Here is a 57,671-nt window from a genome sequence, read left to right as displayed (position 1 = left end):
ACGGATTCCCGGGTGGAAGCGGCTCCCGATTTTGCCGATCGGGCTCCTGGCCTTATCGAAGCGCTCAGATCCTTTCTCGATCGCGAATCCTGCTTCTTGTCTTTGCAACTCAAGGGCATAACCATCAATCCAGACTGCACGCTTAAATTGTGCTGGATCTGGAAGGACCCTCGTGTCACCCACGCCGAAATCGTCGTTGGTGACCAGTATGCCGAAAAAGCCGCGCGTGCCGAGACGATAACCCACCATTGCGTCACTAAGGCCCAGTTCGACGCCTCCAACGGCTTTTTGGTGTCGTCTCCGGGGCGGCAGGTGGTGGCACTCGTCTATCCGGCGTTTGTGCTTGGTGGCAGGCTGGTGCGGTCGCGGCGGCAGATCAAGGTTCAAGAGAACACGCTACGGACACTGCGTTATCGGATCTATGCCAACACGCTGCGCAGTGACGAGCAGCAGATCGAACTGCAAATCGATCGTCCCGTTTCACTGCCACCGCTGTATCTCCTGACCGAGGCCAAAGAGGTCGTGGCGCGATTGGAAGCGCAACCATTCGACGACACGGCGCGCCTGTTGATCACCCTGCCGATCCGTAGCAGCTTGTTGAAGCGCAAGAAACTCGTACATCTCGATCACGTATTGCCCGACGATGCCAAATGGCTAGAAATCGTCCATCCCGCGTCAGCGAATCGCAAGATGGTGGTGCGGTGATGGATACACCATCGATCCTGAGACCACGCTGTCCTTCTTGCGGTCGGCGCATATTCCTGCCGCATGCGTCCTTCGCATGCGTTTCTTCTAGCGAGATGTGCACGCCGGTTTCGGATCCTGTCTATGCGTGGGCGCGAGGACTAGCCACTGCGCCGCGGCGGCCCCATGTCACTTCGCCCGTGGTACGAATGCAAACCTGGCGCCAGAAGTACTCGGCCATCCCCTGGCTGTCGCGATTGTTGGTCCTGCTAGGTGGCGCTATGGATGTAGTGGCGCCGATAAACGAGATCAACTGCGCGGGCTGTGGCCGACCGACTCGTCAGCGAGTCTGTCCGAATTGTCATGGTGAGTTGCCGGATAATATTGGCAATCATGAAATATTTCGCATTGCAATCGTAGGTCCACCGGGTGCGGGAAAGACGCATCTGCTCGTCGCCCAGGCCGAGTGTTTGGAGCGGTTGCTCGGACCAAGCCTCGGGTTGACGGTTCGCCCTGTCGGCCGGACACGTCAGTCGCAGACAAATCAGGCGCGGCGTTGGGTATTCGAACAAAGGCGGACGCTGCCCTCGACCCATCGTCTTTCGGTGGCACAGGACGTGGGCGAACCTTTGGTATATGAACTGACTGCGGAACGGTACGGGTTGGCGGTTAACCTGGTTCTGTTCGACCCATCGGGTGAAGACTGTCTCGATGAGAAGGCGCTGGTCAATCACGGTCGGCAAATCATCGATGTGGACGCGTTCCTGATCGTTGCCCCGGCCAACCAGCCCGACGCTGCAGACACAATCGACGGCCGCACGCGTGATGTGATCGAAACACTTATTGCGGCAGCCTCTCGTTGCGGCCGCCCACTGAGACGGTTGTCGCATGTCCCCGTGGCTTTGGTCATCGGCAAGATCGACCGTCTTGCTGTTCGTGGTCTGTTGGATCCACGTCTGTCCGATGGCGTACGGCACCAGGATCGTGTGCGCTTCGACCTTCTTGATGCAACGATGGAGCACAGCCGCGAGACGCTGATGAAGAGCGAGGTCGGTCTGGAATTGGTTCAGACTCTCGAACGACGTTTCCGAAAGGTTGGTTGTTTCGCCGTTTCTGGTCTTGGAGTCGAACCCGATGCTGATGGGCATGTAGTTATAGTCAGCCCCCATCGTGTCGAAGAGCCGTTTCTTTGGCTACTGAAGGCGAGCGGGTTGGTGAGGGCGGTTCGATGAACACATCCGTACACCAAGCGATTCTATATTTAGACGGGCACCAGCAGCTCCGCTTGTTGCCTCAGCCTGGTATAGATGAGTTGACATGGATTCTTGATTCCAATCTCCGAATAATCCTTGAATTATGTCAAATAGAGCCATCGAATTTCAATTCTTCAGATTTCTATCTGTATTTTGGAAATGATAGATATGGTGCCTTGATCTGCATATTTCGCAAGCGTAATATTTCAGATACTGGTCTTAATATCATAGGTAAGGTGGTTGGGTTCTCCTTATCTAAGGATTTTAGTGATATACTTTTTTCTTTTTTGACGGGAGGCAGTGATTTCTGGCACTCGCAAACAGAAAGGAACGACGGTCATAGTCGGCGCTCTCCTTTTTTTGTATTGAGTGAATTTCAGAAGTCGTTAACATGGTATATAAAAAGAAGATCCTTGAACTTTGAGCTATTCGAGGCTTGTATCTCAGCGGTGGATGTTCTTTCGTACAGGAGAAGCATCTGCAAAGTCATTGTTGTTGGGGGAGATATAGAAGAAAGATTTCGTGTTGCGGTCGAGTTGATGAATTTGATGCGGAGTTCTTTCCCAAGAATGACTTTTGGGCTTTTGACTAGTTACGACATGGACGTTGATCTAGGTACCGATCTAACGGTGATGTGTTGTGAGATCCCGCCAATTAACACCAGCCAAGCAATCCTGATCCCTTTGGACCCACCAAAGGGCAAGCGGCTGCGGGTTCCGTCTGTCTCGCCGAGTCCCAAAGGCACTGTCGTTCGCCCCGGGCGTTCGCCTAGTGCCGGATTGCCTGAGCGTGCGCCCCCCATGGATCAAGCGACGCCAATCCAATCGACAAGTACACCGTCCTTTCAAGGGGGGGGGAGCATTGAAGGTCAAGGTCGCCAGCCGGCGGAAACCTCGTCACCGACACCCGTTCCCGTTGCCTCCGCGCCAGTCGCCCCAGAGGAGTGTGCCGCGGCGTTGCTGCATCTCGCGTTTCGGATCTGTTCAAGGAGAACGTCTCCCGCGCCGCTCATCCAGGCGATTCAAGACCGTCTTGGACCTCTAGGTGCCGAGCAAGTTCGACGTGTGTTTGAAGTTGCACTTAGGGTGTCCTACGATAACGCGGAAGCTGCCGCTCTGACAATGGGGGGTATCCAGTCGACCTTCGAAGGTATTCTGAGTTCCGACGCCAAACTGGAAGAAGCCACTTTCAAGGCTTTCGAATCGTGGCCCCCGTCCGCCCGCGTTCTTTATACTAGCCGGCTGCTGCGGGGCCGATCCAACAGCGAAGCGCTTGGAGAGCGACTGCTCGGTCTGGTAGGTGGTCTCATCGACTTTTGCGCGGGCTTCAACGATCTCGACGGCACGCCTATCGACATGCGCTTCGGCTTTCTCCAGTCCGCTGCTGCCTCGGGTCGGTTGCCGGACGAGATTCGTGACCGGGCGGCGGTTAGTGCCGACCGATTGTCGCTCCGTGGCGATCGCATTGCGCCGTCGACGTTGTTGCGGGTTCTAGCTCGCAGTGGCGCTGCAGCAGAAGGCACTTCCCCGCTCGCCCGTGCTTACGCCATCGTTGAGTTGACCGGCGTGGCCCCGGCGCTTGCCGATCCCATGCTGGTACATTTGGCGGCGTTGATGCTGTCTCACGAAACTGGCGTTGATGTCGCGACGGCCTTTGGCATTATCCAAGACGCCGCGTCCAGGAGTTCGGGCTGGACCGTGGGGCGGGAACTCGAAAGAGCTTTTGCGTCAGCTCTCGAACTTCATGACGACGGTTTTGTCTGTCGTAGGCTGCTACCGCGATCGGCAGTTGGCGAGGTCGAGCTTCGCCCGTCTGAAGACGTCGATGACGCCCCCCTTGATCTCTCCGAAGTTGGGATGGTTGTTTCTGGCTTCGACGTCGAAACTGTGCAATCCACCGATGTCTCGTACTCCGGGCCAGCAGCCGATTCCGAGGCCGATCAGACAGGACTGCAAGAGTCTTTGGCGTCAGTGCAGGCGCCTGTGGTACAATCGAGTGGCGACGTGGCTACCGACGCCAACCTGGGAATCGTCGATACAGAACCGTCCGTTAAGGCAAGCAACGCCCAAGCGTCTGAACCGGCGAAGAATCGATGGTTGAAATCCGTGGGCAGGATTTTGGGCAAGAAGGACTGACTCCCTCTTGGAATACCTAGTGAAGCGGATCTGAAATGCTCTGCTGCGGTCGTCCTTGCGGTTCAGCGTCAATGGCGGCCCGTCGGCTGGCGCGGCGGTCGGCCCTTTGGTGGCGCGTTCGCCGGTCGCGAAGCGGGGGCCGCGGGCTGCACGCGACTAGACGCCGAAGCCGCTTTTCGCGGCGGGCGACCGGCCATCAGGGGAACGGCTGGTGTAGGGTTGGCACCACGAGAGGGGGTAGCTTGCGCCGTACGCGATGGCGTAGTCGTTCCGCCAGCGGGACGACTGGTCGTGGCTAGCTGTGGCAGGCTCGAAGCACCGAGCAACGGTCGTGGATCATCGTAAAGCGACCTGAACTCGGGGCGATCGAAGTAGTACCATTTCCGACAGCGCACCGGTCGGTTCTCGTCGAGAAAGGCGATTTGTTCGCTCCGATCGAGCCGCATCACTTCGTCAGGGGTCATCAGCGGCCGAGCCGCAACCGAGTGGTTCATGCCGACGGTGCTGGCGGTGAATAATCCGCCACTACTGCGAGTCGGTGTTTCGACAATTACGGTCGTGTTGCCGATCATTTCCGAGATTTTCTTCGCCGTCTCGACGTCTTGAACGTTGAAGACGATGCGGGCTCCGCAGTTGGCGAAAATGGTGTCAGCCTTTTCGTGGTAGACATTCTTCAGCTGGCTGAAATCCTGCACGATCATCCAAAGCTGAACTCCGGTGCTTGCGAGGTAGGTTACTCCATCCTCGACATCCTCCATCCTTCCGAGGTTGGCGAATTCATCGAGAATGAACAGGATGCGTCGGTCATTGGATTTTGGAATGGTTCGGGCAAGCGAGCGGATTGCCATGCCGGTCAACACGCGCAATGCGCTGCGGTTCTCGCGGATTCGATCGAGGGGGATGATCAGAAAGAAGCTCGCCGGTTGTATCCTGAGTTGATCGAAGGTGAAGTCGCTGGTGGAGGTCAATGCTTCCAACGGACCGCCTGCCGCCCAGCAAGCGATTTGTGGGTAAACGCTGGCGAGGACGTTCTGAAACATCTCCTCGGCCATACCGGAAAAATTGGCGCCGGCCGCGGCGACGGTGCCGTTTCGATGCCGGCTCATCGACTGCAAATGGATGTTGAGTTTGTCGCGTGGCAGCGACAGCAGTCCGACAACGCTGGTCAGATTGCGTTGCGACTCAGGAGCGTCGTGGAGCATATAGAGAATAAAGCCGGTCAAAAGCGTGCGTGCATACTCTTCCCAGAATTTGTCTTTGTCCGATCCGGAAGCTTCGATCAGAAGGTTGGCCAGCGCTCGCGCATCATCGGCTTCATTGATGGTGCCTATGCGCACGAAATCGAGCGGGTTGACACGTACAGAAGGAATGCGCGGATCGTAGGGAGCGAACGCCATCACGGGTCCATAACCACACCGCTGGCGTTGGCTGGCCAGGAAGTTTTCTCCTTTGACGTCGATGACGAAAGTCGCGCCTCGGTGCAGGAGCAGGTTGGGGATGACATGACAGGTACCTTTGCCGGAGCGGGTCGGCGCGAAGGTGATCAGGTGCCGATCACCAGGGTAGCAGACGACGACCTCACCTCCGCGCGCCGTCTCTACTCCGCCGATCAAAATGCCGTTCACGTCGCCGCTGTCGCAGACCGTCAGGCCACGATCGACGATTTCGCCGGGCTCCATGAACTTCGCCCCGCCGTGCGCGTCGCTTCTGTTCAGGTTTCTCAGGGAATTCGAGTAGCGCTTCTGGTTGATAATGAGATTGAAAATGGTATTTAGTACCGCGGACAATGGGTTGAACAACATCTAGGTCACCTGTTTAGGGTGTGAACTAGCTGGTAGTATAGCCACAATTTGCATCGCTTTGTCACGCCTCAGTACCGATCGTTCGGCAGTACCGGAAGGAGAAGAACTTGGCAGCCATTCCACCACCCGGTCGCCCTCCGCGGCGTATGCCAGCGAAGCCGGAGCGGGACGCGGAACGCGTGGAGCGCAAGGTCGGCGCATTCGGACTCGGGCTTCTGGGGACGAGCGTTGCTCTATCGGCGACGGCCTTCGCGCCGCAGCCCGATCGTTCGTGCTTAGACCCGGCCGGTGAAAGGCATTGTTTCGTCGAACCAAATCCGTCACGAACGACGCAGGAGGCGGCTGATCGGCTTACCGAGGCCGCGACTGAGTTGGGAGAGGAGAGCCGACGTCGCGAGGAGCAGCGACGGGCGAACAGACTCCAAGATGGTGCGGAGCGATTGCAGAAGTCCCGTGGCGAGCAGTCACCCTGTTCGATCAATCCGAGTCAATCGGAGGTATCGTCATCCAAAAGAGAGCCCGGCGGGCAGGGAGAAGTGCGGCGCCCGCGTGGGCGTTCCCGGTAAAGAACGCGACTACAATCGACCCACGCACGGAACCGAATTTCGGTCACTGGCGGCACCGGTGTCATTCTCCGATGCAGGCAGCCTGTTCGCGCGTTACCCGGCACCCGGTGTTGCGGGCGCCGCGACAAGCTTCCACCGCAGCTAAGCCGGCTTCGCTGCGCGACTGTCCGCGCCCCATCCCCCAACCTCCGCTCGCACCGACGGCAATGGCGATGCAGCCTTCAGTAAAAATACCAACATAGCAGTTCTGGGCAGAAGCGAGCTTCGCGCAGTTTCCTGTCACAACGGCGCGGGCAACATCGACGGTAGGAGCATTCCATGCGAGCCAGACGTGCCCCTGCTTGTCGATGGCATACGCGCCGAAGTTGTTTTCCAAACCCGGAAAACCGGACGGGAACCCTGGCTGTCCACCGGCGTTCGTACTTGCCAGAGATTTCTGGCGCTGATCGAGATCCTGGCGGTCCTTGGCCAGTTGCGCTTGTGCTACCGCCAGGTTTTGCTGCTGGACTTGAAGTTGATCCCTCAGGGCCTTAAGTTGCGCGGCAAAGTCGGTCAAGCTTTTCTGGGTCGTCGCTAGCTGAGTCTTCTGAGTGTCAATGTCGGTTTGTTGACGGATCAGATCGGCAACGAGCTTTTTGACCGCGGTCGCACGATCGGCAAGGTCCCGCTCCCGCGCAGTCAGATCGTTGTTTTTGCTGTCAAGGTCTGACTCTCTCTGATTTTGAGATGCTTCTTGTCTATTGAGTGCCGCAGACTTGTCACTGAGGTCGGTCGTCTGCTTGTCGAGTTTGCTCTGGGTGTCGCGAAGATCTTCTCTTAACTGCTTCAACGCTACTTCCCGTTGATCGAGAGCTGCGATCTGGCCCATAACGTTCTGCGCGGCTTTTGCCTGTTCCTCCTTTTGCTCGTTCAGCGTAGCCTCGCGCGCTGTGAGATCTGCCTCGCGTGTTGTTTCCGCGGTGGATACTTGCGGCGGTGATATTGTCCACCATTGGTGCAAGTACCAACCAATAACGCAAGAAAAGACAATCAGAATCGGCACTGCCATCAGCAAGGCAAACGGAGAGGCCAGTCTCGCGTTGACAGTGCCGGAACCGAGTCGAGTTACCAATGTCGGATCGACGATACCACGCGGGGGCGGTGGTTCCATGCTCACCAGGTTGGTGGCTGCAGGAGATGGCGAGACGAGACTTGCCGACTGGCTGTTCTGCTGCATCACCTGGAGCAGATCGCTGACCGGGTCGCTTTCTGGAGCTTGCGGCTGCGACATTTCTTCATCAAGCGGCTGATATACAAAGGGGATCTTGACTGGCGGTTCCACCTTGAACTCGAGGGTGATCGATTCCATCGGTAAGACCTTCCAGAGAAGGTTTCGCGGGATCGACACCTGATGCTCAACGGATAAGTCAAGCACGGTCGCGGGAAAACTGAATGGCTCGGTCTGCCAAGCTTCCCAGTTCCGAAACTCGCCGGTGCTCGATCGAATCAGCGAAAAGGATTCACCGGCGACGAAGTCGGCGGGATGCTGAATGACGACGACAGGGAGGGCTTGGGCTTGCTTCTCCGTGACCCGATCGGATTCCCGCATTCTTAATCTCAAGTAAACTACTGTAACGCAACTTTGCGGCAACTCGGCTGCCTGTCAAGCGGCAAAGGTGTACCAACTTCAGAATGGCTTTCGCCACACGGTGTCTCTGTGCCCCGCGGAAATCAACAATCTCTACAGTGAAGGCGTTGCAAGCCTCTCCGTGGAGCCTGACCGACCATGACCATGAAAAACAATACGCCCACCAATGCCATATTGGTAGCGAATTGACTTCGCCAAACACCGCTACGAGGTGCCGGCATCGACCTTCAGAACGCGGCCGCCCTTGCAGCGGATCTCCACATGCGCCAACCGGCACGGAGAAGCTTGTCCTTGGCCGAAGTCTTCAGCTCCCGAGCCTGCGGCGCATCGACAGTTGGGACCACGGTCACCGGCAGGAACACCGGTACAGCCGAAGGGGGGGCGGTTCGGCCGATCGGTGGAACTGGCGCCGCCAAGCATAGATTTGCTGCGGTAACACATCATGGAGCCGAGCCACTTCGATGACAGTCCCCGACCTTGACGCCACCTCGGAAAGGATTGCCAGCTTCTCCTCATCGGGCCAGGTACGACGCCGTTACCGACCCGTCAAAATCTCCACACGTGCCATCGGACACCCAAGCTACGGAACTAATGATGTATTTAGTTCCGTAACTACGCCCACAAGCCCAACTCACAAAGGGGCAGCCACCGGACGGTTACCTGAATGCAGGGCTCGCTGCAGGACCTCCAGAGGACGTCGTGCAAGCTCAAAGCTATCAATTGGTACGACCGTGTGATCGAGGCCGAATTTTGAACTGAAATTGGTCTGATCCCATAGTGGATGAACAACCACCCCCCAACGTGATTGTTTGCTATCGAGCGTGAATATCGGGATATCTTCCCTGCCGTTCAGATGTGATATCTTATTTCCGGGGATGAAGGTCGTTGTTTGCCCGGCGAGCTGATACGCAATGCTCGGCCAATCGGACATTTCGAAGCTCTCGTAATTACCGTCGAGCCCGCACTCGAAATGAGGATCAACGAGTGCACGGAGGTAGGACAAGCCAAGCCTCCAATCCAGCAAACCATGAAGGTTCCTATTATTGTAACGCTGGAGACAGCGGTAGCAGGCGGTAGTGCACTTTTCCCGGTGTTCTTTATCCCCTACAGCGCTCCGAGGCCACTCGTCATCTTTATCGAGCATGCTTCTGATGAGAGCAGAGACAGGCAATCTACTGTTGGACAGCAGGTGACGACAAAAGCCCGAACCGTTGGGCAACGCGTCAGCTATCTGGAGATACGGCACCCGGCTTCCGTCAGCTCCCCTTACGATATTGGGAGCAAGATTTTCAAACTCCTCCGGGGCAATGTCCAGCTCAAGCGCTGCCCTTTGGACGATTAGCTCTGTAGCCGATATCGCAGCCGCCCTAATGCTGGTGCGACTGGGATGTCGATTGTTCATGGAAACGTCCATGTCCAAGAGCCGTAGATTCGGATTGAGTGTTACCGGCCCGATTTGCAGAGAGTTCGTCACTTTTGGCGAGGCCAGCCAAGCTCTCGTAACTTCGTTTGCGCCACGCCAACGCAAGGTGTCCTCTTCCACCACTCGCGGGTCAATGGCTTGCCCTTCCAACCTAAGCATAGGAGAGCGCCGGAACCAGCGGACCGACTTTGCCGCATCGTCCTTCACGTCCTGAACGGCAAACCCTTCGAATCCTAGTGGTCCTTCCTCGGAACGCGCTCCGGGATTGACTAGATACAGTTCCGAGCTCTCGGCGAAATTTACTCGTAAGTTCGCATCCTGAACGGTGTCGTCGGGTTTTCCGAGGCTCGCCAGAGTAATGAGCTGACCAACCTTCGAAGCAATCGGATCCGCCGAGGGGCGGAAATCGGTCCGATAGGCGGTAGGCGTGACACAGTGGATGGGATCGTCATTAAGCTTTGTACCGCAGTCGTCGCACTCCAGCGTAAACTCGGTACCCTTCGACCAAGTGCTGCAGGCGTGACAAAAGCGTAGATGAAAATCCTCCTTTCTCCAGTCGGAGTAAGGTCTCATCGGCGCGTCTAAATCACCTTTGCGGTCGTCGGGCACCTTGAGTACGCCGGTAAAGCCGACGCACCGATGACGGAGTTTCTCTCGCGTACGCACGTTCCCTGGCGAAAAATCGAAGATCGCCATGTCCTGATCCCGATCGATGGTATCCCAGTCCGCTTCCCCATTGCCCGTCTTCAACAGATCTACGTAGAGGTTCCGTGATCGCGTCGGCATGCCATAAAGCGGTACGAGGCCGCCCTCTGCCAGAGCGGAGGCTATTCCAATTGCCTGGAGACCGTAGCTCCCTTCAAGTTCATCGATCTGTTGAAGCAAGCTGTTTTTTGTGACGCGTGCCTCGATTACGGCAACATCGCAATTGGAAGCTTGAGCCAGAATCTTAGCTATCTCGCTTCGCCTGTGCTCCGTACGGTTCAAGGCACGGTTCAACTTATCTTTCCAACCTGCTTCTTTTCGGAAATACTCACTACAATAAAGAAACTCGCCGTGAATATCGCCAGGCACGACGTCGTCGCCAGTCCAGTTGTCTCCGCTTTCGTTCCTTAGGAGATTGAACGCTTCCACGAGCCAGAATTTGCGCAAGAGACGGGACGGGATGTCAACTAGACCCGTCGTTATGAAAGGTGGAGGTGGTGCCGATCCCGTGATCTCGATTGGATTGCGGAAGTAGTGGATGTCGTGGCTCTTGCTTCGGCACACTGTGAGTACGGTTGAAAACGCCTGGCCACGACGCCCAGCTCGCCCGACGCGTTGCTGGTAATTGAAGCGCTGGGGCGGCATGTTGCCCTGATAAACTGCCTGTAGCGAGCCGATATCGACCCCAACCTCCATTGTCGTCGTTACGGAAAGGAGATCGGCTGTGTCAAACAGCTTGCGCCCCTCATACTCCGCTTCGTTTTCGCCTTCCTCGCGCACGAATACGCCCTTAAATTGCTGTAGACGCTGAGCCGGATCGTGCGTCTGACCTGTAAGCTCCTCGCATTTCAGTCGGAAGAGAGGCTCGGAGTTCCCGATGGCTCTACGCACACGTCGGCCCAGAAAGTTGTCTTCCGCCACCTTCTCGGCGTTCAGCTGCCCATCCCATTCCAGCTTTTCTCCGCATCGCGTGCATCTACCAAATCCGTGGTGGAGATGGACGCGCGCGCATTTTGTGCAGCGGATGGCATTGTCGTGCGGCCGCGCCATTCGAAAATAAAGCCTAGTGATATCGATCGATCCATCGCCACGATCTTGGCCGAGCTCCCCATGAAGGATCTTTAGGAAATTGTCCGCTTCGACCTCGGGGTTGGTAAAGAGAGTAGCCAACAGCGTGTTTAGGCGGCTTTTTTTCTGACCGAGCAGATCTGCCGCCGTCCGCCACGAGGTCGGGGTCGCTTCATTGTATTGGTTTGGAGTGATCCGATAGGCATCGGAAAATATACGAAGCCACGCGTCATTTCGGGAACACTGATCGGTATATTCAACCGGGCCGTAAAAGCTCGGCCAGCCGAGCCCCGTCTCTTCCAAAGCGAAGTAGGTCTTGCTGAAGAGTAGATCGGTAGCTTCCGGCGGTTGCTCTTTTTGAAGAGTCTGCCTCGCAAGCCCCAGAATTTGAAGTTTCTCGTCGCTTTCCGTGTCCTCGGATTTCCACAAGATCGTGTTGCCCTTGGTCTTGTTGAAAAAACTATACCAGGGTCTACCCTTGACTCGCGTGACCCAGGTATCAGCTCCGTCGATCGGTGTAGAACCGAGGTTAAGCAACTCCCTGACGATAGGACGAACTTCGTTATTGCTCTTCTCTCCCCTCTTGAACTCAAATAGTTCGATCAGTGGAATGCTAGCAGGATAGCCGCTAGCGGCTTCACGGCTCTTCAGCTGATTAAGCGCTTTCAGTGCGCCTTCAGCCTCTTCGGTTTTGTTCGACTCCCAAAGATCACTAATTGTCTTTTTGAGTTGGGCCATCGTGGCCCTATCCTCATCGCTAAACGCGTTCTTCAACCCAAGTTTGGTGGCCTCCGTCATTAGGATCTCGCGCCTAAGGTCCTTTAAGTGTTGAACCTCTACGTCGAGGGCCAGATTGGCCGCGTCCTCGCGGCTGTCCGAGAAGGCGACCAGTTTACCGTCCCCACCTTGCGCTTTGAGGGATGCAACTAGCTCGGTCGCAAGCAATTGGGAGGTCTTGGCAAAACCCGTGCGGAAACTTCGAACAGGAGATTTTCGACCTTCACGCTTGAGCGAATTCGGCGCCCTGAACCTCCCGGAATAGTCGGTACCGCACTTCGCGCAGCAATAGGGAACGGCGGTTCCTTCCTCATCTGCCGAACGTCGATGAAAATCCGTTGCCTGCGATTTGGGCCAATCGAGCAGATAGCCAGGAATGGCTTCAGGCCCGCCAGTTTCCGCAACTACACCGGTATATGGGTTAAGGAAACTTTGTCTCCATTTGAACGGAGACTCGTCTTTTATCTCTCGCTTTGGTTCCGCCCGTCCTGGCCAGAATAGGGCGAATTCGCGATGGCTTGAATCCTCGAATCTGGTGGACGACGCGCTTTCCGGCAGTTTTTCAAGTTCTTGCGGCGAAGGAAGCAGCGAGACCATTCTTGCCGAGCCAACACCCCCTGCCGTTCCCCGCTTGCCCCCCAAATACAAGTCGCCGCACGCTTCACAATATAGGAGTTCAAAGAGACGCCGTTGTAGCCCGTCACTGGACACATCGTCGTAACTCAACCCGCGTTCAATGCTCGGCTTGCCCCACCTCAACAATCCGTCGCCATGCAGGCTTACGGAAGCGAACAGACCCTCAATATTCCGTACGAAGCAATGCATCCTGAAACCAGGAAGCAGACGTAATGCGTCACGATCCGGCTTGAGAGAGGCCGGAAGAATTTCTTCGGGAAGGTCGGGAATTGCGCGCAGCGCTAGTAACCCGCGCACAACTTGCGGCGCTTCGCCAGGATAGAGTCTCTTGGCGAGTTCCTCCACCTTTTGGGGGCGACGACCATTCGGCGCTTTTGTATCCTGCATTGCATAGTCCAGCATCGAGGCAGCAACCCTCGTTGCGTTCTCAAGTGCTGTAGTATCATCAAGGTGCTCGGTGCCGGGCACACTCCGTGCGGCAGACACAAAGGCTGAGCAGAGATGGCTGGGAACGAGTCTGTATGCGGAAGAAGCAAGTGCTGCGGCCAGCGCGATTAAGCTTGCTGCGTTAGGCTTGGCGCCAGGTTCGGGAGTTGTGACAGCTTTGCCTGTAATGACACTGCGTCGCCAGACTAAATCGATATCTTTGACCCCGGATGTGCCCGCAACGCCGAAAAGATTCTTAAGATATTCTAGGCTGGAAGCAGCATTTTTGTCATCCATCGGCAACGAAGCGGAGGAGGCAAGGATGCGGAGTTTGTGCGCATATTCCGGGTGTAGAAGGCCGAGGCGCTCCAAAAGAATCCTAATGAGGCCGGCCATCTCTGCACCGGCTGAGCCGCGTATAAGATGCAATTCATCTAGCACCAGATAAAAGCGTGCATCAGGATAGTTCATCAACCAATCTCGGGTCTGATCGAGGATTGGTGCGTCTACCTCACGGACAAGCATCGCGTTCAAAATGGACTGGTTTGTCACGAGGATGTCTGGCGGCGTAGCTTGCATGTCCCAGCGAGATATCAACTCGCCGCCGTCCGTCGACGGGAACGCGTATCTCAGTTCCTCAGATCGACCCTCGTCCAAAAGGCGACGTTGGATCGCACGGTAACGTTTCATTTCGATTTTCAGTTTGTCGCGTGCCCGCGCAGCCCGGTGTTTCCACATCTCGTTCTTGGCGCGCCGGGGATGACGCATAAATCCGGTAACCGGCGATTTGCCCGTATAGCGTCCAAAGAAAATCCGGTTTCCGCTAAAGTTAAGGTCCATCGCGGCATGTGCCTCCGGAGAGTCCAGAGCCTTACGGAGCCGGACCATTTGATCCTCAACCAGCGCGTTCAGGGGATAGAGGATCAGCGCACGGACGGCCTTAGGACGTCCCGGATGCTCATTGCGTCTATAAAGCTCAAACGACTTTTTTGGATCGAGCCAAGCATCATCATAAGGGGCGTTAGGCTTTGGCCATGACGAAGCCTCTTTTGAGATTTGCGCTAGCACGGGCAACATGAAAGCTTCAGTCTTACCCGAGCCGGTGCCCGAGGTTATAATGCTCGGGGTGCCGTCACTCACACCGCGTTCGAGCATTTCGATCTGATGAAGATAGGGTTCATAGATGCCCTTGAGCGTCGAACTTTTGAAATCTCTTTCGAAAAGCCCAGAGAGAGCGAGCTGCACAAACGCGGTTCGTTCGCGTTTGTTGAGCCCCTTAAGCCTATGCTCAGGGTCATCAATGAGCGTTTCCAAACCGTGCCCGCACGTCTCATACCTAGGAACTACTTCAAATATCGGGTCGAGGGCTAGTTCTCCTGGTTGCGAGAGTAGTTCTCGTCGCATATCGGCCATGTCTTTATCGCCAATGCGATAGGCCGTATCGAGATAGGCAAGGAACTGATCTATCATCCTTCAAAGCCGCCGATCGGGTCAAACATCGTGCCTATCCCCCCAAGTTTATGAAATGCTGCAATAATTCGTGCTCTGCTCCATCACGCCAGGCAGCAATCCATTCTCGCTCTGTCAAAAGCGCGTCTGCGAGCGCACATAGATCCAGTCCCGTGCCAACTGGGGCTTTAGCGAGCATGTGGGCAAAATGCGTTAGCTCCGCTGTGCCTTCGACCTTACCTGCGAGAGGCTCGATCATTTCGCGTGATCGAGCAGCATTGGCGCTCAATGTCGGCCAAGCACCGGCGTATATAATCGTTGGCGAGGCCGTCAGTCTGGAAGCTTTCAGGGGAAACACATAGCGAAGAGTTGACCTTGGTACGGATACCCTGAGCCCATCGATGCCTGCGCTTGCAATAAGCGCTAGATTTGACGGCAGCCTACCGATTCTTCTCATCTCTACGATGTGGGGCAGCCAGTATTCGCATGGGCCATTCGTTATGTTGCAGAGAGCGACGGGAACGAGAACGTTCGGGTTCGCTTTGGCTATGTCGATAGCCTTTCCCAACCCCGCAGTTTCATTCTGAAGTAAATCTGAAAACGAAACTTGAGTAGGATCGCAAAAGACCACTGCGCCGGCTTCTCCTCCTATGGCGAGTGCGATGTCAGCAGCAATCCCTGCTGCGCCATTGCCCACTAGGACCGGGACGTCATCAACGGAGTGACAAATCACGGCAAGGAGGTCGGTGAGGCGAAGTCCGGTCGAAGAAGCGAGCTCCGATATGACACGCAACCGGTCTGTCTCGCTGGCGATTGAAAGCTCGGCGAGATCCGATGTTGGTTCCGCTGCCAAAGCCGTGTTGGAAGTGTGGCCAGAAGCTTCCACAGAGGACGTTCTATCGATCTGCTCAAGCTCCGCCCGAACCTGCGTTAGCTCGTCTCGGAGCTGTTGTGTTGTCTCCAATGCCGTAATGGCTACAGCACGCGCGGCGTCAGCTATCTTCTCTTTAAGGCGAGCCTCATGTCGGTCCGTTTCGTTGCGCAACAGGACCTCTCGATGCGCGAGTGTCGCTATCCGCTCTTCAGCATCCTGCACCTCTTTGCGCAGTTTTTCGAAAAGCGAGGTCTCTTGAGATAGGCGATCCCTCACCTCAGCCTGGACGCGGTCGTATTCCGATTGTGCAAACTCCTGCAAACGGGTGCGCCAGCCAGCGTCCCGTTCAAAAATCTGAGGCAAGAGTTCGATCAATGACTTACGGTCGGAGAGGACACGGAGGACTGCATCAATATCCTCTCTCTCCTTCTCCGAGATTGACGATGCTACATAAGTCCGTAAAGTTTCGACTAAGTCGGGACACGGCGCCCTTCTGTTTGCGGCGGATAGCGCCGACTCAATACGAGCGAGCCATTTTTCCGCAGAATAGAGAATTTCTTCGTCTGAGCGAAGATCGGTCGACGCCGGAAGGCTCCATTTAGGCGGCGACACGAAGACCATAATACCGTGTGAAACGGCGATCATGTCGAGCTTGCCGGTGACCGATCTTGTCGGCACCGTGCCCACACGGGTATCCGGTGCTAGAGCATAGTGCCCGATTGGAAGCCTGCAGAAGCCGGAGGTCATGAAGCAGTTAGGGCTAATCTCCAGTGCGTCCACCATGCTTCCGATGGGAACCGAGAGTTTTCCCTGGCGCAGGTCGCGGACCAACCTTTCGTAGTCCTTATCCTCAGGACAGTACGCAACAGTAAGCCGGATTGCCGAACTGACGGACACGCTTTCAAGCTTCGCATTGCCAAAATAACCGCCAGGCCTAATTGAATGCTCGACTTCGATTCCGCTCTTGAGGCGGCCCATTAAGGTTGCCGCGGTTGAGCCGGAGGTGAAGGACGGCGAGGGCGTTTCCTCTTTCGAAGAGATAAGCTTCGGCTCCCTCTTTAGCCCACTCAAGAGCCAAAATGAGTCCACGCCGCCGAGCCGGATTTTGCCATTCCTCACCACCTTCGGACGAACAAATCCAGCTGCCCTCTCGTTGTCCTCGGGTACCTGCGCAATGATTGCTCCATCAGTGCCGTATAGTTCCAGGACGCGAAAGATAGATTTTGACATCAAGGCCCCCTTGGGGTCGAACGAGACGACCCTCGAATTTTGCCGGATCGGCAGTCGTATACGGTCCGATGTCTGTTGGAGGCAGAGGATGTGAACCTCTCGATCCATGCAGAACCGAGCGGGCTACGTTGCCATTCGATAGCGACCAACCGGGAAAGCGCTTCAACCTCTTCTTGTCCCAACGGGTACCCATATGTCCATTTTCCCGATGCGTAGATGGGGCCGGGATTGCAGATCACACGGTCCGATGCCCAATGAGCCCAACTGGACGGCAGCGAAGCTCTTGCCGCGGTGGCGGTGAGGACCTTTCCATCGAACGTGAAAATGGATCGACGCGTTCTTGCGTAGTGGCGCAAAATAGCGATCGAAGGCGACTCAAAACTCTCGGAAGGTTGTCCTGCAACAATCGAACGATAGAGGAACGGTCGCTTTCCTTCATTTCTCTCTAGCCGAAAGAGCCCTTCGGCCACTTCGTCACTAGGGTTGAAAAAACCATTTGAATCATCGAAACGCGCGATGGAGCGATAGCCATGTATTCCGTTCGGGTTACCTTGTTTGGGTTCGGCTTGGATCGTAGGCAAAGCTTCCGGGAAGCGGATCCGACCAATAAACACTTGCTGCTGCGCCTTATCGGCAACGCGCACTAGGTATCGCGGAAGAGACCACTCAGAGATCGCATGATGAACTTCTATGAATGCTCCGATAGTTTCAGCAGCAGCCTTTATGCGTTCGACGGTCGCGTACGGTGTCGGCCCGCTAATGAGCACAGTGCGGTCTCCAGCGGCGCGCGCAGTCACGGCGCGTTGAAGTAGCCTCCGTGCGGGAAAGGTGCGTAGTAGAGTTAAGTCAAACCAGCCCGCATCGGCAAATGCTCTGAGTACATCCCACTCATGGGGACGACGTTCGATATGAGACAGGCCTCGTCTGATCAGAACCAATCCCTCGACAAGCGCTAAGCCCCGCGCAGAGCGAGCATACAGCGCCTCCGCAATACTCATCATTGCATCGTTGGTTTCAGCGCGATTTCCTGACCAAAAACGAGTGACGAAGTCCGTGGTGGGACTCGTACCGTAGTAGAATTGGTCTTCTGGGATGTCGCGGAAGCGATCGAGTTTGAGCCTGTGTGTTTCGCCGATCTCCGAAGCGCAAGGAACAAGGAATACACTATGTCGCTCGGCGTTAAATTGCGCCACGGCCGTGCCTGAGTAGGTTCCAGGCGGAAAGGCGATGCCAGGTGGCACCTGAGCCATGGGTTGTTCTCGCCCGTTGATGGAAACGATTACCCGCGCGTGCTGGGGTGTAGTGTACACCGGTGTAAACGGGGACCGTCCAAGAAAGCCTCCCCCTACCTTTACCCCGTCTCGCCAGCCAATGCCCTGCAACGCTGATCTTGCCGGTTGCGAGAGTAGCCCATTTCGAAATGTGGCCAATACCCAGTGCGTGCCGACAGAAGCACATGTTGCAATCGCTCCATCAGAACACTCTGCCAACTTGGATCGACGTAGCAATATGAGATGCGACTTCTGTGAAGTAGTTGCTCGCGCCCTACCGAATCCGACGTCTTCCATAAGTACCAAGCCGTTGCGTATGGCCTTGGCAAGCGCCGGAGGCACATACTTGCAAGCCTCTTCAGGAGTGCGGATTGGGATGCGTTCACCGGAGGGCGATACTCGACAAATCTCAAAGTCGCCAAAGTCGCCGGTCAATACCTCCATTTCCTCTGCGGCGGCTTGTTCGGCGACGACGGAATACCATGCTTTCCAAAATGAAGTGAGGAGATAATCCTCTCCGCCTCGCTTCCTACTGGTCTCAAACAAACCGAGGTTATAGGCGAAGGAAGGTAGGGCATCGGTCAAGTACACGCGTGAAGTTTGAAGGGCGTTCGAAACCACCAAAGGATCCAACAGCTGGGCCTGTTTGAGGGATTGCCGAAGCTTTCTAAAGACGGCTACATCTCTCCAGGTAGGAAATGCAATCCGAAGCGTTCGACCAATCCGCCGATGCGGTTCAATCGCCGGAAGATCTAGTTCGATGCCATGTTTGGATGACAGGTAGTCGCGCAAGTGCTCCCACATGGGGTTTAGGCCACTCATGTTCGCACCGATAAAATTCTCACCCGTGCGACGTCCCAGCATCTGCCGGAAATCGCGGTCCTCGCGTTGCCGGGTCTTCGACGTCTGCATCCAACAAACGAAGAGCAGGATGGGCAGGTAGTTGGGGGGGCGGCCTGCGAGCGGAGTAAGCTCTCCGGCTAGATAAGCCTTGAGGGTGGCTTTGTGCGGAAGCGTACGTAGGAATTTTTCTTGGAGATCGATGAGATCGTCGGCTCCAAGGATATCGGCTAAGTCGCCATCATCGACGTGGACGCTGCCAATCTTTCCGGCAACGCCCGGCTCGACAAAATACTTGGTGAGGAAAATATCCTCATATTGAGACAATCGGTCCTCCCTCCCCAGAAAACCGTAGATGCCACTATTAATAGTGGTGCTGTTTTGTATCTATCGCAATCATTGTTAGCCAGCCAGTGCTTAAACACTAACATTGGTGGAAACTTGCTTGGCGACGCCTACTGTGGTTCGCAGGATGAGGTGTGGACCGCGAGCGTCGGCAGGTGCAAGTGGACCTGGTTCCTCGAAGCGCAGCAATGACTGACGAGCCGCAATTCCAGGCTCGCCAAACCGGATTCGGCCTCCCTCTATATGTTCGATAGCGGGCAGGTGCGCGGACGCGCTCTCAGTTAGATTTTGGTGCAGCAGATCTATGCGCGCTCTTAAGTAGCGCACTGGAATCTCGATTTCAAAGCTCCCGCCGTGTCTGGCTAGAGTTGCCAAAATTAGAACGACCGCTCGGTCAATTGCGTCAACGTTTCCTTCCTTTACTAAAGGAACCGCGATGACAGTGTCAAAGCCTCCGACCCTAAACTGCTCATTGTAGGCTTTTGCTATGTCCTGATCCGAAAACGTGTCCCTGCGCACGCGCCATTCGTCGCGCCGGCGATACCTAAATGGAATGTTTTTCAAGCGATGGCCGTTCGCTACGACTGCGTCTGCAGCGATAGGTTCGCCCCACCCCGCTGGCCAATACGTTCCGCCACCATATCCGTCACGGGAACGGACGGAGTCGTTCTTCTTGTTCATGAACCGCTTGGCCATCTTCGGCAGCTTTTTTCCGCTCTCAAGCACCGAAGACGTTATTCTGGCTGGAACCCCGATTTCTGCGTCCTCAAGCAGATGACGCACCAAGCGCATCATAAAGTATGGAGGTACCGCATTGCCTACTTGGCGGTACTGAGCCGCGAGCGGGCCGATGAACTCGTAGGAATCTTGGAATCCCTGAAGCCGCGCGCCCTCGCGTACCGTTAGCGAACGATCGTGAACGGGGTGGGTAAAGCAGCCCGATGTGACGTTGCTGAAGCCTGCGGAGATCGTGTAGGATGGAGAATCTTCATGCAAGCGACCGTAAAGTGTGGCGTAATCGGTCAGGCGGACTCGCCGGAACCTATCAGGCAACAGCTCGGGAGGAATGTCCTTCCAACAGCCACCCTGCGGGACACTGGCAACACGTCTTCGATTGAGCTCCGACAACGTATATGCGCGATGGTTGGGAGCGAAGCCTCGGTTGTTTCTGACATAGGTTTGAAATGGCGTGAGATGGTCTAGCTCTGCTAGTTTGGCAATGTCGTCCTTACCGGCTTCCGCCAATAAGTCTGCGATCGCCTCGCGCACTGATACATATTTGGGAAGATCATATGTACCAAATGGAGTGTGGGTGTGTGCAGGAAACGTCCCCGCGCCTTCATCGGCCGCGGCAACAAGGATGAAGCGATTGCGGAGCTGCGGAAGTCCATAGTTCGCCATATTTACCACGTCGGCGAATACGAAATATCCTCGCTCCTCTAATAGCTTAAATAGTTCCCTTACAATAATCAGATTCCGTCCGTAGACGACTCCGGGGACGTTCTCCATCACGACTCGGCGTGGCTTTCGTCCTGCAGCAGTAAAGCCGTCCAGCAGTCTTATGAAGTGGACAAACAGCGCGTTGCGAGGGTCTTCGAGATGAAAGACACCCATTGTACTGACCGCCTGACAAGTTGGCCCTGCAAAGAACCAGTCGATCTGTTCGAGGCGTGCCCTCTCGACAACTTCCGTGGCAGAGACGGTAGATACGTCGCAACAGTCCACCAAGGCGCTTGGATGCGCATTCCTAAAGGTTTGAGAAGCATATGGGTCAATGTCTAGAGCCCATTTGATCTCTAGGTCTGGGATAGCAGCAAATGCTCCTGCCGACATCCCCCCGCACCCGGAGTAAAGATCGATTGCAACCTCACCCATGATTCCCCCATGCATTGAGGTGAGAATAGCAGTTGCACGCGATCCTGGCGACGATTTCCAAGGCACTCGCGCCCTAAGAGGCTAAGGGGTACCACTATTTCGCTGTTTGATGCCGTGAGTACCGCAAAAAAGCGGTGGCGACTCTCGCCCGCCGATTACGACGTCGATTTGAGATCATCAGCTCGGTATCGGCTTATACAGGCACATAACTTCTGGGTCTTGGTGCTGCCGAGAAGCCTCATCCATCTCGTTGGGCTGCATGTTGTGTCCGCCGCGAGCTGCATCGAGAAACCTTCGAACGCTCAAGAGACCGTCCTGCGTTCCCCTGACGACTAGGTCTATTGGTGCTCGGCCGTTAGATACCGCTGCGTGATGGGGAGGCCTGAGCCAGCTGACCTGATCCTGTTGGTTTCCATAGAGAGCGACGAGGGATTGGTGAATACCGAGAATCATTGAGGTTGTGGGATTTTCCCCGTGTATGGCGAATCCGGGTCTACAGGCCCGGCCTTTGGCCGGGTCCAGCGCATTCTTGTACTAGCCGCGCTGGGCTTAACGACGGGGGCGGCTACGGCGCTACTGAGGGGCGCGCCGCGCCCCCGTCTACCCAGCTCCTAGCGTTGTCGGGTAGGCCTCGATCGACAGAAGCGAGATCGCGACCTTCGCATGTAGGAGGCTGGGCTCCGCGTACCGGTAAGTTTCGGGAAATCCGAGTCCACTCTTAAATGAGGCGGAGCATGTCGGCCGGATGATAACTAGGTCTGCCGGTGGCCGCGCTAATCGCGCGCTCGAAGCCGAGCCCGACAAGATCAAGGCCGCCAACAAATTCATCGACGACACGAACGAGAGCATCCGGGGCAATGTAATCATCGATGCAGGGTGGCAATAAGGCGGTCTGCCCTCTATCCATGCCTTCAATAAAGCTCATAGCGTTGAGTCCTGGCTCGCAACGTCCGGATTTCCTCTATCGATGCCTTCGCGCTGCGCAGCCCAGGTGAGCAGCGCATCAAGAGCCGGGCACAGGGCCTGACCCCAGTCCGTGAGGCAGTATTCGACCTTCGGAGGCACCTGATGATGGACGATGCGGCGCACGATCCCGTCCTTTTCCATCTGCCGGAGTTGCTGGATCAGCATTTTCTGGGAGATCCCCGGGATCGCGCGTTCGAGATCGGAGAAGCGCAGAACATGCCCGCCGAAGAGGTGAAACAGGATCACCAGCTTCCAGCGCCCCTCAAGAAGCTTGAGCGCGTTCTCGACGCCCTCGGCAGCTGTTTCTCTCGTATGTTGGTTTGACATACTTTTCAGTTAGTACCTTACTTTTTCGTGTGTTCTTGCGATTTTGGAAAGTTAGGGCATTTTCAGTATCCAGACAAGGTCAACCCGGAGATCGATCATGACCCTCGCATTACCCAAACCCATAGCCGACTACTTTGCTGCGGATGCGGCGGATGGCGCGGCGGTTGCCGCATGTTTCACGGCCGACGCCGTGGTCGTCGACGAGAAGAAGACGTATACGGGGCGCGACGCGATCGCGGCCTGGAAGTCCGAGGCATCCGCAAAGTATGAATATGTCGCCGACCCCGTAGCCGTCGAAGATCAGGGTGACAGGGTCATCGTCACCGCACATCTGATCGGAAACTTTCCGGGAAGTCCGGTGGACCTTCGCTACGCTTTCACGCTCTCTGGTGACGTGATCGCCCGGCTGGAGATCGTCCCATGAGCTTCGATCTTGGCCTCTATGGAAAGCGCGCCCTTGTGACGGGCGGCACCAAGGGCGCGGGCGCTGCAGTGGTTCAGGCATTGGCGGACGCAGGTGCGCGCGTCGCGGCAACGGCCCGAACCGTGCCCGAGAATGGAACCGACAAAATCCATTACATCGCGGCCGATCTGCTGACAGCGCAGGGCTGCGCCAAGGTTGCCGAGGAGGCGGTTCACGTGTTCGGCGGCATCGACATCCTCGTCAATGTGCTTGGAGGATCGAGCGCGCCGGCGGGCGGCTTTGCGGCCTTGACCGATGAGGAATGGCAGAAGGAGATCAATCACAATCTCATGCCTGCGGTCCGGCTCGATCGGGCGTTGCTTCCGTCGATGATCGCGCAGAAATCGGGCGTCATCATCCATGTGACGTCGATCCAGCACGAACTGCCTTTGCCAGAATCGACGACCGCCTATGCAGCAGCAAAGGCGGCGCTGTCGACCTATAGCAAGAGCCTGTCGAAGGAAGTGACCCCCAAGGGCATCAGGGTGGTTCGCGTGTCGCCGGGCTGGATCGAGACCGACGCCGCCGTGGCGCTCGCGGAACGGCTCGCGAGGGAGGCCGGGACCGATTATGAGGGCGGCAAGAGGATCATCATGAATTCTCTAGGCGGAATCCCGCTCGGCCGACCGGCGAAACCGGCCGAGATTGCCGATCTGATAACATTCCTGGCATCCCCGCGCGCTGCAGCCATAACCGGTACCGAATATGTCATCGACGGCGGGACCGTTCCCACCGCTTGAGGTGGGGGCTCCCTCCGCAAGTTTTAGCACAGCCTGCCCCGCAACGCCCCCGAGAGTGAGAGTGCGGACGGGTTTTCCGTGACGGGTTGAGGGCCGGAGAAGAGGTTTCCGGCGCCCGCCGCGGAGAACAACGATGTTCAGGAATGACAGCAGCGGGCGTGCCGGCTCCGACCGGACGAGCCTTTACGACGACATCACCGGCAAGATCATTGAGGTGGTCCCCGAGAATCGGACAGTGACGTAAGCTTGCTCCGTGGCAATGAGGACGACTTCGGTGACGGGTACGAGGAAGCGGTATTCGGCGGCCTTCAAGGCTCAGGTGGCCCTGGAGGCGATCCGGGGTGAGCTGACGCTGGCGCAGCTTGCTGCCAAGCACGGCGTTCACCAGACGCTGATCAACTCATGGAAGAAGCAGGCGATCGAGGGGATGTCTGGGACGTTCTCTGGCAAGGCCGAGGCTGTCGAAGCGGACCGGCGGGACGAGATCGACAAGCTGCATGCGATGATCGGCCAACTGGTGGTGAAACGCGATTTTTTGAAACGGGCCTCCGGTCGTTGGGCGTTGATCGGAGGTGTCAGATGATCGAGCCGAAAAACCAAGATCTTTCAATCACAAGGCAATGCAAGCTGGTCGGCATCAGCCGCTCCGGCTTCTATGTCCCATCGGCGAGGGAGAGCGAGGCGAACCTGGAACTGATGCGTCTCATCGACGCCCAGTTCATGGAGACGTCGTTCTACGGCAGTCGCCAGATGGCGCGCCATCTGCGTCGTCTGGGCCACGCGGTGAACCGCAAGCGGGTCCGACGGCTGATGAAGCTGATGGGGCTCGAAGCGATCTACCCGCGGCCGCGAACCAGCGATCCGCATCCGGAGAACAAGGTCTATCCGTATCTTCTGAGGGACATGACGATCGACCGGCCCGACCAGGTCTGGTGCGCAGACATCACCTATATCCCTATGAGAAAAGGCTTTTTGTATCTGGTCGCTATCATGGACTGGGCGAGCCGACGGGTTCTGGCCTGGAAGCTGTCGAACACCATGGACACCGACTTCTGCATCGAAGCCCTCGACGAGGCGATGGCAAGGTTCGGCAGACCCGAGATCTTCAACACCGATCAGGGAAGCCAGTTCACCAGCCCGCGCTTCACCGGACGGCTCATCGACGCGGGCGTCAAGGTCTCAATGGTCGGCAGGGGACGCTGGATGGACAACGTCTTCATCGAAAGGCTATGGAGAAGCGTCAAATACGAATGCGTCTACCTCCACGCCTACGAGACAGGATCCGAGGCACGGGCCGGCATCGGCAGGTGGGTGGAGTACTACAATCTTCGGCGCCCACATTCATCGTTGGGCGGACGAACCCCGGCGGAGGTCCATGACGGCTTCCGAGGGATGAAACTGGCGGCGTGAAGAACATTCACGGGCAAGCTTAAGCTGGCCGCCAAGCTGTCCTGGAAATGGGGACCAGCTCAACATCGGCCCGGATATCAAACCTCGCGCCGTCCTCAGCGACAAGGGCTATGCCGGCAAAGCCTACCGGGATGACCTTGCCCCCATCGAACAGGGGTTTGGACGGCTCAAGCGCTTCAAGCGCGTCGCACTGCGCTGCGAGAAAACCACCCAAACTTCCGCTCAATCGTCAGCTTCGCCGCACGACTTTGCTTGATCAAGTTCGTCCACATGGCCTAACTAAACACGAACACGGAAATGACACATTGCAAATTCCGCCCAAATTCGACGCCGACGAACTCATTTCATCGAGTTCGCATTTCCGGCCACGCTAATTTCGATAATTCCGAGCAAAGGATGGGCAGAACAAGTTATCCACAGGGATTCAGAAAAAGAAAATCAGTTGAATCCTGGAATACTATTCACGAGTCCATCAATTATATATTTATATTATATCTTCTTATGACTCCATTCTATGACCTCTTGACGCAAGCCTACTTGGGTATTAGCGTTATTACATGCAATTCAGATTTCTGTGCGGAAGAGATCCGAAAATCTTGGCCGCACAGTGATTGAGAACAGAGCTAGATGAGACGGGCTAGCGAGTAACAGGCTTGGACGGTCAGGTGGCCGAGCGGGATTGTTGGCAGCCACCCCGAAAGGTAGAGCGCCAACAAGTTTGCGAGCGAGAGGAGCTTACAGATCGTGCGTCATCCCGAATATCAGTATCTCGACCTCCTGGAGCTCGTTCTCGAAAAAGGGGATCAGCGAATTGATCGGACTGGGGTCGGAACCAAATCGCTGTTCGGCGCCATGGTTCGGTTTGATCTATCCGACGGAACCGTCCCGATCCTGACGACCAAGAAGGTATTCTGGAAGACAGCGGTCAAGGAAATGCTCTGGTTTCTCACCGGAGAAACCAATCTGCAGCCATTGCTTCGGGAAAACGTCCGAATCTGGACCGATTGGCCACTAGCGAAATATCGCAAGTCGACTGGAGATGAGATTTCTCAGGAAAACTTCGAGAGGCGCATCATTGAGGACGACGAGTTCGCCCAAACGTGGGGCGATCTCGGTCCAGTATACGGTAAACAGTGGCGCCGATGGCTAGGCGCCGATGGTAAGGAATACGATCAAATCGCGGAGTTGGTCAGAACGCTGAGAACCAATCCGGCCAGCCGGCGCATGTTGTTCCACGCATGGAATCCGGCAGAGCTTAACTCAATGGCACTCCCCCCCTGCCACATGGTCTACCAGTACCACGTCACGAACGAAGGAAGGCTTAACTGCTTGTTATTTCAGCGCTCTTGCGATCTGCTTTTAGGCGCCGCTTTCAACTACGTAGGGGCGTCTGCGTTACAATTGATGCTGGCGCAACAAGCTGATCTTGCCCCTGGAGAGCTAATTTGGGTTGGTGGCGACGTTCATCTTTACCTCAACCACCTAGATCAAGCTCGGCAGCAGATCACTCGCACGCCGCGACCATTTCCGCGCATGCGGCTCTCCCGGCGACCTGACAGCATCGACAACTACAAGATTACTGACTTCGAAGTTGAGGGCTATGAGCCCCACGCGGCAATCAAAGCGGACGTAGCGGTCTAGAAATGTCCAGATCCATTGCTAAACGGCTTCGAGCGCTCCTCGACGGGGACGCGCTGGAAGAAGGCATAGTCGCGAGTCGAAACGATCAAATTAACAAAGCGCATTATGCGCGTTTGTTGAGCGTCTCAACTTCACTGCTGGGGCAACAACCCTACAGGAACATACTGTCCGAATACGAGGCGAAATACCAAATCGCAACAGGCCCCTTAGCGAAGCTTGGCGCCATGCACGCTTGGCTGGAAAAGGCATATAGATCCGGTGAACTGGGCCTACGAGACGGCCGAATAGACCGACAAGCATGTATGCAGCACTTCGAGCTTGCAGGCGGAACTGCACTTACGAGATTCCCTCAGATTCGAGAGCTATTCGATTCGTTTGACCATAGAGCCGCTGCAGACGACTACATACCGCTTGCTCGTCGCATCGAGCTGGAGAAAGTGAAACAATGGCTTCTGAAGCCGGTCCTTAACTCCGACCGGCTAACGGTCAATCGGCCGGCACTAACGCAATTTGCTGGGATCGAAATCGGACGCTTACAGGATCGTCATTTTCTGATGGCGATTGAAGCCTGTGAGAAGCGAATCCGTGACAAAGCTACGCGAAGCGAGATCGACCCATATTTCCACGACCGAGTATTTCCGTTTAGCGCGCTTCTCAATCTTTGGCCTCGCGCGTTTATCGAAAAGATCGGAGCTCGGTTCAAAATCGCATTTGCGGGCCTCGCCCCGGATTCTGTGAAGCGTATTTACCTGGTCCTCTTTGCGACCTTGGAGTGGATCGGCCAAAGCACGGATCACTATTGCCGCACCGTCATCGCCGACACGAGGACCACCGGCGACGTACGTAACAGCCGCGCCTGGGAAGATTCCGTTTATGCGTTTCGAGAGGTTCTTGTCAGCAAACAAAATCTAGGCGGCACAACAATTAGCGCTGATGCTAAAATCAAAGCCCTTCGTCTCGCACTTGAGGCTCTTGGGAGCAATCTCATAGTGCCAAAACTCTCCGCGGCTTTGCCGGGAATTAAGCATGCTCGGCGGCGCAGTACGCATCATTTGAAAAGCGTCGCCGAAGCGCTTCCAAAACGATCGGCAACCCCGGTCGACCCGTACGTGCAGTTTGCGCAGATACAGTTCGGTCACGCCTGCAGATCGACTGGCAGCGAGTCGGATAGGGGTGAGCTACAGGGGTTCCTCTCAGGAATTGCCGAAGAGCTTAGGCATGTCACTTCCCTTCCTCCAGACCCCTCAACGGCAATCCTGCAGGTACTAAATCGGCGCTTGGGCACACTGAAAGATGCAGCCAACGCAATAGTGCAGACTGCTCGTGCAAAACTGGATTTGGGTCGACAGCTCCTGGGGTTGGCAGACATAGACCCTCGCGACTTCGAAATGAAGTATACCGGTGCAGATCTCAATCGTTACGACAGGATTACCTTAGTTCGGAAGTATTTCCCATTTCCTATGGAGGTTACCGAGGGCACGCGCGAGCGCAGCATCGGAAATCTCCTCAAAATTATCGTCAATAATTTCGGAGGAGCTCCACCATCTGCCCACACGCCTATCCCTGGCTACGGACAGTTCTTGCAGAAGCGCTATCTGGAACTTGGCGGCTTAAGATATCTCGAAGGTCTTTTGTTGCCCGATGCCGACGCGGTGGGGGCGGTCCTAACCCTGTATTTGTGCGAGGCCGGCGCTAATGTCAGTGTTGGTCGGACTCTCGACCGCCAATGCATCACGGAGAGTGATGTGCCTGGTTTCTCGCGTATCACTGGCCACAAAGCACGAGCCCGCGGGAAGGCGATCTACATCGATCTTCCTTCCGACAACATAGCGATCAAAGCTATCGAATGGCTGAAATCTGCCACTGAGCCGCTGGCACGCCGTGCCGCTACCGATATCGATCGGCTCTTCTTGATCAGGGTTGGCTCACGAGTACAGCTAGCAACGCCCCACTGGTACACGAGTTGGTTTAGACAGTTCGCGGAATCCAAGTTTGGCGACCAAAAGATTAGCTTAACCCCAAACATGCTTCGTCCAAGTGTTCTTCTGCAAGCATGCCTTGAAAATGACGGTCGTCTCCAACTAGGGCAGGCTATTGGTCAGCACTCCTCGCAGGTCACGCAAGGATATCAACAAAAATGGCCAGCGAGGGTGCTCTACGATACGCAGGTACGACGATTCCAAACAGATCTTGAAACCATAATCGCTGCAAGTATCCCAGATGCCGCAACGAGGCTTGGGCTTCGCGAGGATGAGCTTCAAGAGCGCCTTGCTCAAGTTGGCCCTTCGGGCCTCGGTACCTTTTGTCTCAACTTAAAAAACAGCTCTGGCCCGCGGCCGAAACAATGCCAAACGCTGAAATGCTGGGATGATTGTCCTAATCTATTGATTATCGCCGATGTCGACGCGATAGCAGCGCTCCAACTATGGCAGCTCTCTCTTCGCGACGCAGCCGCCGATTGGGAGCGGGATCATCCTGACCGCTGGGAAGCAATCTGGCTCCCATGGTTGTGCCTGGCTGATGTGGTGGAGGAGAAAATGACCCGCGGTCCGCTAATTAAAATTTGGCAAGCCGCCTCTAAACGCGCACAGGCCCTCAAAGCGTCGCCTACCTTCGTCCCGCATAGGCCTTGGTAAAATGAACCAGACACATTCGTTCAGCGAGAGTGCGATTCCGCAGACCAGCGAGGCCACCGAGGATATAGATGAGCAGCGGCACGCGGCATGGCTGCTATCACCGTACTCAGCGCCCGAGTGGCGCATTACTGACAGTAATGACCCTAACCATACGGCCGACATATCCTTCGCCTATAGACTGGCCGACGGCAACCTTCTCACCGAGTGCCATCAGCTCTATGCGACCGTGAAGGAGTACGCTTGGTGGATGAGGGATCCGCGCTTCACGAAAATAGATGACGCCGTTACCCACGCGGCACTGGTTCGCAATCTCATGCACATAGTCCATGCGCTGACGCTGCGAGGCATTTATTGTTTCAAGCACTTGGTTCCGTTCGACATAGTACAGTTAATCGAAGAATGTAGGTATGGGACTGACGCTGTACTTCACGCGTCGGAGCGTATTGAAAAACATCTAGAAGGCCTAAAAGCCTCCGGCCTCCCTCTTCCCAAATACACATCTCCAAAGGGTCACACCAGCAACTATGTTTGGGTGGAGAAACTCTTAGCCGACAGCCACCTTCCGGAGGGGACGGCAAGATGCCTGCCGAGGGTGACATGGCTGATTGCACGCGCAGCGAAAGCATCGGGACTGGATATGAAATCCTTCCAGGCGGGGAATTTGCCCCCATTTCGAAACCAGACATCACCGGTACTTGGTCGATGGCTCGATCCACTTGAAAGCCTTTGGACCATGCGCCGTCACATGAACGCTGAATCCATCACTTTCAAACCATTTCCACTTGGCGCAGCTAAAGTCGCTGCAATCAAAGGCATCGCGGCAGAACGCACACCAATCCCACCACCTAAGCTCGCTTTGCATTTGGTGGAGCAGGCCGCACGTCGCGTCCTGGAGCGATCAAACACAGGAACCAGGGCAACCGCTCTGCCATGGCCGGAAATCGTTAAAACGGCGACTGCGTGTTGGATAATACTCGCGACTTTTACGGCGCGCCGGGATCGTGAGATCGATGAGCTTACCGAAGACTGCCTGGCTGGCGATGACGCAGGCGGTTGGTGGCTGCATATCTATGTCGAGAAAACTTTGCAGCGAAAGGAGTGGATTCCAATACCAAGGATAGCCGCTCAAGCCGTCCGACTTCTCCTTTCCATCAGCAATAATGCTCGGAAAGAGAGCGGAAGATCCCTGATTTTCCTCGCGATGAAAGAAGGCGGCTCCACTGTGCAACTGGACGTCGGTCAACACCTTGACGAGTTCGCTGCAGCCGCTGGCGTTCCCCTTCATCAACCGCGTGGTGGGCTGCCTCAGGCTTGGCATTGGACACCGCACCAGATGCGGCGCCTCTTTGCGACTCTATACTTCTATCGACACGATGGAGCGACGATAGAGGTTCTATCCCATCAACTACGTCACTTCAGTATGGAAATGACACGCCGGTACGTCACACTGGATGCTGAAGCGGCCGCGATTTGGCAAGACACCGAGATGAGCTACAGGAGCAATTTCGCTCGTTCCATTGCCGCGGGCGAGCGTGCGGTTGGTGGACCTATGGGGGAGCGCCTAAAGAAAGTAGCGGCGCGCATCATTGGCCAGTTTCGGCGAAAAATGCAGGTCGTTTCACCTGATCGCGCCGGCGCGAGTCTCTTCATGTTTATGGAGCGCGAACGCCTGGTTCTCACTCCCAAACCCTGGGTTACGTGTTCCTGTCCGCTCTCGAACGACGCGGCCCGAAAGGCAGTCTGCCGGCAAGAAGACCCAAACCTCGTGAAGGCAAAGGGACCAGACTTCTCCAACGCCGGGCCTCTTACTTGCCACAAGTGTCCGTTCGCAATTGTCGAAGGTTCCCGAACCGCCACAGTCTGTGGGGAAGTTGAGCATCTCCAGCGAGCACTAAAAACTAGCAATCACAAGCCCACGCTGTTTGAGGACCTTGAACGCCTGAATTTGATCCAAATTAGCAATGCGTACGAGGTAACCTACAGTTCAGCGCGCCCCCTTGAGCCAGCCCTAGCGGACAAAGAGGCATCGGAATGAAACAAAAGTCGAAAATTGTCGACTTGCTAGTTCGATCACAGCCAATCCGGTCATCAATCATCGACAGGATCGAGCGTCGAATAACCGTGCTAAGCGAATGGGTAAAAGCGGGTGTGCCGCAAGAGAAGCATTGCAGCGTGCCCAAGAGTCTTCGAGCAGCAAAAGACTGGGAGGATCCCGAGCTTGGTATAAGCCGGATCGCCTCTCCAAATGATTTTACGCAAAGGCACCCCGTTTATGGAACTCGTGTCCGCGAAATCGCACGCCTTTTGACCGAACTTAATAAGAGCACACGGCGTCCGGGAGTTCAGCATATCGCTCCTTCATCAGCTACTACGATCTTCGACAAACAGGAGGCAAAACGACAACTGGAACAAGTCGTTTCACAGTGGCACTCGGAACGACACTTGCGCGAAATTGAACAAAAGCGCACCGAGAGCGCGCAGCGCCGCGCTGCGTCAGCGTTGCAGGAGAACGCTGAGCTCCGACGAAAACTCGCGGTCTACGAGAGGCCGGCGATCATTTCTTAAGCCGCAAGCTCTCTGGCATATCACGCGCTTCTGAGACCCGCTCTTGTCGGGGCCGATAGCACCGTGCGTTTGCGATAGTTACCGCGTCCGTCGCCAATCGTGTCAAACAAAGTGACCGAGCGGACATGAAAGTCAGCCTCTTCAATGGAAAAACGACGCAATCGCCCCGCATCCGGAATAATCGTCAAGACCGACGCGTCGTGCATCATTGACGGCACTGCTCACCCGGGCATCCCCACGGTGGTTTGGCCCGAAGGCATTGACGAAGTAGCATCCGACTATCTTCGATACCTCGTTATTTCCACTGGAGCTCAATCATCAAGCGCTTACGAATATGCCAAGATACTGCGGATATTTCTGCGGTTCTGCCGTGAGAAAAGTCGTCGTTGGGATTCCGTTGATGACCAGTTCCTGACCGTCTGGCGCGAGCACATGCGCCGGGCAAAGCGCAACGAAACTCAACGAATTAATACCTCGCTTCTGGCTGTCTTCGGGTTCTACCGCTGGGCCGAAGAAACCAGTCGTATTCGATTTCACGTCGGTATTTACGATGCACTTGACGCACCCGCTGACAGCCCTCCGCGGAAGTTCCCGATTTCGGCTACGAAGTACTTCGTGAAAAGCAAACGCGGCCGGGTCTATGGCGGATTCACTACGAGACTGACTCTGCGTATATCGCGGTCTAGTCAGGGAAACAAACACACACCAACCGAGGAGGAGAGCCGGCGGATACATGCATTGGCCATGGACCGTAGGCATGGAGAGCGAAACACACTCATGTACAGCTGGGCAGAAGAGACTGGCCTGCGACGAGCGGAAATTCTGAGAGTACGTCTCTCTTCCCTTCCAACCTATGATCAGATCGATGAGCTCACAGAAGAAGACGCGAGCTGGCGCATCGTACTTCGCCGAAAGCGCGGAGGCACGTGGTTCGTAAATGTCCCGGCAGATCTAATCCAGCGAACGCTTGAATGGGTCGAATTCGGTCGCAGAGAAATAGTGGCTCGGTGCCGAGCGAAATTCATAGCCTACCAAGATCCAGACTTCGTTTTTATATCGAGCACGACTGGAATGCCCCTTCATCCGGACAGTGTTACTACACTCACTAGGCGCGACTTCGCCGCCGCCGGTGTCGCCAAGGCCAGCTTACACAGGTTCAGAGCCAAGTATTGCATCGATGTTATCGAAACACTTTTGGATTCTATTTTCGATCAACATCCTCTTCAAGAGCTACATTCCGGTTGGGCTGAAACCATATTGGTCAAAGCTGCAGAAATGATGGGGCACACAAGTGCAATATCGCTAAAGCCATACCTGAACTATGTTTTCAATCGCAAGATCCGATTAGCGGATGCCACAAAAGAGCGAAAGTTAAATCTAGACATCAGACATCTTGAACAACGTCGCGTTCAACTGATGAAAGAAGTTGACCGCCTTTCGGAGCTCACAAAAGAAACGTCCTCATCGACAAAAAGAACGAGAACATCTAGACATGGCAAGCCGAAAGCCGCCAAATCTAGTAAGTGAGGCTACCAATTTGGCCGATCAACGCCGCCCTACAAGCCCGGCCTACGGCCGGGTCCGTAAGGAACTGGTGTATGCACGCTGAACAGTCGGGGGCGGCTTCGGCGCGATATAGGGGCGCGCCGCCCCCGCCCGCTCAGCTCATCGCGATCTTGAGAAAGTTGCGCCTGACAAAGCGGTGCCAGCTCGGAATACTGAACGTGAGTATCAATATGCCATCTGCCCCCGCCGCCAAGGCACCAATCATAGCGCTTGCCTCACTGACCGGAAAAGCCTTCAATCTGGCGGGCACGGCGGCGCTGCAGCGCATGCTGGCCCAGCAGGCGGGCCTCGAGCCGGGCGAACTGGTGTGGGTGGGCGGAGACGTGCACCTCTACCTCAACCACATGGATCAGGCGCGCGAGCAGATGGCCCGCACGCCGCGCCCCTTCCCCAAGCTCACCTTCGCGCGCAAGCCCGACAGCATCGACGACTATCGTATCGAGGACTTCATCATCGACGGCTACGATCCGCATCCGCCGATCCAGGCAGAGGTGGCGGTGTAGCCCGACGAGCTGTGAGACAGACCGTAAGAAGCCGCATGATTTTACCGAATGCCCCCTCGACAGCGGGAGGGAAATCGGGCCAATTTCAACGAGATGCTGCGGCGCGTCCGACGCGCTGCAGACTGATACGGCCCGATCGGAGGAGACGGCCGGAGATCATCACAGAGGTTGTTTCATGAAAGTCATTACGCTCAGCGCTGCCCTCCTGGCGGCCACCGCCTTCACGGCCCCGGCCTTTGCCAACGACACCATGGCCGAGCTGAAGGCCGGCGGCCTCTATTACATCAACTCCGAAAACGTGCAGATGGCGCAGGAGGATCTCTACCTCTCCATGAAGGAAGTGCGCGTCGACTATGTCTTCCACAACAGCGGCGACACGGACGAGACCTCGGTCATCGCTTTCCCCATGCCTGACGTGGAAGGCAGCGGCGACTTCATGGTGACCATCCCCAACGAGAACTCCGACAACTTCATGGACTTCTCGGTGTCGGTGGAGGGCAAGGAGGTCAAGACCAAACTCGACCAGCATGCCTTTGCGGCCGAGGTGGACGTGACCGCCCTGCTGCGCAAGTACAATGTGCCGCTGCAGCCCTACGGGCAGGCGACGTCGCAAGCGCTGAACGGCCTGTCCGAAGATGTCCTCAAGGACATGATGAGCCGCGGCATGGTTGTCAACATTCCCTATAGCGACACCGCCGATGGACCGATGAAGGATGACTATGTGCCGATGTGGAAGCTGAAGACCACCTATTGGTGGACCAACACCTTCCCTGCCGGATCGGACGTGCACGTCTCGCATCGCTACAAGCCGAGCGTGGGTGGCACCACCGGTCTGCGGTTCCTCAATTACGGCGACGGCGAGCGCTTCAGTGGCGAGACCTTCGACCAGGAGAAGATCCAGTATTGCATGGACGACGGTTTCCTGAAGTCCGTCGGCAAGCGCCTCGATGCCGCCGGCCCGGACGAGACGCCGCTGGTGGAAAACTGGATGTCCTACGTGCTGACCACGGGCCAGAACTGGGGCGGCACCATCGGCAAGTTTCACCTGACCGTCGACAAGGGTGATCCGAACAATCTGATCAGCTTCTGTGGCAACGGCATCAAGAAGACCGGCCCGACCACTTTCGAAATGTCGGCCGACGACTTCTATCCGGAAAAGGACATCGACCTGATGATCCTGGTGAAGCCCGACTGGAATCAGCCGCAGTAATCATCGCCGGAACCTTCGCCGGCCCGGGGCCAGACCTGGTCGGCAGGCGAAGGCCCTGGGGTGAACTCCGTGAACAAAGAAAAGGCCCGGCGAGGATATCCCCGCCGGGCCTTTTGCATTCGGTCGTCCTCGATGGATCAGTCGATCTTCACGGCGACGAAGCGCAGTTCACCGGCAGGATTGGCCAGCAGCAGCAGCGCGGACTTGCGGCCCTGATCCTTCTGCTTGGCGACGATGGCCGTCACATCCTCGGGCTTGGCAACGCTTTCCTGCGCCACCTCGACGATGGTGTCGCCGGGCTGGATGTTCTTGTCGGCGGCGGCACTGCCGGCGGCGACTTCCGCGATCACCACGCCCTTGACGTCGGCACCGATCTTGAACTTGGTGCGCGCGTCGTCATTGAGCTCGCCGAGCGTCAGGCCGAGGACCTTTTCGGCCGGCTTGGGCTTGTCGGCTTCCGGCTTGGACTTGTCGTTGGCCGCAGCCTTCTCGCCCTCTTCGAGGCGCCCGAGCTTGACCTTGAACTCCATCTCCTTGCCCTTGCGGACAACCTTGACCGAGACTTCCTTGTCGACGGGCGTGTTGGCGACGATGCGCGGCAGTTCGCGCATTTCCTTGATCGGCTGGCCATCGAACTCGACGATCACGTCGCCGGCTTCGATCTTGGCGTCGGCAGCTGGGCCACCGGCGGTGACATTGGCCACCAGTGCGCCGCGCGCCTTGCCCAGGCCAAGGCTTTCGGCGAGATCGTCGGTCACTTCCTGAATGTTGACGCCGAGCCAGCCGCGATGGGTGACGCCGAAGTCGCGCAACTGCTGCACGACGCCGGAGGCGATTTCCGACGGGATCGAGAAACCGATGCCGATGGAGCCGCCCGACGGCGAGATGATGGCGGTGTTGATGCCGACCACTTCACCCTTTTCGTTGAACAGCGGACCGCCGGAGTTGCCGCGGTTGATGGCGGCATCGGTCTGCAGGAAATTGTCATAGGGGCCGGAGTTGATGTCGCGGTTGCGGGCCGAGACGATACCGGTGGTCACGGTGCCGCCGAGGCCGAAGGGATTGCCGATGGCCATCACCCAGTCGCCGACGCGCAGGTGCACGCTGTCGCCGAACTTGACCGCCTTGAGCGGCTTGTCCGGCTTGACGCGCAGCACGGCGAGATCGGTCTTCTCGTCCTTGCCGACCAGCTCGGCCTTGAGCTTGCTGCCATCGGTGAAGTTGACGGTGATCTCGTCCGCGTCCTCGATGACGTGATTGTTGGTGACGATGATGCCCGAGGCATCGAGCACGAAGCCCGAGCCCAGCGACTGCACCTTGTGCGGCTCGCCACCGGTGTCGCCACCGTCGCCCGAACCGCCATCGCTGCCGCCGTCACCGCCGCCCTGGTTCTGCTTGTTGAAGAAATCGTCGAAGAAATTCTGGAAGGGCGAGCCGTCCGGAACCTGCGGCAGCGGCACCTGGCGCTGCTCGGCAATGGTCTGCGAGGTGGAGATGTTGACCACCGCGTCCATCACCTGTTCGGCAAGATCGGCAACCGAATCCGGCCCCTGCCCGGCGGCGAAGGCCGAGGGCACCGACAGCGGCCCGGCAAAGCCGGCCACCATCACCAGAGCTGCGGCAGCCGATGTGAAGGCACGCGTTGCCTTGCGCAAAGGATGAGTCTCAAATCCATTCAACCAAACGGCCATTGGCCCTGTCCTCCTGCAAGCGGCGCGACCCTAAGGGGACCGACGCCGGCAACTTGCCCCGATCATCAAAAGCTTTGCGCGATTGGAGCGCCCAAATTACGGCGCGTCAAGCAAATCCGGCGCGCCGGATCTGCCTCCCCCCTCAGCCGCTCTTGGCCAGCCAGACGATCAGCACGCCGACCGCCATGGCCACCACGCCGCCGATACGCAACACCGTATCCGACAGCTCCGAAATATGCTGCACCGCCTTGCGCATGAGGAAAGGGGCTGCTGCGTACAGCAACCCCTCCATCACCGCCACGAGCCCGAGCGCTATGACGAATTCGTTCACTCTGGCCTCACTGCGCCACGGGTGCCGGCTGAGCCGGCTTGCCGTCGGCGCTTCCGAAGAAGCGGAAGAACTCACCTTCGGGCTTCAGCACCATGGTGGTGCCGGCACCGCCGAGCGAAGCCTGATAGGCCTGCATCGTGCGATAGAACTCGAAGAAGTCCTTGTCCTTGCCATAGGCGTCCGCGAAGATGCGGTTGCGTTCGGCGTCACCCTCGCCGTGCAGAATGTCGGCGTCGCGCTTGGCCTCGGCAACCAGGACCGTGGCCTGACGATCGGCCTCGGCGCGGATGCGATCGGCCTCCTGCTTGCCTTCGGCGCGCAGCTCGGCGGCCTCGGCACTGCGTTCGGCCTTCATGCGCTCATAGGTCTGGTCGAGCACATTGGCCGGCAGTTCGGTACGACGGATGCGCAGCTCGACGATTTCGATGCCGAGCGTCGCTGCCTCGGGACGCACGAAGTCCGCCACTTCCTTCATCATGGCCGAGCGCTCTTCCGACAGGGCGTCGGAGAAGGGACGCGTGCCATAGACGCGACGAAGCGCCGAGTCGAGACGGGTCTTCAGGCGGTCAGCAGCATAGGCCATGTTGCCGGACACGCTTTCACGGAAAGCCTTGACGTCGGTGATGCGATAGGCGGCGAAGGCGTCCACCACATACTGGCGGCTGTCCTTGACCTGCACCACGTTGTTGTCGAGCTCGAGCGTCTGCAGGCGCTTGTCGACGATCTGCACCGTGTCGACGAAAGTGGTGGGCAGCTTGAAGTAGATGCCGGGTTCGGTGATCACCCGCTGGATCTCGCCGAAGCGCAGCTGGATGGCCTGATCGCGTTCGGTGACGATGAACACGCTGGAATACAGCACGATCAGCGCGACGGCGGCGACAATCAGGGTGACGGGCATGGCAAGGGCGCGCATCACTGTCCTCCCTCGGTCGTCGTGGCAGGGGCGCTGCGCTTGATGTCGGGCAGCGGCAGATAGGGCAGCACACCGCCGTTGGCGGCGTTGCTGTCGAGCAGGACCTTGTCGGTACGCGACAGGATGTCCTGCATGGTTTCGATGTAGATACGTTCGCGCGTGATCTCAGGCGCCTTCACATATTGCTCGTAGACCGAGTTGAAGCGCTGGGCCGCACCGGTGGCGTCGGCGATCACCTGATCGCGATAGCCGAGGGCAGCCTCGCGGATCTGCGAGGCCTCGCCGCGGGCGTCGCCCTGACGCTTGTTGGCATAGGCCTGCGCATCCTGCTTGAACTTGTCCTGGTCCTGCTGGGCGCGCTGCACCTCGCCGAAGGCATCCATGACCTGAGCCGGCGGCTCGGCCTTGGTGACGTTCACCGCCGTGACGGTGATGCCGGCGTTGTAGGCGTCGAGCGTTTCCTGCACCTTGGCCCGCACGGCCGCCTGAGCGGCTTCGCGACCGGTGGTGCGGAACTCGTCGGCGCGCGTGCGGCCGACCACTTCGCGCATGACCGATTCCGAGACGACGCGCACCAGATTGGGCTGGTCATCGACCTTGAAGAGGAACTTCACCGGGTCGGCGATGCGCCAGAGCACCGAGAACTCCACGTTGACCAGGTTCTGGTCGGCGGAGAGCATGATGGAATCACCGCCCGATATGGACGAGGTGCCACCGATGATTTCCTGGTTTTCACGCAGGAGCGTCGGCTTCTCCACCGTCTCGATCGGCCAGAGGGCAAAGTGCACGCCCGGCTCGTTGATCTCGGGCTTCACCTTGCCGAAGCGCAGTTCGATACCGACCTCGTCGGGCTGGACCACATAGATGCTCTCGTAGAGCCAGAAGCCGAACACGACAAGCGCCACCAGCGGCAGCGCCGCCAGCATGCTGGCCGGCTCGCCCGGGCGGCCGGAACCGCCGCCACCGGGCATCATCTGCCGGATCTTGTCCTGTCCACGCCGGAGCAAATCTTCGAGATCAGGGGGCTCGTTGCCGCCTTTGGGGTTGCGCGGAGGCTGGCCCCAGGGGCCGTTACCGCCCCCCTTCCAACCGCCGCCACCGCTCTGATTGCTCCAGGGCATGTGGGTCCTTTCCTCATATTGTTTCATTGGCCGCCGCCGATGTGAACGGCAAGCTCCGCAGAAATGTCAGACGCTTATAGGCATTGAAGGCTGGGCCATCAACGAGAAGCGGCACATTGCAGCGCATTTGGTAACGGAGCGCTTTCCAATCAACCCGGAGAGAGGCTTTTTTGTGCCGCAACACGCAAAAGACGCTTCAGATTCGCTCCCAGACCTCAAAGGTAGCATCTGCGCTGTCGCGTTCGGTGCGAACCATGGGCTCGGACGACACGCGGCGCCAGACGGCCGGGTCGATGGCGGGGAAATGTGTGTCCCCGTCCGGAGAAGCGTGAACGCGCGTCACATAGAGGCGATCGGCCCGATCGATGGTCGCCGCATAGAGCGTGCCGCCACCGCCAATGAAATACTCGTCCAGCCCCTCACGGAGGGCGATATCGCGCGCGGCCGCGATGGCAGCCTCAAGGCTCGGATGGACGGTGGCGCCCTCGACGGCATAGCCTGGATCGCGCGAGACGACGAGATTATGCCGCCCCGGCAAGGGCTTGCCGATGGAGGCAAGCGTCTTGCGGCCCATCACCACGGGCTTGCCGAGCGTGGTGCGCTTGAAGAAGCGGAGATCGGACGACAGGCGCCAGGGCATGTCGCCCTCGTGGCCGATGACGCCATTGTCGCCAACGGCACCGATCAGCGACATGCGGGGAGCTCTTTCGGTCATCGGGCAGCCTCCGCGAGTTTGGCGAGCGCCGCGCCTGTCAGGCGAACCGGCAGCCAGCCGTGATTGATGTCGGCACCCTGGGCGCGATAAAAATCGATCGCCGGGGTGTTCCAGTCGAGCACCGACCATTCGAAGCGGCCGAGCCCCTCGTCGACGCAGCGGCGGGCGAGCGCGGCCAGCAGCGCCTTGCCTGCCCCCACGCCGCGATGATGCGGATCGACGAACAGATCCTCAAGGTAAAGGCCGTGGCGCCCCAGGAAGGTCGAGAAATTGTAGAACCAGATGGCAACGCCGGCCACCTCACCTTCAACCAGTGCCAGTTCGCAGAAGACGCGTGGGGCGTCGCAGAACAGCGCATCGCGGAAGGACCGCGGCGTCGCCTCCATGAGATGCTCCAGCTTCTCATAGACCGAGAGCGCCTCGACGAAGGCAAAGATGGCGTCGGCATCCTCGGGCCGCGCGGGCCGCGTCGTCACATGCATGTGGAAAGTCCCCTGCTCGGCCCTCACGGCGCCGAAGTCGTGCCGCCCGGCGGCGGGCCGACGTTGACGCCGGGGAGCGGCGGCAGCTTGCTGCCCGGTGCCGCCGGCTGGTGCTTCTTGAGATCGTTGAGGATCTGCGTGGCGAAATCGTCCGTGCCGTTGCCGGCCGCCGCCTTCTTGCCGTCGGCTGGCGGCGGCGCCTGCTCCTCGAGCGCCTTGCGCGCGGCGGCTTCCGCCTCCGATCGCGCCTTGGCTTCGGCGGCAAGGCGGATGTCGTGGGCCAGCGCCTCGCGATCGCGCTGCACGGTGCGGGTGAGCAGCTCGCGCTCGAGAATGTCGGCCTGCATCAGCAGCACCCGCTCGGTTTCCTTTTCCAGATTGCGGATGCCGAGATAGGAGGTGAGCGCCGTGACGTCGATCTTGCGGCGCGGCGTGTCGAGCGGACCGGAGAACAGCACCGACACCTGCGGCACGGCACCACCGCTGACGGCGAAATCGGCGGCGTTGGGCGCAAGGCGCCATTCGCTCTGCAGGCTCATGTGCGGCAGGTCGACCGTGGCCGAAGCAGAGGTCTCGGAGGCCCCGCCCTGGACGACGATGCTCGGTGCGCGCAAGGTACCCGAAGTCAGCGTGAAGGTGGCGTCGAGCCGGCTGAAAGCGAGATCGCCCACGTCCACATTGTCCTGGAACAGCTGGCGGATCGCGTCGTCGCTGAGCTCCTTGCCGCTGTCGGCGGTGCGCACCACCGACGAGAAGGCGCGAGTGTTCATGGAGGCGATCGAGCCATCCTCGATCGCCACGCTGCCACCGCCCGAAAGCGACGCCATCCAGCCGGCAATGGTGCGGCCGGTGGCATTGACCTGCGCATCGATGCCGAGGCGACCGCGCGCCACGGGGCGACCGTCGCGCTGCCAGACCAGTTCGTCGGTGCTGGCGCCGGCAAGCTTCAGCGTGCCCGACAGGGCGGCGGAGCCGTCAAGATCGCTCTTGATCTCCAGATTGCCGCCGAGGTCGCCGCCAGCCAGTTTGGCGGAAATCCCGTCGAAGGCGATGCCGGACGCCGAGGAGCGCAAGGACAGGCGCGCGTCATGGGCGGCAAGCTGGTCGCTGATGGACAGTTCGGTGAAGGCGAGCGACAGGTCTGTGTCGAAGCCGTCGAGCAGCGCGTTGCCGAAGGGCGCTTCCGGCCAGGGGCTGCGGCTTTCGACGATCGGGAAGTCCAGCACGCCCGGCCCGAGAGCCGCCTCGGCCAGCGAAGCAAGCGACGCGCTGTCGAAGGCGAGATTGCCGGAGAGCACGGGCACATCCGCCGAGCGGTCCAGCACCAGTTCGCCGCTGAGCGGCACGTCGGACGCCTTGCCGGTGAGCCGCTGGATGCGGAGCTTGCCGCCGACATTGGAAAGATGGGCGGAGATATCCACGGGCGTCGTGGCCATGACGCCCTGCATCACGTTGCCCGTGAGCGCCAGCAGCGGGCCGACGTCGGGCGACTTGAGATCGAGGTCGAGTTCGGCGGCCGGCTTGGCATTGCGTTGCAGGGTGACCGAGCCGTTGAGCTTGGCGTCGGTCGGCCCCATGCGCACGGTGGAGACGACGGCAAGGCCATCCTTTGGCTTGCCCATGGCCGACACGGTGAGACTGCCGACCCCGGCCGCACCGACCTTCGGCACGTCGAGACCGAACTGCCGCATCAGATCGGCGCCGTCGGGACCATTGACGTTGAAGTCGAGCGAGACATTGGCGGCGTCCCAGCTGTCCACCCGTCCGGTGAAGGCGAGATTACCGGCCAGCGTGGTCGACGCCAGATTGCCCTTGGCCTCCAGGCGGACATCGGTGCCCTCGCCCGCTGCCTTGGCGAGCACGGTTGCCTCAAGCGACACCGGCGACAGGAAGGGGGCCGCCGCAGTCAGGAAAGGCGCGACGCGCGCATCGGGCCAGAGGCCATGCACGAGATCGGCAACGCCGTCCATCTTCTCGGCCGACAGGCGCAGCTGCACCGAGCCGTCGGGCACGGTGGAAATATTCTTGACGGTGCCGGCCATGGAGACGCGCGCACCGGCCAGCGAGCGGACGAACAGGCGATCGATATCGAGCGTGCCGTCCACCAGAGAGGCGGAGACATCGAGCCCCTCGGCACTGGCGTTACCGGCGATCAGGCTGCCGACGGCCGCCTGCAGCACCACGTCGGGACCGGCGCCGTCCTTGCCGTCTGTGCCGGCGAACAGGCCCGACACGGCCTCGACCTGCGCTTCGTCGAGCCGATCGGCTTCGAGTGACAGCGTGATGCGCGGACGCAAGGCAGCCGGGCCACCGGGCAGGAAGCTGAGCGCACCGGTGAGCTTGCCGTCCTTCTGCGAGGCGACGATCTGGTTGAGCGACAGGCCTTCGGCAGAGGCTTCCATGCTGGCGCTGAGCGAGAAGGCGTCGAGCGCCGTCTTGGCATGGGCCGGATACCACCAGGACACCAGCGTCGACGGCTGATCGGAGGCCAGCTTCATGTCGCCGTGGAACGAGACCGCCGGCTGGGTGTCGAGCCGGCCATGCGCGGCGAGCGAGGTATGCCCCGGCAAGGTGGCTTCCAGCGTTTCGATGGTCCAACCGCGCGACGCCGAGGTGACGTCGAGTCTCAGATCCGACATCACCGAGCCGCCGACGACCACGCCCGGGACGTCGAAACCGATCCGGCCGGCGATCGGAGGCACGGGCAGATCGGACAGGGTGGTGCTGAGCGCCGACAGCGCCCCGGTCAGATCGACCGGCGCATCCGGCCCGCTGCCAAGCGTGCGATCGAGATCGATCTGCCGCGCCGACAGCACCGCATCGAAGCTCGGCGTTTCCGCCTGCAGGTCGAGCGTGGCGGCGCCGCTCATGCTGAAGGGACGATCCTCGGCGCCATATTGGAACTGCAGCGACTTGGCCAACACCTGGGCGGAGCTGATCTCCAGATCGGCATCCACATTCCATGGCAGGGTATCGCGATCATCCTTGGCGATGACGCGGTTGAGCGTGCCCTTGCCCTTCCAGATCGGCCGGCGGTCCTTGGTCTCGACGGCGCCATCAAGCGCCAGCAGCACCGGGCGGTTGTCGGGGACAATGGTTCCCTTGAGCGGCACGCGGCCGCTTTCGTCACCCGAGCCGGTGGCGGCCTTGACGGTATAGCCATCGCCATCGACCTTCAGCGTGCCGTCGACCTTGTAGGGGCCGAGCAGCGACCGCGCGTCCAGGCGGGCATTGACGTCGGTGATGCGGACCGGCGCCGTGCGCCGCGCATCGTCAACCGTGAGCGAGCCGTCCTCGATATCCACCTTGTTGAGGATCACCTTGCCCGGATCGATCTGGGTGCGTCCCTGGGCCGGAATCCACTCGACGGTGCCATCGCCGGCGATGCGCACGTTGAGCTCGGGCTTGACCACGTGCATCTCGGTGACGCGGAACTCGCCCGAGAGCAGCGGGAACAGCTCGATTTCCATGTTGAAGGCGCCGACGGTCATCAGCGGCGCCTTGGGATCCTCGCCGATCACCACATTGGTGAAGGTCAGCGTCGGATAGGGCAGGAGGCGCGCGTCGGCCGTGCCACGAACGGACACCGGATGTCCCAGAATGTGACTGGCTTCGGTTTCGAAGGACGCGCGATAGGCGGTCCAGTCGATGAACATCGGCCCCAGCAATGCGGCGAGCAATGCCAGGATAATCGTCACACCGATGCCGAAATACAGCGAATTCAGGGTCTTGGCTCCGTTGTCTCTTCACCCGCTGGCGGTCAGGCCGGCGGGATGATCTTGCCTGGGTTCATGATGCCATCGGGATCGAAGGCTGCCTTGATCGAGCGCATCAATGCAAGAGCCGCACCATGCTCGCGCTGCATATACTTCATTTTGCCCTGCCCGACACCATGTTCGCCGGTGCAGGTGCCGCCCATATCGAGCGCGCGCCAGTTCAACCGTTCGACGAAGGCATCGACGCGCGCCGTCTGCTCGGCATTGGCCGGATCGCACATGACCTGAACGTGGAAGTTGCCGTCGCCCACATGGCCGACGATCGGCGCAAACAGGTCGGAGGTGGCAATGTCTTCCTGCGTGGCGACGATGCAATCGGCAAGCTGCGAGATCGGCACGCAGACGTCCGTGGCGGTGACCTTGAGGCCGGGCCGGGCCGCGATGACGGCCCAATAGGCGTCATGCCGCGCCTGCCACAGCCGCGTCCGCTCTTCCGGATTGGCAGACCAGCGGAACGGGCCACCGCCGAACTCGTCGACGATCGCGGCGAAATCAGCCACCTGCTCGGCTACGCTCGCCTTGGTGCCATGGAACTCGACAAAGAGCGTCGGCACATCCTTGAGGGCGAGCTTGGAATAGGCATTGCAGGCCGCCACCTGATCGGCATCGAGCAGCTCGATGCGGGCAACGGGAATGCCCGACTGGATGGTGGCAATCACCGCGTCCGCCGCGGCCTTCACGCTGTTGAAGGGGCAGACGCCGCCGGCGATCTCCTGCGGAATGCCAAAGAGCTTCAGCGTGATCTCGGTGATGATGCCGAGCGTGCCCTCGGCGCCGACGAAGAGGCGCGTCAGGTCGTAACCGGCGGCGGACTTCTTGGCCCGCGAGCCGGTATGGATCACCTCGCCGGTCGCCGTCACGACCGTCAGCCCCAGCACAAGGTCCTTCATCGTGCCATAGCGCACCGCATTGGTGCCGGAGGCGCGCGTGGAGGCCATACCTCCGATTGAAGCATCGGCTCCGGGATCGACGGGAAAGAACAGGCCGGTGTCGCGCAGATATTCGTTGAGGCGCTTGCGCGTCACCCCGGCCTGAACGGTGCAGTCGAGATCATCAGGGGCGACACGCAGGACCGCGTTCATGCGGCTGAGATCGATCGAGATGCCGCCCAGCGGGGCATTCACATGCCCCTCGAGCGAGGTGCCGGTGCCGAAGGCGATGACGGGAACCTTGAGTTCGGCGCAAACCCGGACGGTGGCCACCACATCGGCGGTCGAGAGCGCAAAGACAACGCCATCCGGCGCCTGGGTGGGAAGGCGCGTGGTCGTATGGCCATGCTGCTCGCGGACCGCAGCGGACCGGGAGAACCGGTCGCCAAACATCACAGACAGACGCGCAACCGCGTCAGCAATCGCTGCCTCGTTCCTCGGGCCGAAGGTGACCTCATCCATGTCGGACGTCCGTTATGACCGCGCCCCGCCTGCACGCCGCTCTGCTCTAGCAAATCGGACGGCAACAGAAAAACGAATTATCTTCTGGTTAACCGCCCTCACGCAAAGATTGCGTTCCCCCGGTGCCATATTGAAGCGGTCCGGACACAGAAAGGCAATCGAGGGGAACTACACGTCTCCCTCATGAGACCCATGCTGCAAGCCCTCCTCCGCCATATCGCCGCCGCTGCGCTGGCGGTGACCTTCTCGATCGCGCCTGCCCTTGCCGATCCGGCCATGTGGGCCGTGCACAAGGGCGACATCACCGTCACGCTCTTCGGTTCCATGCATATGGTGCCGCCGCGGACCGACTGGATGACCGACAAGCTGGAAGCCAGCCTGCTGGCCAGCGACAAGGTCTGGTTCGAGACCGACGTGTCGGGCAGCACCAGCCTCCTGCCCATGGTCATGGCCGTGATGGCCACCAAGCCTGCCTTCCTGGTGCGCGACGTGCTGACCGAGGCGGAGCTGGAGCGGGTTGCAACTGCAGTCCAGCCGCTGAACATCTCCAAGGACACCATCGGTGCGCTGCCGCCCTGGTTCGCCTCGCTGATCCTGATGCAGCGGCAGGCCAGCATGGCCGGTCTCACCTCCGGCGGCCCGGAAGCCGTGCTGGGCAGCCGGGCCAAGAATGACGCGATTGCCGAAGATTTCTTCGAGAGCAACAAGGAACAGATCGATCTGTTCGCCGGCGAGGACCGGCAGTCGCAGACGCTCATGCTGCATCAGATCATGGATGCGATCGAGCGCAAGGACACGACCGTCACCGACCTGCTCGGCCTGTGGCTGGCGGGCGACGTCGAAGGGCTCTGGAAGCTGATGGTCGCCCAGGACGACCTGTCCGACCCCAAGCTCTACGACCTGTTCCTGAAGGCCCGGAACCGGAAGTTCGCCGACGCCGTCGACGCCCTGCTCAAGGACGAATGCGCCTGCAAGCGCAGCCATCTGGTGGTGATCGGCGCGGCCCATCTCGCCGGCCCGGACAGCGTGCAATCCATGCTGGCCGCCAAGGGATATGCGATCGAGCGCGTCCAATAGAAACGAGCGCCATTGCAGCGTGCGTCTGGCTACCGAGAATGACGAAGGCACATGCCGAAACTTGCAGGAAATACACCAATCGGTAGCATATTCCTGAGATGATCTGGAAGTTTAGTCAGATCAAATTCGGGAATACATATGTATTTTCGGCACAAAATCCTCCGAATTTTTTTCATTTTATTGACCCTGGCCCTGTGGCAATGGCCGATGGCCTTGCCGTCATTTGCCCAGCCGGCCCTGTGGCTGATCAGTCGCGGAGGGACAAAGGTCTACCTCTTTGCCAATGTGGACAGCGTGCCGCCCGAGACCAACTGGGCCACCGACAAGATCACCAAGGCCTTCGAGGACAGCGACGAAATCTGGTTCGAGCACCCGCTCCTGGCTCCGGCTGCCCTGTATGCGGAGGTCAAGAAGGTCGGCTCAAGCAATTCGGTGGAGGCGACAAGCACCCTGATCGACGGCGACCAGTTCGCGAAGATCGAGGGCGCTGTGCGCGCGTCGAGCCTGCCACACGACGCCATGGACGACTTGCCGCCCTGGGCGCTGGCGACCATGATCCAGATGGACTTCATCGCACGATCCGGCCAGGGACCGGATGCCGTCGACGCCAGGATCCTGAACTGGACGCAGAAGCGGTCCAAGAAGGTGCATTACTTCAATCAGGTGAACTATCTCTGGTCCGGCCTCGCCGAGCAGTCGAGCGAGTATCAACTGCTGATGCTGTTCGAGACCGCCGACGCGCAGCCCAACTTCGCCAGCCAGCAGCAGGAAGCCTTCGACGCCTGGATTCGCGGCGACCTGACCCTGATGGCCAAGGCCGCGCGCAACTCGCTCAACTGGAACCTGCCGCTCTACAAGCAGATCGTTCTCGACCAGAACGCCCGCTACGAGGACTATATCCGCCGGCTCCTCGATGGCGAGGGCACCCAGTTCGTCTCGCTGGGCTACAAGCAGGTGATCGGCGCCGGTGGCGTGTTGAAGCGCCTGACCGACGACGGGATCATCATCGACCGCCTGCAATAGCGCCCGCTCGCAGCGCTGCTGCCAGCAGATGACATCTTCAGAGGATTGACTGCCGTCAGAGCTTGCGTCCCTCAGCGGCTTGCGCTGTAAACGTCGCACCGAGACGGAGATGAAGATGGCACGGACGGACAAGGGCATCCCGGTGGACCAGTTGACGCCCATTGAGGCCGCCGCCGAGCTTGCTGAACTGGCGCGCGAGATCGCCCACCATGACGCGCTCTACCACGGCAAGGACGCGCCGGAGATCTCCGACGCCGACTATGATGCGTTGCGGGCCCGCAACCTCGCCATCGAAGCCGCCTTCCCCGATCTCGTCCGCGCAGATTCGCCATCGAAGCGCGTCGGCGCCGCCGTGTCCGAAGCCTTCGGCCAGATCACCCACGCCAAGCCGATGCTGTCGCTGGACAATCTGTTCACCGACCAGGACCTCACCGATTTCGTCGAGCAGGTGCGTCGCTTCCTGGGCACCAGCGAGACGCCGGCCTTCACGGCCGAACCCAAGATCGACGGTCTCTCCATGTCGCTGCGCTATGTGGGCGGCCGGCTTGTGAGTGCTGCCACGCGCGGCGACGGCACCACGGGCGAGAATGTCACCGCCAACATCCTGACCATCTCCGAGATCCCGCGCACACTGCCCGCCGACGCGCCGGAGACGGTGGAAGTGCGTGGCGAGGTCTACATGGGCAAGGCCGATTTTGCTGCCCTCAACGCCCGCATGACCGCAGAAGGCGGCAAGGTATTCGCCAATCCGCGCAATGCTGCCGCCGGCTCGCTGCGCCAGTTGGATGCCACGGTTACGGCCAAGCGGCCTCTGCGCTTCTTCGCCTATGCCTGGGGCGAAGTCTCCCGTCCCATTGCGCCGACCCAATACGAGACCGTCCAGGCCTTCGGCCGCTGGGGCTTCAAGGTCAATCCGCTGATGGTGCGCTGTGGGACGGAGGCCGACCTCTTGGCCCACTATCGCCACATCGAGGCCATGCGCTCGAGCCTCGACTATGACATCGACGGCGTCGTCTACAAGGTCGACGACCTCGCCCTGCAGGAGCGCCTCGGCTTCCGCTCGCGCTCGCCGCGCTGGGCCACCGCCCACAAGTTCCCCGCCGAACGGGCCACCACCATCCTGCGCGACATCGAGATCCAGGTGGGACGCACCGGCGCGCTCACCCCCGTCGCTCGCCTCGATTCGGTGACGGTGGGCGGCGTCGTCGTCTCCAATGCGACGCTGCATAACGAGGATTACATCAAGGGCATCGGCCAGGACGGCCAGCCGATCCGCGAGGGGCGCGATCTCAGGATCGGCGACACCGTGGTGATCCAGCGCGCCGGCGACGTGATCCCGCAGATCGTCGACGTTCAGGAAGACGAAGACCGGCCCAACCGCCCGGCCTATGAGTTCCCGCAACTCTGCCCGCGCTGCGGCAGCCACGCCGTGCGCGAGCACAACGAGAAATCCGGCAAGCTCGACGCTGTGCGCCGCTGCACCGGCGGCCTGATCTGCCCGGCGCAGCAGGTGGAGAGCCTCAAGCATTTCGTCGCCCGCAATGCCCTTGACATCGAAGGGCTCGGCGACAAGCAGATCGAGTTCTTCCACGCGCTTGAGGATCCCAACCTGTGGATCCGCACGCCGGCGGACATCTTCACGCTGGAACGGCGCGAAAGCCTCGGCCTCGCAAGGCTCGCCAACATGGCCGGCTTCGGCGCGACCTCGGTGCGCAAGCTGTTCGACTCCATCAACGCCCGCCGCGCCATCGCCTTGCACCGGCTGATCTTCGGCCTCGGCATCCGCCATGTGGGCGAGACCACCGCCAAGCTGCTGGCACGCGCCTATGGCACCTGGCCCCATTTCGCCGAGGCCATGCAGGCGGCCGGCGACCGGATGTCGGACGCCTGGACCGAGCTCAACGCCATCGACGGGATCGGCGAGGTGGTGGCGGAGGCGGTGACCGATTTCTTCGCCGAGGAACACAACCGCGCGGCGCTGGCTGCCCTGCTCGCCGAGATCACGCCGGAGGCCGCCGAACAGCCGGTAGCAACCGACAGCCCAGTGGCCGGCAAGACCGTGGTCTTCACCGGCTCGCTGGAAAAGATGACGCGCGACGAAGCCAAGGCCACCGCCGAACGCCTCGGCGCCAAGGTGGCCGGCTCGGTGTCCAAGAAGACCGACCTGGTGGTGGCCGGCCCGGGGGCAGGATCGAAGCTCACCAAGGCAAGCGAACTCGGTATCGAGGTGATCGACGAGGACGCCTGGCTGGAGCGGATCAAGGGGCTGTGAGGGGCGTCAGCGCGCTGCTCGGCGGCATGCCGCTCTGCGCTGGATGATCGACCGAAGGACGGCGAAGGGCCGCCCGCCGGCGGAGGCGAGGCTTCAGGTCACTTCACCGGCATGAGGTCCCACGGTCCCTTCCAGCCGGGAAGGTCTGCCAGCCTCCTGGTCCAGGCATCCCAATGGGGAAACTCGGCGGCGCGGTCCATGCCGCTCGGCTCGGTGTAATAGGCATAGCCGGCCAGCGAGAAGTCCGCGATGGTCGGACGCCCGCCGACGAGCCACTTGTCCTCAGCCAGATGCTTGTCCACGACAGCATAGGCAGCCCGTGCGCGTCCCCGCAGCCAGGTCGTCAGCTCGGTTTCGCCCGTGTTCTTCAATCCGTAGAGGAAGCGCAGGGTCGCGTAGTAGCTGGTGAACTTGTGATTGTCGAACAGCGTCCAGCGCAGGATCTCGCGGCGCTCCTGCGCCGAGGCCGGACCGAACTTGCCGGTGACTTCGGCCAGATAATCCAGGATGACGCCGGACTGGCTGAGCGTCTGGCCGTCATGCTCAAGCACCGGCGCCTCGCCCATTTCGTTGAGACTGGCGCGCCATTCTCCGGTCTGGGTGGCGCCAGCGAAATAGGGGACGAATTTCGGCTCCCAGTCCACGCCACACAGCTCAAGCATCAGGGCTGCCTTGTAGCTGTTGCCGCTTTCCCCAAAACAATGAAGTACGAAATCGGGCATGTCCTCACCTCCTTGGCGTGTCTCCAGACGATCGCATGAGCAAAGACCGGCCTCCAATGCAAAGTGTTGCTTGGTGCCATCGCTTTTTGTGATTGCAGGTAAATCACTTGGGCCAAAGTGCCCGTTGAACCGGAGGCGAACTGTCCAGTAGGCTCGCTTGAAGTCGGCAGAGCGACAACGCCGTTCGACACGCCTTGCATGAAACAAAGTTCCAGACGTTCAAAGTCCCGCCACCTCACGGAACCCTCCCCGCAATGCCCAAGCTTCACACCATCGACCCCAGCTGGATCGACTATAACGGCCACCTCAATGTCGGCTATTACGGCGTGCTGTTCGATCGGGCGCTGGACGACGCCTTCGAAGATATCGGCCTTGGCGCAGCGCATCGAGCGGCGGGCGGGCATACGTTTTTCGTGGTCGAGAGCCATATGCGCTATCTGGCGGAAGTGGCAGCCGACCGACAGCTTGCCTTCTCCACCCGCATTCTCGCGCTGGATGCCAAGCGGGTGCATGTGTTCATGGAAATGCGCGACGCCATCGACGGCACGCTCAACGCCACCTCGGAACAGATGCTGGTGTCGGTGAGCCTTGCCACGCGCAAGGTGGAGGCGATGACACCCGAGGAAAGCGGCCTCATCGAGCAGGCGATGCGCCGGACGGCGGACGAGCCGCTGCCCTTTCACGCGGGCCGCAAAATAGCGATGCCGGCGCCTCGCTGAGGACACCGGCATCGGCAAGGGTGGAAAGGCAGCACTCAGGCCGCGCGCAGATCCTGCACGAAGCCTTCGACGGTTTCCTTGAGATCCTGCGCCTGCTGCGACAGGTTGCGGGCGAGGCCCATCAGCTGGCCGGACGCCGTGCCCGTCATTTCGGCAGCGGCACCGACACCGGCGATGTTGCCGGTGACGACGGCGGTTCCCTCGGCAGCGCGCTGGGTGTTGGCAGCAATCTCGCTGGTCGCCGCGCCCTGCTCTTCAACGGCGCCGGCAATCGCCGAGGCGATTTCCTTGACGTTGGAGATGGTGCGCACGATCTCGGTGATCGAACCGACGGCCACATCGGTGGCCTGCTGCATCTCGCCGATCTTGTGCGAGATCTCGTCGGTTGCCTTGGCGGTCTGCGAGGCGAGCTGCTTGACCTCCTGTGCAACGACGGCAAAGCCCTTGCCCATCTCGCCGGCACGTGCCGCCTCGATGGTGGCATTGAGCGCCAGAAGGTTGGTCTGGTCGGCAATCCCCTTGATGAGATTGACCACATCGCCGATCGCCGACGCCGCATTGGCGAGGATGGCGATGCGGGAGTTGGTGGATTCGGCTTCCTGGAAGGCCGTGTCCGCGACCTTTGCCGAATGCACCACCTGGCCGTTGATCTCGCGGACGGAGGCGGCGAGCTCTTCGGCGGAGGCGGCAACGGTCTGCACATTCTCAGACGCCGTCTCGGCGGCATAGGCCACCGCCTGCGCCTGCTTCGAGGTCTCGTCGGCGGTGGAAGAGAGATGGGTGGCAGCGCCGGACACTTCCTCCGACGATCGCAGGAAGGCTTCGACCAGCGCGCCGACGCGGCTGTTCAGGTCTTCGGCGGTGCGCACGCGTTCCTCACGGGCACGGCGGGCAATCTCCGCATCGCGCTCCACCTGCGCGGCACGATCGACCTCGGCCTGAGCCAGCGAGGCGCGGAAGCCATCGACGGCACGGGCCATCACACCCACTTCGTCATGGCGGGCGGCACCGTAGACGGACAGGTCATAGTTGCCGGCGCTGATGTCCTGAATGGCATTGGTGAGACGAGACAGCGGACGAACGATGCGCAGGAAGGCAAAGACGATACCGCCCACAGCCAGCAGCAAGCCGACGACAATCGCACCGACACCGGCCATGGTGACACGCTGATAGAGCGCCATGGAATCGCGATAGGCCGCCGCAGCGCCCTGATCATTCAGGGCGATGGTGTCGAGCAGGGTCTTGGTGGCCGTGTCGAACAGGGGGCGCATGTCGACGCTGAACAGCTTGGACGAAGCGTCCCTCAGCTTCTTGCGCGACAGGTCGAGCAGTTGCTTGTGCGCGTCGGTATACTGTGCCCAGGTGGTCTCGAAGAGGTCGAGCTGCTTGATCTCGTCTGGCGACGTGACCAGCGGCCGATACTTGGCAAGCGCATCCTTGATCTGGTTGTTGACCTTGGTCATGATGCCCTCGGCCTTGGCCTGATCGGCCGCCGAGGCGGCGATGATGTGCGACCCTTCCGCGGCGCGGAACGTGGCAATCATCGTGTTGAGCGTGTTGGCCTGCTCGACGCTCGGCAGCCACTTGGTCGCCATGGCGCCAACATTGGCATTGATGTCCCCGGTCATCTTGAGCGCGACCAGGCCCTGCAACAGCACCATGGCCGCCAACGCGCAAAGAAGGGTCAGCAAGGATGTCTTGATTGTCAGTTTCATGTTGGCTCCTCCGAGCCGCCTCACAGAGGTGAACTTGAGCCTCGAAGGTCAAGTTGGCCTCGGATCCATCCATATTACCGGTGGCAACACCAGCACCGCCGATATCGGACCATGGAAGCATTTAGAAAGAGTTATATTTTCACAACCTGAACAGTTCAAAATCAGGTCATAGAAACAAGACCTCATGAAACATGTTTCGGAGCGGCGCGAAACATATCAAGGAATGAATCAATCAACTTGAATGCAGTGTTTTCCTTGTTCATGTTCAGGACCGCCTTGGTAGACACAGGCCGTGCTCTATGGATATCAACCAAGGCAACGGACGAGCGTCCAGTTGATCTACAGGCACCGGCTCAGTCTTGCGCACACGAAGTCCTCAACCTCTCCGGTATCGCGCAGGCGCGCATGTTGCTATATCGTTCTGCAATGACGACTTCAGAGAATCAGTGGAAGAACGCCGTGTCGAGTTTTCAAGCCCCGCCGTCCGAAGGCATTGCAGCCCGCGCCATGGCGGCGCGCCAAGGGGGCGCGGACTATCTTGCGAGGATGAATCCCGAGCAGCGGGAAGCGGTTGAGAGCCTCGACGGCCCGGTGCTCGTGCTGGCCGGTGCCGGCACCGGCAAGACGCGCGTGCTGACCACGCGCATCGCCCATATCCTCGCGACCCGGCGCGCCTTCCCCTCGGAAATCCTGGCGGTGACCTTCACCAACAAGGCCGCCCGCGAGATGAAGGATCGTATCGGCCAACTGGTCGGCGGCGCCGTCGAGGGCATGCCCTGGCTTGGCACCTTCCACTCCATCGGCGTGCGCATGCTGCGCAAGCATGCGGAACTCGTCGGCCTCAAGAGCAACTTCACCATCCTCGACACCGACGACCAGATCCGCCTGATCAAGCAGCTGATCCAGGCCGACGGCATCGACGAGAAGCGCTGGCCGGCCCGCCAGTTCGCCGGCGCGCTCGACGGCTGGAAGAACAAGGGCCTGCGGCCGGCCGACATTCCGGAAGGCGAAGCCCGTGCCTATGTCAACGGCCGCGGCCGGCAGCTCTATGCCGACTATCAGGCGCGCCTCAAGGTGCTGAACGCGGTCGACTTCGGCGACCTGCTGCTGGAAGCGGTGACGCTGCTCAAGCAGAATCCGGATGTGCTGGCCGACTATCACCGCCGCTTCAAGTTCATCCTTGTCGACGAATATCAGGACACCAACGTGGTGCAGTATATGTGGCTGCGCTTGCTGGCCCAGGGCTCGCACAACATCTGCTGCGTCGGCGACGACGACCAGTCGATCTACGGCTGGCGCGGTGCCGAGGTGGACAACATCCTGCGTTATGAACGCGACTTCCCGGGCGCCAAGGTGATCCGGCTCGAGCGCAACTATCGCTCCACCAGCCATATCCTGGGCGCGGCGTCGCATCTGATCGCCCACAACGAGGCGCGGCTCGGCAAGACGCTGTTCACCGATCTGGTGCCCGACGAGGAAGAGGCCAAGGTGCAGGTCGCCTCGGCCTGGGACTCGGAGGAAGAGGCGCGCTCGATCGGCGATGAGATCGAGCGCTTTCAGCGGCGTGGCACCAATCTCAACGAGATCGCCATCCTGGTGCGCGCGTCCTTCCAGATGCGCGAGTTCGAAGACCGCTTCATCACCTCGGGCGTGCCCTATCGCGTCATCGGCGGCCCGCGCTTCTATGAGCGGGCGGAAATCCGCGACGCGCTGGCCTATTTCCGCATCGTCATGCAGCCGGGCGACGATCTCGCCTTCGAGCGCATCGTCAACACCCCGCGTCGCGGCATCGGCGACACCTCGGTGCGCACGCTGCACGATTACGCCCGCCGGGAGGGCGTACCGCTGACCGAGGCGACACGTCAGCTGGTGGCCACCGAAGAGTTCAAGGGCAAGACGCGCCTGGCGCTCACCGATTTCCTGGCGCAGGTCGACCGCTGGCGCGACCAGTTGCACGCGATGAAGCATACCGAACTCGGCGAGCTGATCCTCGACGAGAGCGGCTACACCGCCATGTGGCAGAACGACCGTTCGGCAGAGGCACCGGGGCGGCTCGAGAACCTCAAGGAACTCATCCGCTCCATGGACGAGTTCGAGAGCATGGAAGGCTTTCTCGAGCACATCTCGCTGGTGATGGACCGCGACAGCGGCGAAGAGCAGGAAGCGGTGTCGATCATGACGCTGCATTCGGCCAAGGGCCTGGAGTTCGACACCGTGTTCCTGCCGGGCTGGGAGGAAGGCCTGTTCCCGCACCAGCGCGCGCTGGACGAGGGCGGCCGCTCCGGCCTCGAGGAAGAGCGGCGGCTCGCCTATGTGGGCCTGACGCGCGCCAAGCGGCATTGCCTGATCTGGTTCACCTCCAATCGCCGCATCCACGGCTCCTGGCAGTCGTCGATCCCCTCGCGCTTCCTCGACGAGCTGCCGACCGCGCATGTGGAGATCAAGGAGAGCGGCAGCGCCTATGGCAGTTCCTTCGGCCGCTCCAATCCCTATGGGCAATCGCGCTTTGATTCTGTGGAACGCTTCCAGAGCAAATACGAGACGCCTGGCTGGCAGCGGGCGCAGAAGGCCGCGCAGTCGGCCCCGCGCAGCAGCGGTGGCGGCTTCGCCTCCCCCAAACAGGCGAGCTATGGCCGCGGCGCGAAACTGATCGAGGGCGAACTGATCGCCAAGTCGGTGGTTTCGGGCAGCGCCAAGTTCGACAAGGGCGATCGGGTCTTTCACGTGAAGTTCGGGCCGGGCAATGTGGCGTTGGTGGACGGCAACAAGATTACCGTCGACTTCGACAAGGCCGGCCAGAAGCGCGTGGTCGACAGCTTCCTCGAAAAGGCGTGACGAGCTTTTGAAATTTCCGCGGGAACGCGCTATATTCGGAGTGTCGGGCGGAGTTGGCGCTCCGCCCGACGTTTTGCTTATCTCTTGAGCTCGATCCGGACGGCTATCGACCAGCCCGTCCGGGTCTTCCTCAAGGTAAGCGTGAAGCTCCACGGCGTTAACCGCATCGCATCACCTCCGTGACATCAGAGCCTGTCGCGAAATACTACTGGCGTGGCCATCTGGCTTCGATCCCTGCGCTTCCGGTGCTCACGAACTTTGAGTTCGCTCCGCTCCGGTCCTCGAAATCATCGCCATCTGCCGCACGCCAGCGTATTTCGCGACAGGCTCAAAGGCGAGGCTGTGCCTGTTTCCAGCCGGGGAAGCCACTTCCCCGGCGACGCCTCCGGTCGCGGCGTCATTCTGCTTCCACCTGAAATCGGTTGATCTTCTCAAAGTTGCGACGGATTGCAAGTGCACGGGGACCTGTTGCCGCGCGTGTGTTCGGCGGCGGCTGTGCTAGATTGCTGGCCGAGATCCAGATTCGAGGCCGGTTCCATGCGTCCATTTCTTCGTGCGAGCGCCTTTGCGCTTTCCTGCCTGATTGCCTCCGCCCTGCCCGCTGCGGCCAAGCCGCTGATGGCGATTGCCGAGATCACCTATGCCGATACCTCCGGCGAGCCGGCGTCGACAGCAGGTGGCCATGGGCCGCGCCTCAAGGCGCTGGCCACGCAAGTGTCGGGAGCCCTGTCCAAGTCCGGCCTCTACGATACGAAAGTGGTGGCGCGCGCCAATTGCGAGGACTGGAGCGCCAAGTGCTATGGCAAATGGGTGAAGCAGACCGGCGGCAACCTGATCATGGTGGCCACCGTGCTGAAGACCTCGACGCTGATCAGCCACATGTGGGTCGGCATCTTCAAGTCGGACGGCACCACGCGCATCTTCTATCGCGACCTGCAGTTCCGCGGTGACACGGCGGATGCCTGGCAGCACGCCGGCGACTATCTCGCCGACGAGATCCTCAAGGCAAAGCCCGGATTGTAAGGCTACTGGACAATGCGGCGCCCGGGTCCTATTGGTCCGGGCAACTCAGCCTTAAGTAGGCAATCGCTGACAAGCCAGCGAATGCCAGCTTAAAACCTTTTGTTTCAGCAGAGTTTTTGTCCCAGAACCGGTAACCACTCATGGGAAACTCTGCTTAGCCGGAAACCGTCATGCAGCAATATCAGGTCCGCATCCTCGCCGATCAGGAAGAAGCCGAACGCATCGCCACCCTCATGGAGGCCGCCTTCGAGGAAGAAGGCCCCGTATCCTGGTTCGAGCATGACGGCGCCTGGGCGATCGACGGCTGGTTCTTTGCCGAGAGCGCTGAAGCCCTGGAAGCGCGCGTGCGCGATTGCCTCGGCTCGGACGCCTTCGGCGCGCCGCTGACCGTCACCGAAGTGCCGCAGGACGTGGACTGGGTGGCACTGAGCCTTGAAGGCCTGAAGCCGGTCGTCGCCGGAGACTTCGTGGTCTTCGGCGCCCATGACAAGGACAATGTCGATCCCAAGCTGATCGGCCTGCAGATCGAAGCCAACCAGGCCTTCGGCACCGGCCATCACCCGACCACCTGGGGCTGTCTCGAAGCCCTGTCGGAACTCCTGGGGACGATGAGCTTCAAGCGCGTGCTGGACCTGGGCTCCGGCTCCGGCGTGCTGGCCATCGCCGTCGCCAAGAAGACGGGCCGTGTGGTGCTGGCCTCCGACAACGACCCGATCGCCGTGGAGATCGCCGCCGAGAATGCCGAGATCAACGGCGTCAAGGGCCTGATCGACGCCATCGTCGCGGAAGGTTTCGAGCATGCGGACTTGAAGGCGGCGCCCTTCGACCTGATCGTCGCCAACATCCTCGCCA

At 59.4% G+C, this 57,671-nt stretch carries 38 protein-coding genes and 2 pseudogenes (1 of these 40 running past the window's edge); 20 read left to right on the top strand and 20 right to left on the bottom strand.

Going from position 1 to position 57,671, the window contains the following annotated elements:
- The 3 genes from L2I41_RS04745 to L2I41_RS04735 all read left to right on the top strand — a co-directional run.
- Positions 1–705, top strand: partial view of a protein kinase domain-containing protein gene (locus tag L2I41_RS04745; RefSeq protein ID WP_237152371.1) — the 3' end only. Its footprint begins 3,069 nt before the window's first position; 705 of the gene's 3,774 nt are visible here — the last part of the coding sequence; its start codon lies off the left edge, out of view; it ends in the stop codon at positions 703–705.
- Between the two features lie 596 nt (positions 706–1,301).
- Positions 1,302–1,916: a hypothetical protein gene (locus L2I41_RS21615; RefSeq protein ID WP_390633828.1), complete on the top strand. Its 615-nt coding sequence runs from the start codon at positions 1,302–1,304 to the stop codon at positions 1,914–1,916.
- Positions 1,913–4,072 (top strand): hypothetical protein, encoded by a 2,160-nt coding sequence (locus L2I41_RS04735; RefSeq protein ID WP_237152370.1) that lies wholly within the window; start codon positions 1,913–1,915, stop codon positions 4,070–4,072. The genes L2I41_RS21615 and L2I41_RS04735 overlap by 4 nt, the downstream gene beginning before the upstream one ends.
- Before the next feature lie 68 nt (positions 4,073–4,140).
- On the opposite strand, the gene L2I41_RS04730 is transcribed toward L2I41_RS04735, so the two are convergent.
- The 10 genes and pseudogenes from L2I41_RS04730 to L2I41_RS04695 all read right to left on the bottom strand — a co-directional run bounded on the left by L2I41_RS04730 (position 4,141) and on the right by L2I41_RS04695 (position 22,279).
- Positions 4,141–5,874, bottom strand: coding sequence for a type IV secretory system conjugative DNA transfer family protein (locus tag L2I41_RS04730; RefSeq protein WP_237152369.1), 1,734 nt, complete (start codon positions 5,872–5,874; stop codon positions 4,141–4,143).
- A gap of 627 nt (positions 5,875–6,501) precedes the next feature.
- Positions 6,502–8,028, bottom strand: a complete 1,527-nt coding sequence (locus L2I41_RS04725; protein WP_237152368.1) for a DUF4189 domain-containing protein — start codon at positions 8,026–8,028, stop codon at positions 6,502–6,504.
- Positions 8,029–8,413: 385 nt separating this feature from the next.
- A pseudogene (locus L2I41_RS21610) lies at positions 8,414–8,590 on the bottom strand (transposase); the annotation flags it as partial.
- Between the two features lie 108 nt (positions 8,591–8,698).
- Complete coding sequence (locus L2I41_RS04720; protein WP_237152367.1) at positions 8,699–14,572, bottom strand: DEAD/DEAH box helicase; 5,874 nt, start codon at positions 14,570–14,572, stop codon at positions 8,699–8,701.
- Between the two features lie 34 nt (positions 14,573–14,606).
- Positions 14,607–16,655, bottom strand: coding sequence for a hypothetical protein (locus tag L2I41_RS04715; protein ID WP_237152366.1), 2,049 nt, complete (start codon positions 16,653–16,655; stop codon positions 14,607–14,609).
- A complete protein-coding gene (locus L2I41_RS04710) occupies positions 16,655–19,093 on the bottom strand; it encodes a hypothetical protein (protein WP_237152365.1) in 2,439 nt (812 codons plus the stop codon). Before L2I41_RS04710 ends, L2I41_RS04715 begins: the two co-directional genes overlap by 1 nt.
- A gap of 90 nt (positions 19,094–19,183) precedes the next feature.
- A complete protein-coding gene (locus L2I41_RS04705) occupies positions 19,184–20,986 on the bottom strand; it encodes a DNA cytosine methyltransferase (protein ID WP_255720116.1) in 1,803 nt (600 codons plus the stop codon).
- A gap of 177 nt (positions 20,987–21,163) precedes the next feature.
- The gene (locus tag L2I41_RS21605) at positions 21,164–21,439 is read right to left on the bottom strand and encodes an MbcA/ParS/Xre antitoxin family protein (RefSeq protein ID WP_390633825.1); all 276 of its coding nucleotides are present in this window, start codon (positions 21,437–21,439) and stop codon (positions 21,164–21,166) included.
- Between the two features lie 271 nt (positions 21,440–21,710).
- A pseudogene (locus L2I41_RS04700) lies at positions 21,711–21,911 on the bottom strand (transposase); the annotation flags it as partial.
- A complete protein-coding gene (locus L2I41_RS04695; RefSeq protein ID WP_237152362.1) occupies positions 21,908–22,279 on the bottom strand; it encodes a winged helix-turn-helix transcriptional regulator in 372 nt (123 codons plus the stop codon). The pseudogene L2I41_RS04700 and the gene L2I41_RS04695, both read right to left, overlap by 4 nt.
- A gap of 97 nt (positions 22,280–22,376) precedes the next feature.
- On the opposite strand from L2I41_RS04695, the gene L2I41_RS04690 reads away from it, so the two are divergent.
- The 10 genes from L2I41_RS04690 to L2I41_RS04645 all read left to right on the top strand — a co-directional run bounded on the left by L2I41_RS04690 (position 22,377) and on the right by L2I41_RS04645 (position 35,013).
- On the top strand, positions 22,377–22,703 hold the full coding sequence (locus tag L2I41_RS04690; protein ID WP_237152361.1) for a nuclear transport factor 2 family protein: 327 nt from the start codon (positions 22,377–22,379) through the stop codon (positions 22,701–22,703).
- Positions 22,700–23,482 (top strand): SDR family oxidoreductase, encoded by a 783-nt coding sequence (locus L2I41_RS04685; RefSeq protein ID WP_237152360.1) that lies wholly within the window; start codon positions 22,700–22,702, stop codon positions 23,480–23,482. Before L2I41_RS04690 ends, L2I41_RS04685 begins: the two co-directional genes overlap by 4 nt.
- 274 nt (positions 23,483–23,756) lie before the next feature.
- Positions 23,757–24,892, top strand: a protein-coding gene (locus tag L2I41_RS04680; RefSeq protein WP_237152359.1) for an IS3 family transposase whose coding sequence is annotated in 2 segments (ribosomal slippage) — positions 23,757–24,021 and positions 24,021–24,892 — 1,137 coding nt in all. Because the reading frame shifts where the segments join, the coding sequence is not laid out codon by codon here.
- 741 nt (positions 24,893–25,633) lie between these two features.
- Positions 25,634–26,533 carry a thymidylate synthase gene (gene thyA / locus L2I41_RS04675; RefSeq protein WP_237152579.1) on the top strand — a complete coding sequence of 300 codons (900 nt, stop codon included), beginning with the start codon at positions 25,634–25,636 and terminating at the stop codon, positions 26,531–26,533.
- Positions 26,534–26,535: 2 nt separating this feature from the next.
- A complete protein-coding gene (locus L2I41_RS04670) occupies positions 26,536–29,169 on the top strand; it encodes a hypothetical protein (protein WP_237152358.1) in 2,634 nt (877 codons plus the stop codon).
- Between the two features lies 1 nt (position 29,170).
- Positions 29,171–31,204, top strand: a complete 2,034-nt coding sequence (locus tag L2I41_RS04665) for a site-specific integrase (protein ID WP_237152357.1) — start codon at positions 29,171–29,173, stop codon at positions 31,202–31,204.
- Positions 31,201–31,734 (top strand): hypothetical protein, encoded by a 534-nt coding sequence (locus tag L2I41_RS04660; protein ID WP_237152356.1) that lies wholly within the window; start codon positions 31,201–31,203, stop codon positions 31,732–31,734. Before L2I41_RS04665 ends, L2I41_RS04660 begins: the two co-directional genes overlap by 4 nt.
- 144 nt (positions 31,735–31,878) lie before the next feature.
- Positions 31,879–33,261 (top strand): site-specific integrase, encoded by a 1,383-nt coding sequence (locus tag L2I41_RS04655; RefSeq protein WP_237152355.1) that lies wholly within the window; start codon positions 31,879–31,881, stop codon positions 33,259–33,261.
- A 197-nt stretch (positions 33,262–33,458) separates the two neighbouring features.
- Entirely contained in the window at positions 33,459–33,803 is a 345-nt protein-coding gene (locus L2I41_RS04650) for a thymidylate synthase (protein WP_390633823.1), read from the top strand.
- A gap of 175 nt (positions 33,804–33,978) precedes the next feature.
- The gene (locus L2I41_RS04645) at positions 33,979–35,013 is read left to right on the top strand and encodes a DUF4424 domain-containing protein (protein WP_237152354.1); all 1,035 of its coding nucleotides are present in this window, start codon (positions 33,979–33,981) and stop codon (positions 35,011–35,013) included.
- A 137-nt stretch (positions 35,014–35,150) separates the two neighbouring features.
- Here L2I41_RS04645 and L2I41_RS04640 read toward each other — a convergent pair whose 3' ends face one another.
- The 8 genes from L2I41_RS04640 to L2I41_RS04605 all read right to left on the bottom strand — a co-directional run bounded on the left by L2I41_RS04640 (position 35,151) and on the right by L2I41_RS04605 (position 45,433).
- The gene (locus tag L2I41_RS04640; protein ID WP_237152578.1) at positions 35,151–36,620 is read right to left on the bottom strand and encodes a Do family serine endopeptidase; all 1,470 of its coding nucleotides are present in this window, start codon (positions 36,618–36,620) and stop codon (positions 35,151–35,153) included.
- Between the two features lie 226 nt (positions 36,621–36,846).
- On the bottom strand, positions 36,847–37,035 hold the full coding sequence (locus L2I41_RS04635) for a DUF2065 domain-containing protein (RefSeq protein WP_237152353.1): 189 nt from the start codon (positions 37,033–37,035) through the stop codon (positions 36,847–36,849).
- Between the two features lie 7 nt (positions 37,036–37,042).
- A complete protein-coding gene (gene hflC, locus L2I41_RS04630; RefSeq protein ID WP_237152352.1) occupies positions 37,043–37,948 on the bottom strand; it encodes a protease modulator HflC in 906 nt (301 codons plus the stop codon).
- Entirely contained in the window at positions 37,948–39,069 is a 1,122-nt protein-coding gene (hflK, locus tag L2I41_RS04625; protein WP_237152351.1) for an FtsH protease activity modulator HflK, read from the bottom strand. The genes hflC and hflK overlap by 1 nt, the downstream gene beginning before the upstream one ends.
- 196 nt (positions 39,070–39,265) lie before the next feature.
- The gene (locus tag L2I41_RS04620; protein ID WP_237152350.1) at positions 39,266–39,784 is read right to left on the bottom strand and encodes a dihydrofolate reductase; all 519 of its coding nucleotides are present in this window, start codon (positions 39,782–39,784) and stop codon (positions 39,266–39,268) included.
- The gene (locus L2I41_RS04615; RefSeq protein ID WP_237152349.1) at positions 39,781–40,266 is read right to left on the bottom strand and encodes a GNAT family N-acetyltransferase; all 486 of its coding nucleotides are present in this window, start codon (positions 40,264–40,266) and stop codon (positions 39,781–39,783) included. Before L2I41_RS04615 ends, L2I41_RS04620 begins: the two co-directional genes overlap by 4 nt.
- 23 nt (positions 40,267–40,289) lie before the next feature.
- On the bottom strand, positions 40,290–43,964 hold the full coding sequence (locus L2I41_RS04610) for an AsmA family protein (RefSeq protein ID WP_237152348.1): 3,675 nt from the start codon (positions 43,962–43,964) through the stop codon (positions 40,290–40,292).
- Positions 43,965–44,026: 62 nt separating this feature from the next.
- Positions 44,027–45,433 carry an FAD-binding oxidoreductase gene (locus L2I41_RS04605; RefSeq protein WP_237152347.1) on the bottom strand — a complete coding sequence of 469 codons (1,407 nt, stop codon included), beginning with the start codon at positions 45,431–45,433 and terminating at the stop codon, positions 44,027–44,029.
- 192 nt (positions 45,434–45,625) lie between these two features.
- On the opposite strand from L2I41_RS04605, the gene L2I41_RS04600 reads away from it, so the two are divergent.
- From L2I41_RS04600 to ligA, 3 genes are all read left to right on the top strand, one after another.
- On the top strand, positions 45,626–46,510 hold the full coding sequence (locus tag L2I41_RS04600) for a TraB/GumN family protein (protein WP_237152346.1): 885 nt from the start codon (positions 45,626–45,628) through the stop codon (positions 46,508–46,510).
- A gap of 207 nt (positions 46,511–46,717) precedes the next feature.
- Positions 46,718–47,533 (top strand): TraB/GumN family protein, encoded by an 816-nt coding sequence (locus L2I41_RS04595; RefSeq protein WP_237152345.1) that lies wholly within the window; start codon positions 46,718–46,720, stop codon positions 47,531–47,533.
- Positions 47,534–47,648: 115 nt separating this feature from the next.
- Complete coding sequence (gene ligA, locus L2I41_RS04590) at positions 47,649–49,805, top strand: NAD-dependent DNA ligase LigA (protein ID WP_237152344.1); 2,157 nt, start codon at positions 47,649–47,651, stop codon at positions 49,803–49,805.
- Positions 49,806–49,903: 98 nt separating this feature from the next.
- Here ligA and L2I41_RS04585 read toward each other — a convergent pair whose 3' ends face one another.
- A complete protein-coding gene (locus tag L2I41_RS04585) occupies positions 49,904–50,527 on the bottom strand; it encodes a glutathione S-transferase family protein (RefSeq protein WP_237152343.1) in 624 nt (207 codons plus the stop codon).
- A 254-nt stretch (positions 50,528–50,781) separates the two neighbouring features.
- Here L2I41_RS04585 and L2I41_RS04580 point away from each other — a divergent pair, with 254 nt between their 5' ends.
- The gene (locus L2I41_RS04580) at positions 50,782–51,246 is read left to right on the top strand and encodes a thioesterase family protein (RefSeq protein WP_237152342.1); all 465 of its coding nucleotides are present in this window, start codon (positions 50,782–50,784) and stop codon (positions 51,244–51,246) included.
- A 35-nt stretch (positions 51,247–51,281) separates the two neighbouring features.
- On the opposite strand, the gene L2I41_RS04575 is transcribed toward L2I41_RS04580, so the two are convergent.
- A complete protein-coding gene (locus L2I41_RS04575) occupies positions 51,282–52,961 on the bottom strand; it encodes a methyl-accepting chemotaxis protein (protein ID WP_237152341.1) in 1,680 nt (559 codons plus the stop codon).
- 507 nt (positions 52,962–53,468) lie between these two features.
- Here L2I41_RS04575 and L2I41_RS04570 point away from each other — a divergent pair.
- From L2I41_RS04570 to L2I41_RS04560, 3 genes are all read left to right on the top strand, one after another.
- Positions 53,469–55,796 (top strand): ATP-dependent helicase, encoded by a 2,328-nt coding sequence (locus L2I41_RS04570; protein WP_237152577.1) that lies wholly within the window; start codon positions 53,469–53,471, stop codon positions 55,794–55,796.
- 537 nt (positions 55,797–56,333) lie between these two features.
- Positions 56,334–56,819, top strand: coding sequence for a DUF2380 domain-containing protein (locus L2I41_RS04565; RefSeq protein WP_237152340.1), 486 nt, complete (start codon positions 56,334–56,336; stop codon positions 56,817–56,819).
- A 170-nt stretch (positions 56,820–56,989) separates the two neighbouring features.
- Positions 56,990–57,671 (top strand): 50S ribosomal protein L11 methyltransferase (locus tag L2I41_RS04560; RefSeq protein ID WP_237152339.1); only part of this gene is annotated, 682 nt, incomplete at its 3' end.

Origin of the sequence: Oryzibacter oryziterrae, assembly GCF_021864535.1 — a bacterium.
Classification (GTDB): Bacteria; Pseudomonadota; Alphaproteobacteria; order Rhizobiales; family Pleomorphomonadaceae; genus Pleomorphomonas; species Pleomorphomonas oryziterrae.
Note: the sequence above shows the minus strand (reverse complement) of the source record. Positions and strands in the feature narration are given on the sequence as shown.

Excerpts from the sequence above, each read along its gene's own strand:
- L2I41_RS21605 (WP_390633825.1), bottom strand. The coding sequence starts at position 21,439 with ATGATTCTCGGTATTCACCAATCCCTCGTCGCTCTCTATGGAAACCAA.
- L2I41_RS04655 (WP_237152355.1), top strand. The coding sequence starts at position 31,879 with ATGGAAAAACGACGCAATCGCCCCGCATCCGGAATAATCGTCAAGACC.
- ligA (WP_237152344.1), top strand. The coding sequence starts at position 47,649 with ATGGCACGGACGGACAAGGGCATCCCGGTGGACCAGTTGACGCCCATT.
- L2I41_RS04725 (WP_237152368.1), bottom strand. The coding sequence starts at position 8,028 with ATGCGGGAATCCGATCGGGTCACGGAGAAGCAAGCCCAAGCCCTCCCT.
- L2I41_RS04580 (WP_237152342.1), top strand. The coding sequence starts at position 50,782 with ATGCCCAAGCTTCACACCATCGACCCCAGCTGGATCGACTATAACGGC.
- L2I41_RS04595 (WP_237152345.1), top strand. The coding sequence starts at position 46,718 with ATGGCCTTGCCGTCATTTGCCCAGCCGGCCCTGTGGCTGATCAGTCGC.
- L2I41_RS04670 (WP_237152358.1), top strand. The coding sequence starts at position 26,536 with ATGTCCAGATCCATTGCTAAACGGCTTCGAGCGCTCCTCGACGGGGAC.
- L2I41_RS04735 (WP_237152370.1), top strand. The coding sequence starts at position 1,913 with ATGAACACATCCGTACACCAAGCGATTCTATATTTAGACGGGCACCAG.
- L2I41_RS04585 (WP_237152343.1), bottom strand. The coding sequence starts at position 50,527 with ATGCCCGATTTCGTACTTCATTGTTTTGGGGAAAGCGGCAACAGCTAC.
- hflC (WP_237152352.1), bottom strand. The coding sequence starts at position 37,948 with ATGCGCGCCCTTGCCATGCCCGTCACCCTGATTGTCGCCGCCGTCGCG.
- L2I41_RS04615 (WP_237152349.1), bottom strand. The coding sequence starts at position 40,266 with ATGCATGTGACGACGCGGCCCGCGCGGCCCGAGGATGCCGACGCCATC.
- L2I41_RS04620 (WP_237152350.1), bottom strand. The coding sequence starts at position 39,784 with ATGACCGAAAGAGCTCCCCGCATGTCGCTGATCGGTGCCGTTGGCGAC.
- L2I41_RS04640 (WP_237152578.1), bottom strand. The coding sequence starts at position 36,620 with ATGGTGGCCGGCTTTGCCGGGCCGCTGTCGGTGCCCTCGGCCTTCGCC.
- L2I41_RS04645 (WP_237152354.1), top strand. The coding sequence starts at position 33,979 with ATGAAAGTCATTACGCTCAGCGCTGCCCTCCTGGCGGCCACCGCCTTC.
- L2I41_RS04685 (WP_237152360.1), top strand. The coding sequence starts at position 22,700 with ATGAGCTTCGATCTTGGCCTCTATGGAAAGCGCGCCCTTGTGACGGGC.
- L2I41_RS04660 (WP_237152356.1), top strand. The coding sequence starts at position 31,201 with ATGAAACAAAAGTCGAAAATTGTCGACTTGCTAGTTCGATCACAGCCA.
- L2I41_RS04565 (WP_237152340.1), top strand. The coding sequence starts at position 56,334 with ATGCGTCCATTTCTTCGTGCGAGCGCCTTTGCGCTTTCCTGCCTGATT.
- hflK (WP_237152351.1), bottom strand. The coding sequence starts at position 39,069 with ATGCCCTGGAGCAATCAGAGCGGTGGCGGCGGTTGGAAGGGGGGCGGT.
- L2I41_RS04730 (WP_237152369.1), bottom strand. The coding sequence starts at position 5,874 with ATGTTGTTCAACCCATTGTCCGCGGTACTAAATACCATTTTCAATCTC.
- L2I41_RS04720 (WP_237152367.1), bottom strand. The coding sequence starts at position 14,572 with ATGATAGATCAGTTCCTTGCCTATCTCGATACGGCCTATCGCATTGGC.
- L2I41_RS04695 (WP_237152362.1), bottom strand. The coding sequence starts at position 22,279 with ATGTCAAACCAACATACGAGAGAAACAGCTGCCGAGGGCGTCGAGAAC.
- L2I41_RS04705 (WP_255720116.1), bottom strand. The coding sequence starts at position 20,986 with ATGGGTGAGGTTGCAATCGATCTTTACTCCGGGTGCGGGGGGATGTCG.
- L2I41_RS04605 (WP_237152347.1), bottom strand. The coding sequence starts at position 45,433 with ATGGATGAGGTCACCTTCGGCCCGAGGAACGAGGCAGCGATTGCTGAC.
- L2I41_RS04600 (WP_237152346.1), top strand. The coding sequence starts at position 45,626 with ATGCTGCAAGCCCTCCTCCGCCATATCGCCGCCGCTGCGCTGGCGGTG.
- L2I41_RS04665 (WP_237152357.1), top strand. The coding sequence starts at position 29,171 with ATGAACCAGACACATTCGTTCAGCGAGAGTGCGATTCCGCAGACCAGC.
- L2I41_RS04575 (WP_237152341.1), bottom strand. The coding sequence starts at position 52,961 with ATGAAACTGACAATCAAGACATCCTTGCTGACCCTTCTTTGCGCGTTG.
- L2I41_RS04570 (WP_237152577.1), top strand. The coding sequence starts at position 53,469 with ATGGCGGCGCGCCAAGGGGGCGCGGACTATCTTGCGAGGATGAATCCC.
- L2I41_RS04715 (WP_237152366.1), bottom strand. The coding sequence starts at position 16,655 with ATGTCAAAATCTATCTTTCGCGTCCTGGAACTATACGGCACTGATGGA.
- L2I41_RS04690 (WP_237152361.1), top strand. The coding sequence starts at position 22,377 with ATGACCCTCGCATTACCCAAACCCATAGCCGACTACTTTGCTGCGGAT.